At 43.4% G+C, this 47,806-nt stretch carries 48 protein-coding genes; 19 read left to right on the top strand and 29 right to left on the bottom strand.

What is annotated here, in order from left to right; genetic code table 11:
• Window positions 1-139 precede the first annotated feature (139 nt).
• Window positions 140-328 carry a hypothetical protein gene (locus GO009_RS16460; protein WP_163627810.1) on the bottom strand — a complete coding sequence of 63 codons (189 nt, stop codon included), beginning with the start codon at window positions 326-328 and terminating at the stop codon, window positions 140-142.
• A gap of 680 nt (window positions 329-1,008) precedes the next feature.
• Here GO009_RS16460 and GO009_RS16455 point away from each other — a divergent pair.
• Window positions 1,009-2,259 carry a site-specific integrase gene (locus GO009_RS16455; RefSeq protein WP_163627808.1) on the top strand — a complete coding sequence of 417 codons (1,251 nt, stop codon included), beginning with the start codon at window positions 1,009-1,011 and terminating at the stop codon, window positions 2,257-2,259.
• A gap of 66 nt (window positions 2,260-2,325) precedes the next feature.
• On the opposite strand, the gene GO009_RS16450 is transcribed toward GO009_RS16455, so the two are convergent.
• Window positions 2,326-2,709 (bottom strand): helix-turn-helix domain-containing protein, encoded by a 384-nt coding sequence (locus GO009_RS16450; RefSeq protein WP_163627812.1) that lies wholly within the window; start codon window positions 2,707-2,709, stop codon window positions 2,326-2,328.
• Between the two features lie 131 nt (window positions 2,710-2,840).
• On the opposite strand from GO009_RS16450, the gene GO009_RS16445 reads away from it, so the two are divergent.
• Both GO009_RS16445 and GO009_RS16440 read left to right on the top strand, forming a co-directional pair.
• On the top strand, window positions 2,841-3,158 hold the full coding sequence (locus tag GO009_RS16445) for a hypothetical protein (protein ID WP_163627806.1): 318 nt from the start codon (window positions 2,841-2,843) through the stop codon (window positions 3,156-3,158).
• 30 nt (window positions 3,159-3,188) lie between these two features.
• The gene (locus tag GO009_RS16440) at window positions 3,189-4,235 is read left to right on the top strand and encodes a hypothetical protein (RefSeq protein ID WP_163627805.1); all 1,047 of its coding nucleotides are present in this window, start codon (window positions 3,189-3,191) and stop codon (window positions 4,233-4,235) included.
• Window positions 4,236-4,293: 58 nt separating this feature from the next.
• Here the strand turns inward: GO009_RS16440 and GO009_RS16435 are convergent, their stop codons facing one another.
• Together GO009_RS16435 and GO009_RS16430 are read right to left on the bottom strand one after the other, a co-directional pair.
• Entirely contained in the window at window positions 4,294-4,911 is a 618-nt protein-coding gene (locus tag GO009_RS16435; RefSeq protein ID WP_163627803.1) for a hypothetical protein, read from the bottom strand.
• Between the two features lie 154 nt (window positions 4,912-5,065).
• On the bottom strand, window positions 5,066-5,563 hold the full coding sequence (locus tag GO009_RS16430; RefSeq protein WP_163627801.1) for a hypothetical protein: 498 nt from the start codon (window positions 5,561-5,563) through the stop codon (window positions 5,066-5,068).
• A 613-nt stretch (window positions 5,564-6,176) separates the two neighbouring features.
• On the opposite strand from GO009_RS16430, the gene GO009_RS16425 reads away from it, so the two are divergent.
• From GO009_RS16425 to GO009_RS16405, 5 genes are all read left to right on the top strand, one after another.
• Window positions 6,177-6,761 carry a BfmA/BtgA family mobilization protein gene (locus GO009_RS16425; protein WP_163627800.1) on the top strand — a complete coding sequence of 195 codons (585 nt, stop codon included), beginning with the start codon at window positions 6,177-6,179 and terminating at the stop codon, window positions 6,759-6,761.
• Window positions 6,762-6,766: 5 nt separating this feature from the next.
• Window positions 6,767-7,789, top strand: coding sequence for a MobB family relaxase (mobB, locus tag GO009_RS16420; RefSeq protein WP_163627798.1), 1,023 nt, complete (start codon window positions 6,767-6,769; stop codon window positions 7,787-7,789).
• 272 nt (window positions 7,790-8,061) lie between these two features.
• Window positions 8,062-11,202 (top strand): PAS domain-containing protein, encoded by a 3,141-nt coding sequence (locus tag GO009_RS16415; RefSeq protein ID WP_163627796.1) that lies wholly within the window; start codon window positions 8,062-8,064, stop codon window positions 11,200-11,202.
• A complete protein-coding gene (locus tag GO009_RS16410) occupies window positions 11,195-11,566 on the top strand; it encodes a response regulator (protein WP_163627794.1) in 372 nt (123 codons plus the stop codon). The genes GO009_RS16415 and GO009_RS16410 overlap by 8 nt, the downstream gene beginning before the upstream one ends.
• Before the next feature lie 565 nt (window positions 11,567-12,131).
• Window positions 12,132-13,388 (top strand): site-specific integrase, encoded by a 1,257-nt coding sequence (locus GO009_RS16405; RefSeq protein WP_163627792.1) that lies wholly within the window; start codon window positions 12,132-12,134, stop codon window positions 13,386-13,388.
• A 200-nt stretch (window positions 13,389-13,588) separates the two neighbouring features.
• On the opposite strand, the gene GO009_RS17700 is transcribed toward GO009_RS16405, so the two are convergent.
• The 23 genes from GO009_RS17700 to GO009_RS16290 all read right to left on the bottom strand — a co-directional run bounded on the left by GO009_RS17700 (window position 13,589) and on the right by GO009_RS16290 (window position 34,284).
• Window positions 13,589-13,798, bottom strand: coding sequence for a GDCCVxC domain-containing (seleno)protein (locus GO009_RS17700; RefSeq protein WP_163627790.1), 210 nt, complete (start codon window positions 13,796-13,798; stop codon window positions 13,589-13,591).
• Window positions 13,798-14,400 (bottom strand): mercuric transport protein MerTP, encoded by a 603-nt coding sequence (merTP, locus tag GO009_RS16395; protein WP_163627788.1) that lies wholly within the window; start codon window positions 14,398-14,400, stop codon window positions 13,798-13,800. The genes GO009_RS17700 and merTP overlap by 1 nt, the downstream gene beginning before the upstream one ends.
• A 1-nt stretch (window position 14,401) precedes the next feature.
• Window positions 14,402-14,773, bottom strand: coding sequence for a metalloregulator ArsR/SmtB family transcription factor (locus GO009_RS16390; protein WP_163627786.1), 372 nt, complete (start codon window positions 14,771-14,773; stop codon window positions 14,402-14,404).
• A 395-nt stretch (window positions 14,774-15,168) separates the two neighbouring features.
• Window positions 15,169-15,321, bottom strand: a complete 153-nt coding sequence (locus tag GO009_RS16385; RefSeq protein ID WP_163627785.1) for a hypothetical protein — start codon at window positions 15,319-15,321, stop codon at window positions 15,169-15,171.
• Window positions 15,322-15,740: 419 nt separating this feature from the next.
• Window positions 15,741-16,586, bottom strand: a complete 846-nt coding sequence (locus GO009_RS16380; protein ID WP_163627783.1) for a universal stress protein — start codon at window positions 16,584-16,586, stop codon at window positions 15,741-15,743.
• Between the two features lie 15 nt (window positions 16,587-16,601).
• Window positions 16,602-16,784, bottom strand: coding sequence for a hypothetical protein (locus GO009_RS16375; protein WP_163627781.1), 183 nt, complete (start codon window positions 16,782-16,784; stop codon window positions 16,602-16,604).
• A gap of 182 nt (window positions 16,785-16,966) precedes the next feature.
• Window positions 16,967-17,758, bottom strand: coding sequence for a cation transporter (locus tag GO009_RS16370; RefSeq protein WP_203532481.1), 792 nt, complete (start codon window positions 17,756-17,758; stop codon window positions 16,967-16,969).
• Window positions 17,759-17,968: 210 nt separating this feature from the next.
• Window positions 17,969-18,442, bottom strand: a complete 474-nt coding sequence (locus GO009_RS16365; RefSeq protein ID WP_163627777.1) for a Fur family transcriptional regulator — start codon at window positions 18,440-18,442, stop codon at window positions 17,969-17,971.
• A 35-nt stretch (window positions 18,443-18,477) separates the two neighbouring features.
• Window positions 18,478-21,042, bottom strand: a complete 2,565-nt coding sequence (locus tag GO009_RS16360; RefSeq protein WP_163627775.1) for a heavy metal translocating P-type ATPase — start codon at window positions 21,040-21,042, stop codon at window positions 18,478-18,480.
• 4 nt (window positions 21,043-21,046) lie between these two features.
• Window positions 21,047-21,406, bottom strand: a complete 360-nt coding sequence (locus GO009_RS16355) for an STAS/SEC14 domain-containing protein (protein WP_163627772.1) — start codon at window positions 21,404-21,406, stop codon at window positions 21,047-21,049.
• 231 nt (window positions 21,407-21,637) lie between these two features.
• A complete protein-coding gene (locus GO009_RS16350) occupies window positions 21,638-21,862 on the bottom strand; it encodes a hypothetical protein (protein WP_163627770.1) in 225 nt (74 codons plus the stop codon).
• A 220-nt stretch (window positions 21,863-22,082) separates the two neighbouring features.
• Complete coding sequence (locus GO009_RS16345; RefSeq protein ID WP_163627768.1) at window positions 22,083-22,442, bottom strand: STAS/SEC14 domain-containing protein; 360 nt, start codon at window positions 22,440-22,442, stop codon at window positions 22,083-22,085.
• 23 nt (window positions 22,443-22,465) lie between these two features.
• On the bottom strand, window positions 22,466-22,888 hold the full coding sequence (locus GO009_RS16340; protein ID WP_163627766.1) for a Fur family transcriptional regulator: 423 nt from the start codon (window positions 22,886-22,888) through the stop codon (window positions 22,466-22,468).
• 14 nt (window positions 22,889-22,902) lie between these two features.
• A complete protein-coding gene (locus tag GO009_RS16335) occupies window positions 22,903-23,241 on the bottom strand; it encodes a P-II family nitrogen regulator (protein WP_163627764.1) in 339 nt (112 codons plus the stop codon).
• 95 nt (window positions 23,242-23,336) lie between these two features.
• On the bottom strand, window positions 23,337-24,575 hold the full coding sequence (locus tag GO009_RS16330; protein WP_163627762.1) for an efflux RND transporter periplasmic adaptor subunit: 1,239 nt from the start codon (window positions 24,573-24,575) through the stop codon (window positions 23,337-23,339).
• A gap of 18 nt (window positions 24,576-24,593) precedes the next feature.
• Window positions 24,594-28,997 (bottom strand): CusA/CzcA family heavy metal efflux RND transporter, encoded by a 4,404-nt coding sequence (locus GO009_RS16325; RefSeq protein ID WP_163627760.1) that lies wholly within the window; start codon window positions 28,995-28,997, stop codon window positions 24,594-24,596.
• A 114-nt stretch (window positions 28,998-29,111) separates the two neighbouring features.
• The gene (locus GO009_RS16320) at window positions 29,112-29,420 is read right to left on the bottom strand and encodes a DUF6660 family protein (RefSeq protein ID WP_163627758.1); all 309 of its coding nucleotides are present in this window, start codon (window positions 29,418-29,420) and stop codon (window positions 29,112-29,114) included.
• A gap of 98 nt (window positions 29,421-29,518) precedes the next feature.
• Entirely contained in the window at window positions 29,519-30,742 is a 1,224-nt protein-coding gene (locus GO009_RS16315) for a hypothetical protein (RefSeq protein ID WP_163627756.1), read from the bottom strand.
• Window positions 30,739-31,173 carry a ubiquinol-cytochrome c reductase iron-sulfur subunit gene (locus tag GO009_RS16310; RefSeq protein ID WP_163627754.1) on the bottom strand — a complete coding sequence of 145 codons (435 nt, stop codon included), beginning with the start codon at window positions 31,171-31,173 and terminating at the stop codon, window positions 30,739-30,741. Before GO009_RS16310 ends, GO009_RS16315 begins: the two co-directional genes overlap by 4 nt.
• A 1-nt stretch (window position 31,174) precedes the next feature.
• Entirely contained in the window at window positions 31,175-32,374 is a 1,200-nt protein-coding gene (locus GO009_RS16305) for a di-heme oxidoredictase family protein (RefSeq protein WP_163627752.1), read from the bottom strand.
• A 203-nt stretch (window positions 32,375-32,577) separates the two neighbouring features.
• On the bottom strand, window positions 32,578-33,249 hold the full coding sequence (locus GO009_RS16300; RefSeq protein ID WP_163627750.1) for a metal-dependent transcriptional regulator: 672 nt from the start codon (window positions 33,247-33,249) through the stop codon (window positions 32,578-32,580).
• A gap of 256 nt (window positions 33,250-33,505) precedes the next feature.
• Window positions 33,506-33,835, bottom strand: coding sequence for a YnfA family protein (locus tag GO009_RS16295; protein ID WP_163627748.1), 330 nt, complete (start codon window positions 33,833-33,835; stop codon window positions 33,506-33,508).
• Window positions 33,835-34,284, bottom strand: coding sequence for a hypothetical protein (locus GO009_RS16290; protein ID WP_163627746.1), 450 nt, complete (start codon window positions 34,282-34,284; stop codon window positions 33,835-33,837). The genes GO009_RS16295 and GO009_RS16290 overlap by 1 nt, the downstream gene beginning before the upstream one ends.
• Window positions 34,285-34,347: 63 nt before the next feature.
• Here GO009_RS16290 and GO009_RS16285 point away from each other — a divergent pair, with 63 nt between their 5' ends.
• Window positions 34,348-34,767: a MerR family transcriptional regulator gene (locus GO009_RS16285; RefSeq protein WP_163627744.1), complete on the top strand. Its 420-nt coding sequence runs from the start codon at window positions 34,348-34,350 to the stop codon at window positions 34,765-34,767.
• 309 nt (window positions 34,768-35,076) lie between these two features.
• Window positions 35,077-36,840: a ParB/RepB/Spo0J family partition protein gene (locus GO009_RS16280; RefSeq protein ID WP_163627742.1), complete on the top strand. Its 1,764-nt coding sequence runs from the start codon at window positions 35,077-35,079 to the stop codon at window positions 36,838-36,840.
• Window positions 36,841-36,913: 73 nt separating this feature from the next.
• Here GO009_RS16280 and GO009_RS16275 read toward each other — a convergent pair whose 3' ends face one another.
• Window positions 36,914-37,669, bottom strand: a complete 756-nt coding sequence (locus tag GO009_RS16275) for an SOS response-associated peptidase (RefSeq protein ID WP_163627740.1) — start codon at window positions 37,667-37,669, stop codon at window positions 36,914-36,916.
• A 119-nt stretch (window positions 37,670-37,788) separates the two neighbouring features.
• On the opposite strand from GO009_RS16275, the gene dinB reads away from it, so the two are divergent.
• From dinB to GO009_RS16260, 3 genes are all read left to right on the top strand, one after another.
• Window positions 37,789-39,003: a DNA polymerase IV gene (dinB, locus tag GO009_RS16270; protein WP_163627739.1), complete on the top strand. Its 1,215-nt coding sequence runs from the start codon at window positions 37,789-37,791 to the stop codon at window positions 39,001-39,003.
• Window positions 39,003-41,984, top strand: a complete 2,982-nt coding sequence (locus GO009_RS16265) for a DNA polymerase III subunit alpha (protein ID WP_163627737.1) — start codon at window positions 39,003-39,005, stop codon at window positions 41,982-41,984. The genes dinB and GO009_RS16265 overlap by 1 nt, the downstream gene beginning before the upstream one ends.
• A gap of 181 nt (window positions 41,985-42,165) precedes the next feature.
• Window positions 42,166-42,726, top strand: coding sequence for a hypothetical protein (locus GO009_RS16260; RefSeq protein ID WP_163627735.1), 561 nt, complete (start codon window positions 42,166-42,168; stop codon window positions 42,724-42,726).
• Between the two features lie 262 nt (window positions 42,727-42,988).
• Here the strand turns inward: GO009_RS16260 and GO009_RS16255 are convergent, their stop codons facing one another.
• The gene (locus GO009_RS16255) at window positions 42,989-43,144 is read right to left on the bottom strand and encodes a hypothetical protein (RefSeq protein WP_163627733.1); all 156 of its coding nucleotides are present in this window, start codon (window positions 43,142-43,144) and stop codon (window positions 42,989-42,991) included.
• A 215-nt stretch (window positions 43,145-43,359) separates the two neighbouring features.
• On the opposite strand from GO009_RS16255, the gene GO009_RS16250 reads away from it, so the two are divergent.
• The 6 genes from GO009_RS16250 to GO009_RS16225 form a co-directional block, all read left to right on the top strand.
• Window positions 43,360-43,701: a single-stranded DNA-binding protein gene (locus GO009_RS16250; RefSeq protein WP_163627731.1), complete on the top strand. Its 342-nt coding sequence runs from the start codon at window positions 43,360-43,362 to the stop codon at window positions 43,699-43,701.
• Between the two features lie 62 nt (window positions 43,702-43,763).
• Complete coding sequence (locus GO009_RS16245) at window positions 43,764-44,213, top strand: JAB domain-containing protein (protein WP_163627729.1); 450 nt, start codon at window positions 43,764-43,766, stop codon at window positions 44,211-44,213.
• Between the two features lie 141 nt (window positions 44,214-44,354).
• The gene (locus tag GO009_RS16240; RefSeq protein WP_163627727.1) at window positions 44,355-44,552 is read left to right on the top strand and encodes a hypothetical protein; all 198 of its coding nucleotides are present in this window, start codon (window positions 44,355-44,357) and stop codon (window positions 44,550-44,552) included.
• 410 nt (window positions 44,553-44,962) lie between these two features.
• On the top strand, window positions 44,963-45,547 hold the full coding sequence (locus GO009_RS16235) for a BfmA/BtgA family mobilization protein (RefSeq protein ID WP_163627726.1): 585 nt from the start codon (window positions 44,963-44,965) through the stop codon (window positions 45,545-45,547).
• Window positions 45,548-45,549: 2 nt separating this feature from the next.
• Window positions 45,550-46,569 carry a MobB family relaxase gene (gene mobB / locus GO009_RS16230; RefSeq protein ID WP_163627725.1) on the top strand — a complete coding sequence of 340 codons (1,020 nt, stop codon included), beginning with the start codon at window positions 45,550-45,552 and terminating at the stop codon, window positions 46,567-46,569.
• A gap of 12 nt (window positions 46,570-46,581) precedes the next feature.
• Window positions 46,582-47,806: type IV secretory system conjugative DNA transfer family protein (locus tag GO009_RS16225; RefSeq protein ID WP_163627724.1), on the top strand; the 1,225-nt coding region annotated here is incomplete at its 3' end.

Genomic DNA, 47,806 nt, shown 5'->3' with positions numbered 1-47,806 from the left:
CAGAATAGATATAAAAGGAGAATCAATGAGAAGAAAATTGAAAAATAAAAACTAAGTTTAACCCAAGGATAGATCAAATCTGGGCAGTCCATTTGCCATGGTCAGTTTCATCCGGCGAAGGTGGGTCAGTTTACCCGGCTTATCCACCATATGGACCGGTTAGAGCAATATTCTTGATATCCTTATCTTTTCTATTTTCTAATGCCCAATCTAAAGCTTCACAGTATTCCTTATGGTTATCTGAGTCAATTTTTGGTGAAAGCGAGTGATAGGGGGGAGGCTCGCTTATTGGGATTATTGTTTGTTTTACTTCTATTTTTTCTTCCATTGTTTAATTAATGTAACTAATAATGGTGTACAATCTAATTACTCCCAAAGGGGGATTGGAGTATATTTTTTACAATAAAATATTTGAGCAGGGGTAATATCCTTTTATGGGGATTCCAATTTAAGAATATTTAGTTTAATGAGAATGAGAAAAACCGTAACATATTGGGATAAGATGTTGTAAGCTTTTGAAATAATCTTGAAAAATGGCTACGATAAATAGATAGGTCCATAGGAATTGAATCCTAAAGGCTACTAATAAAGGAATTGAATAGATGAAAATCAATAAACTTTAAATTGTTTTGATAATATAAAGCCATTATCTTTACTAGACCGGAAGGATTTCACCTTCCTTTACAGTTCATTTGCATTACCGTCAACAATTCGGATAACAGACATTTTTGGACTCTGTAAATTTCTGATATACAATACAATATAGGGGGGAAGGGTCATCCTGCCACCCCGACGAACCTAGAAATAGGTCAAAACAAAACACTGTTAATCATTTGATTTTCAGTGTTTTTTGTTTTTTATGCACTCGTTTGATTTCATTTAAAACCAAATAAAAGGTGTACAATTCGGTGTACAACGATTAATCCGGAATGTACTAACTTGAAAGGACTTTAGAGTACGATTTGACTTTCGTCTTTACAATTTATTGTTTAACCAAAGTCATGAAAAATGAAATCAAAGCACACTTTCACGGTAATTTTCTTTACCAGAAAATCAAGGAGCATTCCAAACCAATTATCCATCTATGTACGGATTACCGTGGATGGCAAACGTGCCGAAATCAGTCTTAAAAGAAACATTCCCTCCAAGGAGTGGGACAGTTCACGGAACCGGGGCAGGGGAGGTTCACAGAGGATCAGAGCATTGAACGCCTATCTGGACAGCGTTTACAGTAATCTATTGGACTGCCATAAGGAACTTTTGGAAGAGAACAGGGTGGTTTCCTCAAATGCCATCAAGTCCCGTTATCTAGGCGAGGATGACAACAGCAAGACCTTAAGGGAACTTATCAAGTACCATAATGAGAATATGTCAATTGTCCTGAAAAAAGGGACGATGAAGAACTATTATACGACGGAAAAGTACCTGTATAGGTTTTTAGCCAAGAAAAGAAAGGTAAACGATGTCCGCCTCAAACAGTTGAACTATGCCTTTGTAACGGATTTTGAACATTTTTTGCGCAATTACAGAGATTCAAAGAAAAGGCTCTTATTGGGCAACAATGGGGTAATGAAACATCTGGAAAGGTTCAAGAAGATGCTCAACCTTGCCGTCAAATTGGAATGGATGGACAAGAACCCGTTCAACCAGTTCCAGTTGAAATATAACAAATATGATAGACAGTTTCTGGACGAAGAGGAACTGGAGCAATTGGAAAGCACTGAAATGGGGAACGAACGTTTGGAGAGGATAAGGGACTGTTTTGTGTTTTCATGCTACACAGGCCTATCTTATGTGGATGTCAAGGAGCTGAACCGTAACAATATCGTAAAGGGGATAGATGGTAACCATTGGATTAATACCAAGCGTGAAAAAACGGACAAACCAGTTAAAGTACCCTTGCTCCCAAAGGCACGGGAAATCTTGGAAAAGTATATGCAATGTCCAGAAATGGAAAATAAAGAAAGCCTGTTGCCAATCAGTTCCAACCAAAAGACCAACGCCTATTTAAAGGAGATAGCGGATTCCTGTGACATTGACAAAAACCTGACCTTTCATGTTGCAAGACATACCTTTGCCACAACCGTCATGTTGTCAAATGGTGTACCCATTGAAACAGTCTCGAAACTTCTCGGGCATAGCAAACTGTCCACTACACAAATTTATGCCAGAGTCGTGGAATCCAAGATTAGTGAGGATATTGGAAATCTTTTGATTAGGTTCAAAGAAAAAGCAATCAAAAAAAGTGCAGCTACATGAAACAAAGAAGGAGCAAATACCATCGCTCCTTTTTACTATAAAATTCAAGATTTAGAATTGAATTCTTTATTTTTTCAACTGTTGCTCCAAATAAGAGACTTTATCCTTTTCAGCTTGGACGAGACGCTCGTAAAGCTCAATAATCTTTTCCAAGGGATTTATGGTACACAGGTAATTGTTGTTATTTGAACTGTTATCTTTAAAAGTGTTGTTTATGATATTGAAAACAGCTTCTTCCGAAAAGTTTTCAATGGCTTCGGGAGTCACTCCCAAGGCCTTGGCAATTTCCTTCAATTTGGTATCCTCGATGGTCTCTGATTGTTCAATGTTTGAAATGGCCTGTTGGCTGATGCCCAACTCCATGGCAAGGGCCTCTTGTTTCATACCCCTTAATTCCCTGATGCGGCCTATCTTCCTTCCTATGTGGTTGTTTTTGGTAGCTGTTTCCATTACGTAAATATAGGATTTTTTAATAATACCGTGCATCCGTAAAATACAACCCTCCCATGGTGCAATACATGACATTCTGTTTCGGTACATGATATTCCATTGCTTCCTTTATCCCATATCATCGGAGAAAAATGGAAACCGAACGGATCAAAGAATTGCTCAATGGACAAGAGCCTATTGCGATTGTAAGATATTTTGAATGGGCAATCTTTTCAAGGAACAGTGTAAATGCCAAATATCTATTGCTTAGGATGGACAACAAAAAAAATGACATCCACGAAATGGACATTCCTGATGGAATGGTCACCATGTTACGGTCCAGACTGGACGATTTTGAATTGGTATTACATGGCAAAAATGGCACTATATGGGAGCGGTCATCCTTTAGGGAAAGGGTCAGGGAGTCAGTCCCCATAAAAAAGATAGTTGACTTGATAGACCTATATTGACCTCCCTCGCCATGACTAAATAATATACCTATGAAAACATCTGACCAACTCATCATCGACAAAATAGCCCAAGAGCTGGAAATTGACTGTATCCACCTGAACAGGGGTGGGGATGGGCATGTGTTTAAACATCGGCTGGACATTCTGGCAAGAGCGTCCCAAAGGGACTTTCCCGAGCAGGTTCGGCCCGTTATCGATGCCATAATGATACCTTACCCCGATGTCGGCTACAGTGTCTTTTCAACCAATTATGCACGAAAAGAAGCCCAAGAGGGCAACTTGTACTTTTTGAATAACTGCAATAGAGACAGCATTGTGTACAAAAATGGAGGGAACAACTCCCCAATAATCCTTCCTGACATGGAGCCGACCAAGCTTTACGAAGCGGCCAAAAGGGAATTCAAACGGGACATGACACGAATGAAATCCTTTAGGAAGGGAGCCAGTTATTTTAGGGAATTGGGAAACCTTCCCCAGAGTGCCTTTATGCTGCACCAGACCTTTGAACAAGGATATAGGATATTGGAACGTTTCATATGCGGGAGGATAAAGATATGCCATAGCATCAAGAACCATCAAGGCTATGTATTAAAAATGTTGGACAAGCTCGGTGGCACGTTCCAAATTGAATCCGATAGGGACAGCAAATTGCTCGACCTGTTGGAGGATGCCTATTCATCCGCCCGCTATACCCATAGGTACACAATTACCAAAAATGAACTGGAACAGCTGTCCCAAAAATTGTCATTGTTCACCAAGGACATCAAGACCCTGTTCCATCGGGAGCTGTCCATATTCAAACGCAATATCGATAATGGCATTTTCAATCATAATGAAGAACTAGATTTGGAAACGCCCAATGCACATCGTGCAACAGCGGAGCCCTATGTGCGCAGGCTTGAATTCGACAACAGCTTCGAGATGCTTTGCAGAGCAAGGTCACTGCTGTTGTTGGGCGTTACCTGTCTACAGGAGGACGTGGAGCCGCCCCTTCATGTAAACGGCTTCGATTACAATATAGTTGAGGTACTGCAATTGGCAATAGAATTGTTACCGTTAAAGGAAATAAGCCCCTAACCACTAAAACAGCAGATTGTAAGTTCATCCGTATGTTTTCTTAATTCTATGCGTGTAACTAATCTTTTTTGCCAATAATTACCCGACATTTATCTTCGATAGCTTTTATGGCCGTTGTCAAATCCTTTTCGATTTGATCTTTATCCTTGAAAGCCGCATACAAATCCCTACTGCTTTGAGTCATGATTTCACTGATCAGTTTGCGGTCATCACCAAACTGTCCCAGTTTTACCATGGCAATCTGATCAGAAGCAAGGAATATCTTGTTTACAGTTTGAGAAAATACATTAAAATGTGCTTCATATTCCTTACCATACAGAGCAATAAAACGAAATTTCAGACTATGGAGCTTGTCCAAGGGCCTTTTGTTTCTTTCATATCTTTCCCTCGCTACATAAGCTTGGTTGAAAATTTCTGTTTGCTCTTTGGTTTCGTTTTCATTTTTTGTCCGACTTGAACCCTCACCTCCAAAACCAAGTGGGCTTCTGATGATTTTAATGGACTGATGTGCTTCATATAAACTAGCCAACACCTCTTCGGCCAGTTCATATTTTCTTTTCCACCTGGCTTCCCGTCTCCAACTGTTGATGCCCCAAATAGCCACAAATGAAGCAGTTATAACCCCAAAGCTTTTTAAGAGCTCCAATCCTAACTCTATTCCCTTTTCCCAAGACATAAATAACAAAAAGTAAACGAAAAATACCTAATTGTTCTTTTTTGGTGGGGGCGGTGGAGGGTTTCTCATTGTAGGTACCTGACCTTTTGGTTTGGACTCTCCACCTCCTGGATTGTTTCTGGGGGTTCCTTGCGGGCCGTTTTGCCTCTCTTGTTTAGCCATCGATATGATATTTATTTAAATAATGGTTTGTTTCTATTTCAGTATTGTTTCTCATCTTTTTGTATCGTTTGATATTTAATTTACAATCAAGTTCTTCAATTTTTTCCCAATCAGACTGTCGAAGTTCAAAATATCTGTCCATTGCTTTTTTTTCCTTTATTTGGTTGTATTGAAATTTGGTCCAAAGGCTTTCAAGTTTGTTAAAATATCGTGTATACATCATCCTCAAATTGGAGATTTCCTCTATTTCCTTATCCGAACGAATTATTTGATTTTCGACTAGCAACAAAAGTTGTACAACGGCAATAAGGATGAATGCAACCCAAACATAATCTTCAAAATATTTCCATCCCAAAATGCCACTCAATGAGACAAGTAATGTCAAAATTTGAAATGATTTTTTTAAGGTACGTTGTAGACCGAGATATTTAGTCAGGTAAATTTCTCCGTATTTTATATTTATCATTTCGTACCAAATCTTATTGGTCATATTCATTATTAAGATAGAAAATTACCATTTAGGAATAAAAATAACGTTTTTTAACAAAAAACGACTTACAAGTATAATTCTTGTTTTTTTAATTCCTCACTTCCAGTTTTTTGGATTTCACCCTGGCTTCAAGCAATCATAACCCTGCCGTTAATTTCGTAATTTTTTCATAGACCATTTATTTGAGTGCCAAAACGTATCATTTGGAAACAATCTAGATTTCCATTCTTATTGTTAAAGCTTTATATTTATATAGCTGAAGTACAGCACATTTTTTGTACGGCATATTTGATTTGACTTTCCAAAAGTCCGTACCAAACAACATAAAATTAAAGGGCAGCTGATTTTCAATCATGCTGTATTCATTCGGTCCCGCTTGCGGGACGTAGGAATAGCAAGAGGGTGATGCGCAAATTGCGCCATCACGTTTGTTTTCGGGTCTTCAACAAGTTGAAAACCAGTGAATTGAACAGATTTTGAAATACTGTACAAAATCTGGGGCTACAGTAGACTTTTCCGAAATCTACAGTAAATGCCCTCGGAGGCCCAATAAACACTGGAAATTTTTGACGCAAAAAATGACGCAATTTCACTAAAAAACAAAATCGCACCTATGGAAAAGCAATCAACAAACGACAGAACAAAGAAAGGGACAGGTGGTTATTCCAATATCACGGTAAAGAAGGAAACAGCTTTGCGCTTTCGCAGTTATTCCAAAAGGTTCAACAAGTCCCATAGCGAAGTGTTGGATGGAATGATACAATACTTCAAGGAGAACAACCATGACCCTTTTGGAGAGGGAACAAAGATCATCCTTGACAGTATCAAAAAATTGGAGCGTCAGATGATGAAAAAATTCGATAGGCTCATCGCCATCATCAAGAACATGGAAAAGACCAGTATCCGGCCCACCTATGAAATGATGTTGATCCTTTACGAGGCCTATGTAAAAGATGGGAGGAAACCGAAATCTAAATCCGTCAAGATACAGGAAGAACGAATGGATTTTTTGGAGCCTAGGAATACCGTTCCGAAAACAGAGCACGATAGGATACTGCAAGAATTCAAAGATTATAAAAAGCATTGCAATGAAATCCTCAACAATGTGGAGAAGGTGGAGCCCATGATGGGAAAGCCGTATCTAAAGATCAATATGGGGATCGGGGACTTTGAAAGTTTAAAATACCAATTAAGATAACAGCTATGTACCTTACCATCTCGGCACAGAAAATGGGCAGTACCTATAACTCCAGTGTAGGGAACTATGTGGACTATCTGGAAAAGGAGAACCAAGATAGGCTGCCCGAACAACGAGAGGAATTCTTCGACCAAGAAAATGATAGCGTAAGCCCCCAAACGGTCATCGATGAAATAGATGCCAATACGGCCAAACTAAAGCAGAAAGACCCAAAATTCTATTCAATAGTGGTCAGCCCCAACCAAAGGGAACTGAAGGCCATAGGCAATGACCCAAATATGCTAAGGGAATATACAAGGAAACTGATGGAAGACTATGCCAAGAGTTTCCATCGCAACCAAGAGATCAAGGCAGAAAATTTGAAATATTATGCCAAAATAGAGCATGAACGCACCTATCGGGGTTTTGACAGACAGGTTCAGGAAAATGCCCCCTACCGAGGAGAAATAGCAAGGCTCACGAACGAGATACGGAAAGTGGAGCGGGGCGAATCCATCGGTAATGTCAAGGAACTTGAAAAAAGAATCAAAGAGCAAACAAGATTGGCCCCACACAAACAGAACGGACAATTGGTGGCCGCAGGGATGCAAAAGGAGGGCCCACAGACCCATATCCATATCATAGTCAGTAGAAGGGACGTAACGAACACCTATACACTTTCTCCGATGGCCAAGCACAAGGCATCCGAAGTGGAACTGAACGGAAAGACGGTCAAAAGGGGCTTTGATAGGGACAGCTTTTACCAAGCAGCAGAAAAAACCTTTGACAGGACAACAGGGTTCAAGAGGAACTATGTGGAATCCTATGTTGGTAGAAAGGCCCATGCCAAGGAACCGGGGAAGTTCTTTGCCAAGGTGATGGGACTGCCCACTAAGGATAAGGATATGGCCTTTAAACTACTTAAAACCATGGGTGTCAAGGCTCCCAGGATACCGACCAATAAAGTACAGATTGCGACCAAGATTATCAAAGCCCTTGGAAGGGGTATCGATAAGGCAAGGGGCACGGGTGAGGACATGGGCTACTGAAATCCAAAAAGTAGGTTGCGCCCTATCGTGTTTTTGCTTTACGCTTATCTACCGGAATCACTACAAAAACCCGATAGGATCCATGCGCAAAAGTGGAGGTAAGTATTCTATGGGACGCTTGTTGTTCTATGTAATACTTTTAAACAGTCTGGTTTTAAGGGAAGCTTACAGATAGTTAATAATTTGTAGATTCAAGGTTTGAAGGAAAATCCTTATTTTTTTATATAATTTTTAATGTTATTTGTCGTTAATTTTTTACCTACTTACTAAATATGCCCCCAGTACCAGAGTTTGAACATAACACTCCTGAAGATTTAATATTTGATTTATGTCCACATCCTATGTGGATATTTGACATTGAAACCCTAGCGTTTCTCAAGGTCAATAAAGAAGCTATTAGACAATACGGATATTCCGAGGAGGAATTTCTTTCCATGACCATTTTGGATATTAGGCCAAAGGAAGATATCCCCAAGTTAAAAATTGCATTAGAAAATATCCTATATAGAGAAGGCTCTTATAAAGAAGGATTCTTTCGACATCAAAAGAAGAATGGAACCATTTTTCCTGTAATGTTAAAGGCCAACTTAATAACCTTTGATGGAAAGCATGCCGAAATTGTCAATTCAATTGATATTTCAAAAACTATTGATTACGAGAAAAAAAATCAATATCAGGCCCGGATATTTCAATCAATCTCTGATGTGAACAACAATTTGGTCAGGATTTCAGACTTAAAAAAGGCACTGAACAACTGTTTTGGGATAGTTTGTGAAACCTTGAAATTGGATAGGATTTATTTTTTTCAAAATGACAAGGAAACCAATGCCATTTCACAAAAGGTACTCAGGAGTAGTATAATAAATGAATCAGACTCAGCCATTGAAGAGTTTGAAAACATACCTTTTGTACTATTACAAAAAATCCTTCCTCAACTAAAGAAAGGTCAAAAAATTGATGCCAAGATTTCAGGAGTGGAAGACTCTTTATTTAAGGAATTTTTGGAAAAAAGAAGTATCAGATCCATTCTTATCCTGCCACTGAATACTGATATTACATTTAACGGTTTTATCGGTATTGATGATTGCACCAAAGAAAGAACATGGGAGAAAGAAGAACTCAAACTATTGGAAACCTTGACCACCAATCTATCTCTTTTAATTGATAGGGCGGATTCATTTTTGAAGGTCAAGGAGAGTGAAAATCGATTCAAGACCTTAGTGCAGAAAGGAAATGAATTGATATCCATCATGGATGTGGATGGAATTTATAAATATGTTTCACCTACCCATTTCTCGATGCTGGGTTTACCTATTGACGAATTACAAGGTGCCAGTTTTTTTGATGTAGTTTCTCCTGAGGATGTTTCCAGAATAAAGGAAGGCTTTCAAAAGGTGCTGCATGAAAAACAATTGTCACTTTCTCCATACAGAGCAATGGATTCAAATGGTAATTGGATGTGGTTGGAAACTGTATTGACAAACCATCTTTTGGAACCTTCTGTCAATGGAATTGTGGCCAATACCATCAATGTGACCAAGAAGGTTCAGCACCGAATGAAAAGGGAGCTTATCTATTCCCTCTCTAGGACCATTGGAAAACCGGGATTGTTAAAGGATTGTTTATACGAGGCCCTTGCCCTTTTAATGGATTTAGAAGCTATTGATGCATGTGAAGTTTGGCTATTGTCAAAAGACAATGGAAAACTTAACAGAATGGCCAAACGTTTTGAAGGTGACGAACCCGAAGACTTTTATCTATATACCCTTCCAATCAATAAGAGCAGAGATAATATAGGATTGCATAAACATGTATGGGAAACCAAGGAAAATACTATTTGGAACAATCTTGGCAAACACCCAAAATTTGAAAGTGCTACAGCATCCAATAAGGCCGGAATTGAAACTGCCATGGGTATTCCCGTTTTTAATAATGACCAGTTCATAGGCTGTTTGGTGCTTTTTTCCCGGATGGAGAAAAATGTATTTCAGAATACACTTTACCTATTTGAAGATTTGGGTGTTGAATTAGGTGCCATTATTACCCAAAAAGTAATCGAAGAAGAGTATAGAGACTTCTTTGAAATTTCTCCTGATCCGTTTTGTATTATAGGTTTTGATGGTAAACTAAAGCAAGCAAACGAAGCGTGCGCCAAATCACTTGGTATTCAAAAAAATGATTTATTGGGTTCTGATTACAACAAATTCATTCACAAATCCGATAGGGCATTTTTACAACAAAAATTCAAAGAGGACAAAGAAATATTTATTGACGAAGGGAATGAATTGAGAATGATTACCTCAAACGGGGACCCAAAATGGTTCGTTTGGTCAGGCACGATAAAGCATGAAGAAAAATTAATCTTAGCAGTGGCTAAGGACATTACTTCCCAAAAAGCTGTGGAGAAATCTCTGACAAAGGCCAACAAGCAATTAAAGCAAGCCCAAAAAATCGCCAAGCTCGGATATTGGCATAGGGATTTTAAAAAGGAAAAATCCGAATGGAGCGAAGAGACCTATAAACTTTACGGGTATACTCCGGAGAACTTTACCCCAACTATGGAGAATGTCACAAAAACATTCCACCCCGATGACCGTTACCTTATTGAAAATGACCCAAATAATCATCTGGAACCCGGTAAGGTCAAAGGTTTTGAGCATAGAATTATAAGAGCTTCTGGGGAAATTGGATGGGTTCATCAGGAAATTCAACTCATGCTGGATGATGAAGGAAATCCTTCACATATTGAAGGAACTATCCAGGACATAACGGAAAAAAAAGAGTATGAGAAACAACTGGAAATTCATAACGATCGGTTCCATTTGGCCATGTTGGCCAGCAATCAAATGATTTGGGAATTGAATCATCAAAAGAATGTTGTTATTAGAAGTTATATCGATGCTCAGGGGAATGAACAAACTTTTGATGAGCCATTTAGTTTAGATAACTCATGGTTCAAAAAAATACACCCGGATGACTTAAAGAGGGTTTGGGAGGCAATGAATAAAAATATATCGAACAAAAATTTAAACCATTGGTCTCTGGAATATAGGGTCAAATTAGAAAATGACCAATTTGGATATATAGTGGATAAATGTTACATGTTGAGGGAAAAAAACGGCGATCCAATTCGTACTGTCGGCTCTATAATGGATATTACCATTTCTAAAAACCAGATAGAAAGAATCAGAAGGCAAAATAAGACTTTGAAGGAAATTGCATGGCTTCAATCACATGCCATTAGGGCTCCTCTGACAAGGATAATGTCGCTGGTCTATTTATATAAAAATGACAAAAAAGAAAGTATATCAATCGAGGACTTGCTAAAACTGATTTCCACCTCTGTCGATGAAATTGATGAAGAAATACATAAAATAACCAAAATAACCAATAATACCTATCAAAATGATTGACGAACTGTTATTGATTGATGATGATGCAATAACGAATTTTGTAAACCAAAATATAGTGGAGCCCATTTTTAAAAACATTACCATATCGGTATTTTATAATGGTTCACAAGCATTGGACCATATTTTAAGTAACCCGAGTGTTAACTATTTGATTTTTTTAGACCTTAATATGCCAGTTATGAATGGTTGGGAGTTTTTAGAAGCTTTAATGCCCCATAAAGACAAACTTCATTTAACAATACACATAATTTCATCCTCAATTGACCCCGAGGATATAAATAGGGCAAAAGTACACCCCTTGGTAAAGTCTTTTATCGAAAAGCCCCTTGACCATGATGCTTTAAATGCAATCATAGATTGGTAACAGAATCAGTTTTTTCAATTGATATTATTTTTTATACTAATAAGTAGTTTTAGATGCCAAAAAATAGGAGGGAACTATTTTTAAATAGTGGTTAGTATTGAAGATTCCGCTAACAACTATGAGTAAAAATCAAATAAATAAGAATCCATTCTTTAACTATTTCTACAATTTTCTTTGATCTTTTTTGTATTTTGTTGGAACTAGAGGAGGGCAAATTATATTTCAGAAGTTCTTTTCATGGTTTTGTTGTGCAATCCGGTGTGCATAATTTGAAAAAATGACATAAATATTTGGTTAACAGTGGTTTATTGGGTGGTAGCTAAGTCTGCCACCCCGACAAAGAGGGTGTCAATAGACACCAATAAAAAGTTAACTGTATGATTTTCAATTGATTTCATTTTTTTTGATATCATACAGTTAGCTTTAAAATCAAAACAAAAGTTACCTATTCGGTTACCTTTTTTCGACCGGATTTTTTCACTACATTGGTAACTCCTTAGCATTTGACTTTCGCTTCGATTTGACTTTCGATATCAAATCGAGTATTAACTTAAAGTGAGAGTCTATGGGCACTACAAGAACTTTTAGCATCCATTTTTGGCTTAATATAGCCAAGAGAAACGGGGATTCGGCCCCAATTTATGCACGTGTAACGGTTGATGGAAAACGTGCAGAAATCAGTTTACAACGACAAACATCGGTTACCTATTGGGACACCAAAGCGAAGAAAACCACCTCCAGGACACCTGAGGGCAAGGCATTGAACACCTATCTGGACCAGGTATATGCCAAATTACTACAATGCCACAAACAGTTATCCGCTGAATTTGAGTTGGTTACGGCAAAATCCATAAAGGCTAGGTTCGTCGGGCATGACGAAAGACATAAAACTTTATTGGAATTAGTGGCGTACCACAACCAAAATATGAAAGGCGTACTCAAACCGGGGACGCTGAAGAATTACTATACCACCGAAAATTATATTCGAAGGTTTCTTGTTAGGGAAAAGAAGACCAATGATATATACCTAAAGCATCTGAAGTACAGTTTCATCATTGACTTTGAACAGTATCTGAGAAAAGGGCCATCCCTCCAAAATTCAAACCCTTTGAACAATAACGGTGTTATGAAACATTTGGAAAGGCTGCGTAAATTGATGAATCTGGCCATGGATCTTGAATGGCTGGAAAAAAATCCATTTACCAGGTATAAACTTAAATTCAAGAGATATAAAAAGGAATTTCTGTCCCAAGAGGAGCTGAAGCTTTTCCAAGAGGCCGATATTGAGGACAAGGGATATGGTATAGTACGGGACATTTTCGTGTTTTCATGTTATACCGGATTGTCATATACGGATGTCAGGTTGTTGGACAAAAGCAATATCGTGGTTGGTATTGATGGAGAACGTTGGATTTTTACCCAACGTGAAAAAAATGAACAACCCGTAAAAATCCCACTACTTGAAGTCGCAAAGCAGATTCTGGAAAAATATGAGGACCATCCCCATTTGAACCAAGGTAAATTACTTCCGGTATATTCAAACCAAAAAACAAATGCCTATTTAAAGGAAATAACAGCCTTATTGGGGATTTCCAAGAACCTTACCTTTCATTCGGCCCGGCATACATTTGCCACCACGGTAACACTATCGAATGGTGTTCCCATAGAAACCGTTTCAAAAATGCTGGGCCACACCAAGATTTCGACCACTCAGGTCTATGCAAGGGTCTTGGAAGAAAAAATCAGTTCGGATATGAGCGGACTGAGAAGGGCATTGAGCTTTTCCAACAATACAAGGGAAAGGGGCATTATTAATCTGTAAAAGAATATCGCCTTAACCAATATCATCGAAAGCTAAGCCCGCAAAAATTTGCCGGACAAGGGACGGCATAAAGCCGCTCCTTTGTCCCTATTTATATACTCTATTAAAAACCAAATTTCTTTAAAGAATTAAGCAAAATTGTTATCGTAAAAGTGTCCATAGCACCATAGAACTTTAGATTATTGAGTCAGTCAAAATCATTAATTACAGCAACCAGTGCCAGATTGTATGGGAGGACAGGCCACTGAACCATAAGAACAAAAAACACAACAATCTCCCTCTTTGGGTTTTAGTACTTTATTACAATTCTCACAGTCGTAGAAGAATTTACAGGCCGTTGTCGGCATTTCTTCTTCTTTTTGATGCCCACAGTTCGGGCAAGTAAGAGTGGATTTTAAGATAACCTCCATTATTCAATGATTTTGTAACCGGTTTTTCTAATGGCGGTAGCTATTTCATCAGGTGTTACCTTACCCTTGTCATACTTCACCAAAGCACTAGATTTTTCGTAGTTTGCATCTACTTCCAAAATACCTTGCAATTGATTGACTTTGTTTTCAATATGGGCTTCGCAACCTGTACAGGTCATCCCCTGAATGGAATAGTTCAATTCACCTACATTGTTTTCGGATACGTAAAGGACCTTTTTCTTAACGCTTGAGTTGGGAAAGAGCAAATGCGAGTAATAAGGAAACGCCAACATAATACCAGCAAAAATGGTCACCAAAAACAAGAATGTTTTTGATTGGATGAATTTAGGTTTGTCATCATCACAGGCGCAATCAATATCCTGTGGACGTGGCTTTAATTTTTTATACCAGGCAAAACCAAGAATCAAAACGGTCAAACCTACCAAAATAGGCCTATAGGGTTCTACCCAAGAAAAGGTAGAGGCAACACCCGTAGTTCCGGAAAGCAACGCCAAAACAGGAGTTATGCAACATAGAGAAGCTACGATAGCCGAAAACAACCCAGCAAAAGCAGTTCGATTTGATGTCATTGTTTTTTTCATTTTATGCAGTTTTTCTTTCAGGTGCTACATTACTTAAAATAGTAGTCAAAAAAGCTTTATTCTCCTCTGAAATTCGATAAAAGATGGTTTGACCATCTCTACGGGTAGAAATGACATTGACATCCTTCATCTTACGTAAATGCTGGGAAATAGCGGGAACGCTCATTTCCAGAATATCCGCAAAGTCACAAGGGCATAATTCGTTTTCCCGTTGCAGCAGATACAACATTTTAAAACGAACCTTATTACCGGCCAGTGCCATAACCTTACTTATTACCTCGATGGAAGCTGATACAGCGTTCAATTCTTCTTTACAGCGTAGTATTTGAACGTAATCGGCCTCTGCCCTAATGCAGCTAGTTTCAAGTTTCATGGGATGAATTTAGTACAAAGGTATAATAAATTAAGCAAATACTTAAATACGTTTAAATTGATTCTTTTAATTTACCTTTAATGGCAAGTTTGTCCTAGTTATATTTCTAGGATCAACGCAAATATGGTTGATATCGTATGGTCTCCTACTTTGGACCACTCCGTAAACAGTTGTTAAAATTTTATTGGAGACATTGTTCATTATCAAGAAATAAGGTTTTCCCTCAAGTTTTTTACGTTGTGCATACAGACTGTACTCCCTATTGTGTGCCACGGCAGCATCGACAGCCGGATCCAGAAGTTTGAAAAGTTGAGAGGCTTGGCGACCATAGGGAACGCCTGAACCAGACCCTTGGAGAACTCACCAAGTTCAACTACAACCAAGACGGTTCCAGTTCATTTTACATCTGGGATTCCCATGGATTGGAGTTCAAGACCACCAACAGCAATCTCATCAATTTGGTGACCACCCAGTTGCAGAAGACTTTGGAACAGCGGAAGTCGGAGATCGAAAAGGATATCCTGATCTTTGAGCTCTAAGTGATCCAAATCATTTAATGGCCCATCCGAATATTCGGATGGGCTATTTTTTTATGTAAGCCTAATTTATACCAGCAAAGTTGGTCCTAAAGATTACTTGTATGAATATGAGTCAGCACCATTTCATTTTTTGCAATCCAATAGCATTTAAAATAGTCCATAATGCCAAACCTATATTGGCAAAACGCTCCACTTTTTAGCCATCCTAACTGCTCCCAAAATCAGGACAATTACTTGAATATATTGTTCTGCAAACCAAGTTTTCGGGTTGATCGACTTTTTTTAGTGGATCAAACAACTTTGGATGGTTGATGGGTTTGAATGATCGCTTTTTCGGTTTCCATCGCCGCATCACAATCAAATCCATCCGTTTTAGCAACCATTTATCTAAAGCCGAAAAATATGTATTGATATTGCTGGAGATTATCTTATTTGAGTATAAGTAAGGGTTTATCGGAACCAAAAACCAATCTTTTTCTTAGTCCTTTCTCCAATACCCGCTCAAAAAATCCGTGTTCCCTGAAGAGTAGCACCAGCAAATCTATTGGGTTTTCCCTTAGAAACTTGTTGATGCCTTCTTCAGTATCTTTATTTTGGAAAATGTTGAAGGTGAATTCCCTTTGGCCCAAAAGGTTTTTATAATATGAAAGCACTTCATTTTCTTTTAAGGGAATATCCTCCTTGTCATTCGTAATTTGTACGAGATGTAAATTGGCAGTAAATGTTTCCAGCAACTTGATCAATAGGTCTTTATCAGCCTCATTGCCCAAACTGTCCCCGTCCAGTGCCAAGCCCAAATGTTCAATAGCATCATACTTTGTGCTTTCTGGAACAACCCATACCGGGCAAGGTGCATTACGACTTACTTTTTCAGTCACGGTGCCCACAAAAAATTCTTCCATCGGGGAGTCTGCTCCTTCGGTCCCCATAATGATGGCGTCAACATTTTCATCTTTGGCAGTTTGACAAATAACATCTACGGTCGCGCCAAAATCAACGAAACCTTTGTAATCCTTGGATGCGAGTTCCGGAAAGCTTTCGAGATAATCCTTGAGTTTTTGTTTGTTTGATTTTTCCTGGGATTCACGGGCTCCCGAAATCGGAGCTGCCATGGTTCCCATTCCCATGGGAGTGCTCGATGGATATGCCACGGTGTAGGCGTGAACAAAAATCATTTTTGTCGTTAGTTGCTTCGATAGGCCGATAACATAGTTCACCGTATTTTTTGCTACGGATGTAAAATCTACTGGAACCAAGATTGTTGTTGTTTTCATATCGCTTTGTTTTTGTTACGTTTCAATAAGAAGGTAAAAGAAATATAGAATGGCCTCTAAAAAGTAAAGGAGGAGAAGTACTATGAACATTGCGGTAAATATCAACATACATGAGACTTTGTCTTTCTTCGTTATTCCTCCATTCATGGGTTTTCTATCTTTTTTCGCAAGCCTTCTCTCCCTTCTGTTCTTGGACATATTCAATAATTTTGATGGCTGTCCACCATTTATTCAGCCCCAGCTTTGGAGCATCTTCAATGACCTTAACAATCTGTTCGAACCCGAACGCGTCCCCAGGTCGTCGATCCCAATACTATTGCCCAAATCTGGATATTCATTGTTTTTTGGTCATCATATTTCTAATCCTAGGCTTTCTGAAGCTACTTCGACAGTTTCAATATTCTTAAGGCGCCCCGCATCACAAACATGAAGACGATGCCACCAATTATCAAATCGGGCCATTTGCTGTTCAGAAAATAGACCAGCACACCTGCAACTATAACACCGCCGTTCACAATGATATCATTGGACGTAAAAATGGCGCTCGCCTGCATGTGGGCCTCTTGGCTCTTGGTTTTGTTGATGAGCCAGAGGGAAATCAAATTACCTGCCAATGCGAAAATTGAAACTATGATCATCCATTGGAACAAGGGCGTTCCAGTATCGCTGAAAAACCTACGCAGTACTTCTGAAAAGCCCAAGAGGGCCAATCCCATTTGAAAATAGCCGCTGATTTTGGCTATATTTTTCTTGCGTGACATGGCTGCGCCTACAGCAAACAAGCTCAGGCTGTAAACGATGGAATCTGCCAGCATATCCAACGAATCCGCCACAAGTCCCATTGAAGAGGAAATCCAACCAGTGGTCATTTCGATAACGAAAAAGCCAAAGTTGATGCCCAAGACCCACCAAAGCATTCTTTTTTGTTTGGATTGTTCTTCCATTACGGGCGGTTCGGCTTCTATGGTTCCCTCTAGGGAATCCCCAAGTTGTAAGCTGGCTATGGACGTTTGTATCTCCTTGGTGCCGTCCAAGTGATATACTTCCAATTTTCTGTTGGGAATATCAAAATCCAAGTGTTTTACTTGTGTATGGGACTCCAACTTCATCCGAATCATCTGCTCTTCTGAAGGGCAGTCCATTTTACTGATTTTAAAAGTGCTTTTGTTCATTAATATACTACTGAATCAATTATATTTCAGGGCTTCATTTTTTTATGCGACCCTATATATCTTTCCAAGAATGACTTTAGGCTATCCAAATATTCCACGAACGGGTTGACGGAAATCTAAGGTGTTTCACAATCACGGATTGTAATGGGATTTTCATCAAGATATTGGTATAGTTCAGGATAGTCCTGCTCAATTCTCAATGTAAATTCGTTAATTTCCTTGGTCAACTGCTGAAGCTTCTTCATCCTTGTTATTTTTTCTACAACTTTTACATACCCCTTTTAATACCAGGTTAGCATTGCTCACTTCATAATCATCAGGCAAGCTTTTTTCTGATATTCTATCCGGCAGACATAGTGTTTTTCCACATACGGTGCAATGAAAATGCATATGTAAGTCTTTATCGTGTTTGTCTATGTGACTTCTATCAGAAAGTGCATATTTTGCAATGTATGTTCCATCATCAATCTGATGGACCAGACCTTGTTCCATAAAGAGGTTGATAGTCCTATAAAATGTTGTTTTATGGACTGTTTTCTTGTTCACGCCTTTTTGGGCAAAAGTTTTTTCCATCTCGACCAAGGATACCGCACTTTGTCTCCGCTTAAGATATTGATACATCTTGACCCTCATCACAGTGGGTCTGATGCCGAGCCGTAAAAGTGTTTTCTCAGTAAGCGTCATTTTACATGGGGATTAAAACCGTGCCATCCATATTCTTATTTTCCATTGTAAGCCAATAAGCGCAAGGCATTGAAAACGACCAATAAGGTTGAGCCTTCATGTATTACCACCGCGATTCCGATATTGGCGAACCCGAATATGGTAGAGGGAATAAGCAATGCCACAATGCCAAGGCTAACCCATAAGTTCTGCTTTATGATTGCTTTTGCCTTTCGGCTCAGGCCAATGGCAAAGGGTAATGTCTCCAACTTATCGCCCATAAGGGCAACATCGGCGGTTTCCAAGGCCACATCGCTTCCTGCGGCACCCATCGCAATACCTACGGTACTGTTTGCCATCGCAGGTGCATCATTAACGCCATCACCTACCATCGCCACCTTGGACTCCTTTTTCTTTAGTTTTTTAATGGCATCCACCTTTTCTTCGGGCAATAGACTGCCCCAGGCATCGGTCAACCCTATTTCTTTGGCAACGGCATCGGCCACTTTTTGGTTATCGCCCGTAAGCATAATCATTCGTTTGATACCGATTTCCTTTAATTTTTTAAGGGTTGCCTTGGCGGCTTCACGAGGGGTGTCCATTAGGGCGATGATGCCTACGTATTCTTCATTCTTCCTAACGAGCATAGTCGTATTGCCCCCCCCTTCAAGACCACGGACTTTTATTGTTATCTCTTCGGAAGGCGAACTCTCATCAAGCCCTTCATAGAGGTCAAGGTTCCCTATATAGATTTTATCATCGCCCAAGGAAGCCTTAATACCCTTGCCCAGTACGGCTTCCAAATCGGAAGCATCGGGTATTTCGCCACCTTTCAGGCGCTCCTTGCCATCTCGGACCACGGCTTTTGCCAAAGGGTGGTCACTAAGGTTTTCTACCGCTACGGCTATTTTTAATAGTTCATTTTCCGATAGTTTCCCAAGGGGGACCACTTCTGTGAGTTTAGGCTTTCCTTCTGTCAGGGTGCCTGTCTTGTCAAATGCCAGGGCGGTGAGTGTCCCCAAGTCTTCCAAAGGTCGCCCCCCTTTGATCAACACTCCGCCACGGGCGGCCCTAGCCACCCCGCTCAAAACCGCACTCGGTGTCGAAATCGCCAATGCGCAGGGGCTAGCGGCTACCAGTACTGCCATTGCTCTATAAAAACTGGCGCTGAACGGCTCGTCTATGACCAAAAAAGCAAAAAGCAATAGTACGACCAGTACCAGTACGGAAGGCACAAAGTACCTTTCAAATTTATCGGTAAGCAACTGTGTGGGCGATTTTTGGGTCTGCGCTTCATTTACCAACTTTACCAATCGGGATAGCGTTGAGTCCTTTGCCTCCTTGATCACCTTTATATCAAGGGTGTTGTTACCGTTAATGGTTCCCGCAAAAACACGGTTTTCGTCCTTTATATCATCTTCCTCTGAATAGTCCCTGTCAATATCTTGAACGGGAACTTTATCTACCGGTACACTTTCCCCGGTTATGGGAGCTTGGTTGACACTGCTTTCTCCATCGACCACAACACCGTCAGCGGATATTTTACTGTTTGGCTTGACCACAATGATATCGCCAATACCCAACTTTTCGATTCCGACCTCTTCGGTCCTGCCATCTTTTTTCAGCAAGGCGGTTTTTGGGGCCAAATCTGCCAGTGCCGCGATGGATTTTCGTGCCTTCTCCATTGCATAATGCTCTAGGGCATGCCCCAAACTGAACAGGAACAATAGGAGTGCACCTTCTTCCCATTCACCCAGAATAGCTGCACCAATGGCGGCCACCAGCATCAAAAAATCGATTTCAAAACCACCTTTGGCAACAGTCTGGACGGCCTCTTTTGCAGTAAAATAACCGCCAAAAAAATAGGCTCCTATATACAGGGATAAGCTTACCCAATCCGGAACTGCCGCTAGGTAGGACAACCCAAAACCTATTCCAAGAATGACTCCGCAAATTAGGGCAAAAATAAGTTCGGTGTTCTTTCCAAAAATACCGCCGTGTGCATGCACATGGTCTTCGCCCTGTTCATCAACATGGTCCTCACCCTTTTTGTGAACGTGGCCTTTGCCATTTGCTTCAAGGTGTTGTTTTTCCTTTTTATTCTGAATAACCCTCGATTTTTCTTCGCCGTTGGATACTTCCATTTGTTGTAAATACAATTCTGTGCCAATGGACGGATCAATAATGGACAACCCTTGTTTTTCTATTTTCTTTTGAATGGCCCCAAATCCTGTAATGCCCTTATCAAATTCCACATGTATCATTCCAGAAGCGGAAACGGAAACTTCGAGTACCCCATCGACCTCCTTGAGGGCTTTCTCGATGGTTCGGGCATGGCGGGTGTGGCGTATGCCATCCACGGCTATCAACCTATGCCCAAATTTATTTGAGATTTGGGCACCGGTTGTTTCTGCCAGGGACTGTACCCTATCAAGGGAAATGACATCGGGGTCGTAATGGAAACAGAGTTGAGGAACACCGTTCGCTTTTTCATCGGATACGTGCACATTATCAATGCCCTCTCGTCCTTTCAGTTTATCAATGAGCCTATTGACACAGGCATCTTTTTCGTCCGGCACCTGGGGAAGGATTACGGGAATCTTTATTTTTAGTTTTTTCATGTCCTTAGTTGTTTTGTATCCAGTTTTTTGCTTTTGCCTTATCTTGAAAACCAAAATATTTGACTTCTGAACCAGTAAAGAAATCCATGGCTTTGACGGCCCATTCCTGCCATTTTTTTTCGCCTACAAATGCCATTTTACCGTATTCCGATATATGTGCGGTATCTACTTTTAAATCTGCCCATAAACCTTTTGGGCCATTACCGTGAAATTCTTCCAGTTCAAAGTAAAAATGTACCTTATGGCCTTTTTTGGTGATGGTGTGGATCAGCGGATGGATTTTTTCTATATCCCTCTTTGTGATTTTGCCCTTGATTTTGGCGGCAATTACGTTTTCTTTTTCTATGTTCAATAGCTGTGTCATTTTTCACTTTTTTATCGGATTTATATCAACTTAGGTGCATTTCCATATAATCCAGAGCTTCAGATAATCCTATTCCCGGGAACCGTTCCCAGTGCTGGTCAAAAAATATGGGCGGCCACCCGGATTTGAACACACGGTTTTACTGATTTAGGCACCTAACACAAGAGATTTCCTTTTTTGTTTAAAACATCAGTGCGATACTGCTTCCCCTTGTGCCGAACAGGACATTTTTCAAGGTTTGGTCCATAGCCCCAAACCCCATGATTTGTCGAAATCCTTCTTAGGACAAATGCCACCAGTTGCCGCATCGCCACCCAGGCCATAATGCAACAGGGAAATGCCCAATGGTTGTGCCATAAATATGCCCGCTATAAATCCAAGCGCAATAGCAATGGGAAGTCCTTGGTTGTCCAGTACTTCGTTTTTGAAATCACTTTTGTCACTAAGCAGTTTCATTATCGATTATTTTTTAATTTTCCCAAAACAACTTTTTTTTGCTGTTCAAACTCTTTTTCTCTTAATTCGATTCACGCCAACCCCCGGATTTTTATTGTGTAATTTTTTTTGTTTCTCCCTGGGACGATAAACATCCAGATACCCCCCGACATATCCTATGTATTTATGGGTAATCTGATTGTATATTATAGTTTTTACATTAAAATTAATTGAACTGTTTTTAATTGTTTTTTTTCTCTATCCATTCTTTGGCCAAATCTTTTTCACTGGGTCCGAAGAATTTCATGTGAGCCCTTGTAAAGGGTGTCAAAACCTCCGTAAACTGTTCGTGCCATTTTTCATTTCCTACCAATGCGACCCGTTTTAGACGTTCCTCATTCGGAAGTTTAAGAACAATATCATTCCAATATGAGCTTGCAGTCCATGCCTTAAAATTTTCCATCTCAATATACCAGTACACTTTGTTGTGTGCCTGTATATGGTCTTTTAGTTGAAGGATCAAATTTTCATGATCCGTAGCATCAAGTCCATTTCGAGCTACCATATAAACTTTACATTCCTTTTTATAGATCGTCACCATTGTTCCAATTTTTAATTAAAATGTTACTCCAGGCCATCATTGCATTTCCCACAGACTCCCTTTGCCACAAGATTGATATCTTCTGCCACATAGCCTTCGGGCAGGTTGATCTGTGGGATTTTATGATCCGTCAGGCACACCGTTTCCCCACAGCTATTGCAATGAAAGTGTAAATGGAGGTCGTTACCGACCTCACATTCACAATCTTCCTCGCATAGTGCATATTTAATGACGCCTGTTCCATCTTCGATTTGATGCACGATGGCATTTTCTTCAAAGGTCTTCATGGTACGAAAAAGCGTGCTCCGCTCCGAACGTTCAAAATGTTTTTCAAGTTCGCCCAAGCTAACGGCAACGTTCAACTGCGCCAACCGTTTATAGGTTATCAGGCGCATTGCCGTCGGGCGAATGCCCCTGCTCTCCAACTTTTTCACTATTTTTTCCATTGGTTGTAAACAGTTTAATGGTCGTAACGTTTTAAGGATTCCCCGGTCTTTATCTGGAAAGCATCTTCAATGTTGGACAGATAGATTATACCATCACCAGGATCGGGCGTCCTGCCATTTTTAAGAATGATGTCTATTGCCGTTTGGGCCTCCTCGTTCTGGCAGACCAGTTCCACTTTTACCACGGGACTGTCCGTCACATGAAAATCAAGTGAGGGTTTGGCACCTTTTGCCTTGAATGCCCCGGTCCCTTCGGCCTGTGATAGGGTCATGCTCTTAAACCCATTATCGCTGAGGGCTTCAATGACCCGTTGTATCCTGTTCGGTTTTATAAATGCTTTTATTTCTTTCATCTTTTTATCTTTTATGATTTTGACCCGGGACTGTTTATTTTTAACTAACTAAGGGGAAAACAGACCCGGAATCAAAACCTTTGATGGTTATTGAATTAATGTCCGTGTTCGAGTTCGCCCTTGACCATTTCAGAAGAAAGGGTATAGGCCCCAACGGTGACAACCTTAATGTTTTTGGCCATTTCTGTAGGAATATTGATTTCAACAAAACCAAGGTCATTTATGCCCGTGCTTACAGGAATTCTTTTAAATTTCGTCCTATTCCCCTCAGTTTCTCCATCCTCTTCTAAAATAAAAATGTATGACTGTTCGGCTTCCTTAACGATAGCTTCCTCTGTAACGGCATATCCAGATTTTTCCCCTTCAGTAATCCTGCCCTCAACATACATTCCCGGAAGAAGGTCGCCATTTTTATTGTCTATATCGGCGTGAACGTGCAATGCCTTAGGGTCTTCCTCGAAAGTCTTACCGACGGAATGGACCTCTGCGGTCAATAGTTCATCAGGTTTAGAGGCCACTGTAAAAATTATTTTTTGTCCCACCTTTACCTTCGGAATATCTTTTTCATAAACTTTAAGGTCCAAATGGATTTTTGAATTATCGCTTACAGCGAACATCTTGGACTGGGGCGCAACATAATCGCCAAGGCTTACCATTACCTCATCCACATAGCCCGAGATAGGTGTTGTTATTGGGATGGCAGAGTAGATTTCACCTTCTTCTACCTTGGACGTGTTAATTCCCAATAATCGCAGTTTTGCCTTTAAGCCGTTAACACTAGAGGAGGTGGAACGAAATTTTGATTGAGCCATCTGGAATTCCTTTCCCGAGGAAACACCCTTGTCGAACAATGTCTTTTTCCGCTCAAAATCCTGCTTCAGGAACACGAGTTCGTCATTTTTTTCCTGATATTCCTGCTGCATACTTATAATATCCGGATGTTCAAGATAGGCAAGTACCTCGCCCTTACGTACTTTATCTCCTTCTATTACCTTGATTGACCTCACGTTACCGCCCATGAACGGACTGATATTGGCCTTGTCCTGGGGGAAAAGTTCGAGCCTTCCGGTAACCTTGATATTATTGCCGAGATTACGTTTTTCCAATATTTTGGTCTCAAGTCCGATAGTTTCGATTTGGTCATTGGTCAGCACTACCACGCCTTCCTCTTCCTCATGATTTTCACCGCCTTCACTGTGTGCACCTTCCTCACCCTTCATATTTTCGGCGGCAGTGCTTTCTTCATTATGTCCCAATTCTGAATTGGGCTTGTCGTTGCAGCCCATTGTCAAAAGGCCCATAAATATGATACTTGTTATCGCTATATTTTTCATTTCTTTTTCTTTTGTGGATTATAGGTTGCCCAATTGGTATTGTAGTTCAATGAACTGCTGGTTGTACTGATATATAAACTGTAAATGATTTTGTTTTATCCTGATGGCACTGTTGAGAATCGTGATATAGTTTACATAATCAATCTCACCTTCCATAGAGGCCAGTTCTGCCGTGGTAATTTGTTCCTCGGCCAAGAGCAATGCGCCTTCCTGATAGTAATCAAGTGTTTTTTGCGTTTTTTCCAAGGATTTTATGAGCTGTGAGACTCTACTTTCGGTCACTGCTTTTTGTTCCAAATATTGATTTTCTGCCATCATGGCTTCGGCTTTGGCCGCCTTTACCCTTGATTTTTGCGGAAAGAACCAAAGTGGTATACTGATCCCGGCCTGATAGGTGTTAAAACCTGATACATCATCCACAACCTGCCTTCCATACGTTAAGTTGAACTTGGGCAGGAACTGCGCTTTTTCCACACCGATGTTTGCTTTGCTAACTTCAGCATTTTGCATGGTATATTGAAGCATGGGATTGTTGGTTACGGAAGTTGAATCCAAGCGGCCTATAAAATCCATGGGTTCATAGGGCATTTCCACGGTTTCTATTTCCTGGTCAATGCCCAGATACTGCTTCAGTGCCCTTTTCGCAATTTCAATATCGTCGTAGGCCTGTTGTCGCAATACCTGTATTTGTTGATATTCCGAAGAAGCAGAAATAAATTCAAGTTTGCCGGTCTCCCCGGTATCATAGCGCAATTGTGCCGCCGTCCTAAAGTTGGCATAAACACTGTCCAGCTGTTCCGCAAACCGCAATTGTGCCTTGTTGAAATTGATACGGTCATAGGCCTGCATTACATTTCGGATCAACTGCTGCTCATTGACCGCATAGAATGTTTCGCCCAACTTGACACGTTCCCTATAGAACCTCGATTTTGAAAAACCTGAAAGCAGATCTATATTCCCTTGTTGTACGCCAATAGTGGTCTGTACACCGGGTAGGTCATTGCCGAACTCTTCCTTTCCGGTAAACACCTGTGTATTTCCCAAATCGAAGCTAGTACCTTTCAGCGCCTGCTCACGCGCAATAAAGGCTTGGCTTTCCTTAAGGGAAGGATAATTTTCCTTTGCCATGGCGATGGCTTCTTCCAAAGTGACGACTTGGCTCATCCGGCCGTCCTGGGCACTTACCGAATTTGGGGTCATGAAACCTCCCAAACTGAATAACACCAGAAGAATCGTTGTACTTTTCTTGATGTAACTTGTGTCGCCTCCATTGTTTTTACGTTCTTTGCGCACCTCCAGCCAACTGTAAAGTACCGGGATCACCACCAATGTCAAGAACGTTGCCGAAATCAAGCCACCAATAACCACCGTTGCCAAAGGCCGTTGCACTTCGGCACCACCCGAGGTGGATATGGCCATTGGTATAAAACCCATAATGGCGGCAGTTGCCGTTAGGAGTATGGGACGTAACCGCTCGTGGGTGGCCTCATATATTCTATCTTTTAAATTTGTCATTCCGCTTTCTTTTAATTCATTGAATTTATTGATAAGGACAAGCCCATTTAATACTGCAACCCCAAAGAGCACGATAAAACCGACCCCTGCGGAGATACTAAAAGGCATGCCTCGTACCAATAATGCAAAGACTCCACCAATGGCCGCCAATGGCACCGCCATGTATATCATTATCGATTGTGAAAACGAGTTCAACGCAAAATAGAGCAGTATGAAGATGAGCGCAAGGGCAATCGGCACTACTATCATTAAACGGTCTGACGCCCGTTGCAGGTTTTCAAAAGAACCGCCATAGGTCACATAATAGCCAGGTGGAAGCTTGACCTCGGCATCCAATTTTTGTTGAATTTCCTCAACCATGGATTTAACATCACGCCCCCTGACGTTGACCCCCACAGATATACGGCGATAGGTATTGTCCCTTGAAATTTGCATAGGTCCGGGCTTATAGCTGATGTTCGCAACCTCTTTAAGGGGTACTTGATTGCCGTTTGGCAAATCGATATAGAGATTTTTCAAATTGTTGATATCCTGTCTATATTCTTTGGCCAATCGAATGACCACGTCAAATCGCTTTTCACCTTCAAAAATTACGCTCGCCTTTTCTCCGGCAAAAGCGGCACTGACATAATCGTTCATTTTATCGATGGTCACTCCGTACTGTGCCATTTTAGGACGATTATATTCCACGGTCATTTGAGGCAAGCCGCTGGTTGCTTCAACATTTATGTCAGCAGCACCGGGAACAGTCCTTATCACTGCTGCAATTTCCTGTATCTTATCGGCCAGCACACCAAGGTCTTCTCCATATAGTTTAATGGCAACGTCTTCCCGGACCCCGGTCAAAAGTTCATTAAAACGCAGTTCCACGGGTTGGGTAAACACAAAGTTCACACCTGGGATCACGGCTATTTTTTCCTTGATTTTTTCGATAAGTTCCTCTTTGCTTTCGGCACTCGTCCATTTGCTTTTATCCTTTTCAAGAATGATATAGCTATCGGCAATATCCATGGGCATGGGATCGGTAGGTATTTCTGCGACCCCAATACGCGATATCATTGTTTTAACCTCTGGGAATTGACCAATGATATTTTGTAGTTTTTTGGAAGCTTCAATGGATTCGGTAAGGCTACTGCCGGGTTTTATCAATGCCTGCATGGCTATATCGCCCTCGTCAAGTTTAGGGATAAATTCGCCACCCATATTACTAAAGATAAATCCGGTGATCAACAACAATGCGACCGCGCCCATAACAACGCCGGCTTTGAAACGAAGTGCAAAGGATAATAAGGGTTTGTATGCTTTATTGAGACCGGACATAATTTTATCACTGAATCGGTCTATACGGTTCTCGAATTTTGCAAACCAACTATTTTTGTTCTTTGCCGGCTTTAGAAACATGGATGAAATCATTGGGACATAGGTAAGGCACAGAATAATTGCACCTAAAACCGCAAAACCAAAAGTAAATGCCATGGGACGGAACATTTTGCCCTCAACCCCTGTCAAAAAGAGAATCGGTGTAAATACAATAAGGATGATCAATTGTCCAAAAAATGCAGAGTTCATCATAGTGCTGGCAGACTCATATGCGATTTCATCCATTTCCGGTTGCTCAATGATCTTGGTCGACTTTTTCATCCGTTGATGAATATGGAACACCATCCCTTCTACAATGATCACCGCGCCATCAACGATGATACCAAAGTCTATGGCCCCGAGGGACATTAGGTTTGCCCATACCCCAAATTGTTTCATTAAAATAAAGGCGAACAACAACGATAAGGGTATAACTGATGCGGTAATCAATCCACCCCTTAGGCTTCCCAATAAAAGAACAAGTACGAATATTACAATCAATGATCCTTCAATAAGATTTTTTTCGACCGTGCTCGTGGTCCTCGCAATAAGTTCGCTCCTGCTTAAAAATGGTTCGATATAAACCCCATCTGGCAGCGATTTTTGAATTTCCGTTATGCGCTTTTCTACATTTTTAATGACATTACTGGGGCTTTCCCCTTTGAGCATTAAAATTTGCCCTCCTACGGATTCGTGCCCATCTTGGGTGAATGCACCATATCTTACTTGGCTTCCGTAGCCAACCCGCTCCGCAACATCCCTTACCAATACGGGTGTGCCATTTTGAGAAACGACAACTGTGTTTTTCAAATCCTCGATACTACGGGCCAATCCTTCCCCGCGTATAAAGTTCGCTTGATGGTTTTTTTCAATATAAGCACCACCTGTATTGGCGTTGTTCACTTTCAGGGCCTCAAAAACTTGACCCATTGTAATCCCAAAACTTTTAAGTTTATCGGGATTGAGTGCCACTTCATATTGTTTTACATAACCTCCAAAGGCATTGACTTCAACAACACCGGGAACCAATGCCATCTGACGTTTTACCAACCAGTCCTGGATGGTACGCAGTTCCATTGCATCATATTGCTCTTCGTAACCCTCTTCCACCTTTAGGGTATATTGGAATATTTCTCCCAGACCAGTTGTAATGGGAGCCATAAATGGGGTCCCAAACCCTTCAGGGATTTCCTCACTGACCTCTGCGAGCTTTTCCTGTACGAGTTGTCGTGGCAGGTAGGTCCCTGCCTCGTCCTTAAAGACAATGGTGACCACGGATAGGCCGAACCTGGAGACGGAACGGAGTTCAACAACATCAGGAAGATTGGCCATGGCCAGTTCTACGGGATAGGTGACAAATTGCTCGATATCCTCTGTGCCGAGGTTTGGCGCGGTGGTTATCACCTGCACTTGATTGTTTGTAATATCGGGTACGGAACCCAAGTTTATAGTGGCCATGGACCATATGCCCGTACCGACCAGTGCCACTATAAACAAGCCAATAATAAACTTGTTATTAATGGAAAATGAAATGATTTTGTTAATCATGGAAATATATTAATTCAGTTAAACTTTTGATATATGCCAAACCCATGGCGTACATCGAAGTGATGGAAACCTTTGGTAGGGGTTCAAAAAGGATAGGGTTATCCTTAAACTGAATTAAACTTTTGGGGGTTGGTAAAGCGAAGGGGTGAAATCTTTGCCATGTTTATCAAAATGTACAAAGCTTTCATTTGAAATATCTACTTGAATCGGTTCAAATTCAAGAATGCCAAAATCAATGGTATGCACATGGCAGCAATGACACTGGCAAAAGGGTGAACAAAGCTCACCATCCTGACTGTGATCACCATCAAAATCCACCACTGAAACGACTTGGGAATCGCCATTGGCCTGCACCGAGTCGCCACAGGGCACTATATTGAGTGCCAAGAAGTAAAAGGACAATATGACGGTTAAAACTTTCACATTGCAAATATATGAAATTACTAATGCAACGCTTGTGCAAAGTTATAAAGGGAGGGTCAACTTAGGTGATAAACAGCCAAGTGGTCTATCGGCGACTTTTAAAAATACGATGAAATCCCAAAAATAAAACCTCCTGTCCTTGCAGGTTCATTGTTCAAAATATCCTTTTGTCTTTGGATGCGATAGTTGAGGCGGAATACCGTCTGTGGGGATGGCCTGAAACTGATGGCCGGCATGATGCTCCAGATCTCATCGCCGATTTCGTCCCCCGTCTCGTTAAAGGTTCCCACGTTCCAATCGACGTATTCAAACCGGCACGCCAGGTTCAGGGTGGCGTTGTCCCAGCCCAACATTTTCCGGTCCAGGACAGGTTGGACAATGTCCAAAAACCCGCCGTGCTGTTTGCTCCCGTATTGTTGTGTATAAGTGTTGGGGATATCCACCTGTACCCAGGCCCATTCACCTGTAAGATAGGTGTTCAGCTTTGGCAGCGTGTTGTTGTAATCAATGGCATAGACATTGACCCTTCTTTTTTTGTCCAGTTCAATACCATCATCTTCAAAAGTGTTGTAGATGCCTCCCATATAGGACAGCCCGATCTCACCGAAGGTATTATGTCTTATCGCTATTTTGGCCGTGGTCAACGGTGTGCCACTTGCCGATTCCTCAAACCGTTCCCCGTTTTCCTTGGCGGCGGGCAGAAAGGTCTTGTTTTCCGAATTGTCAATGATCGAGTTATCGAACCCTCCCGAAAGATACAGTTCATAGCCGAACATCCAGTCCTTGCGATAGGTCTTCCCAAACAGGCCGAACCCGGCATTGCTCCATGTAGCGGGAAGCATCTGTGTGGCAGGGATGGGCCTGTCGGTAAACTCCCATTTGGGGCCGTCATGGTTTTGGTTAAAGGCCCCTATGGGATTCATGATGATCCCCCCCCGAAGGTTCAGCAAAGGGTGGAACTCCACATCCAAGGAGGCAAACTCTATGGCTATTTCCTTACCGCCTTCCTCAAACTCCAACTCGCTCAGGAACTTGAGTTTTTTGCCAATGGACGAGGATACGAACAGGGTCATCCTGCGCATTTGGAACTGATGCCCCTCGGAAACCCCGTCCGTTCCCAGGTGCTGCCAATTTGCTTCCACATAGCCGCCCACGGAAACAGGGACCTTTCCAAAGCTCAAAAAAGGACGGTCGTAGACTGCATCCATATTGAGGCCTTGTTTTGTTGTATCTAACTGGGCTCTCTTGATAAGGGTGGAGTCTATCTGGGCCTGTAACGCTGTTGCAAATAACAATAACAATTTGGTAATGAGGTGTTTCATGCTTTTTTTAATGAGATAAGGATGTTTTGGTCGGTTATCTGCACCGGAAAGGACCTCAAGGCTTCCTTGGCAGGTCCTTGGATCACATTTCCTTTGTTATCAAATTCGCTGCCGTGTGCGGAGCAGACCAATTTATCGCCATAGGCGTTCAGTTCGTTCCCCTGATGGGTGCACCGCAGATAGAGTGCCGTATACTCCGTTTCCGAAAACCGGAATATATAAATGGGAAACTGCAATTGCCCGTTGTCCACAATCAGGTATTCAACGGCTTTTTCGCCTTTCATGAAATCCGTCCTTTGAATTACAAGATGGTCCCTGACAATAGGGGCGGTAATGCTTTTTGTAGTAACACAGCCTTGGAGCAGTATCGCCATGGAAGAGACCCCAAGACAGGCACATCCACAGGTCTTTATGAATTCTTTTCTATCCATTCTATAGGGATTCCAAAAATTTAATAAGGTCGTTTTTCTCGGATTGGGTCAGGCTCTGGTATTGGTTTTTGCTATTTTCAGCCTCACCACCATGCATTAGGATGGCCTCTTCAATGCTATGTGCCCTGCCATCATGCAACAGGAAATATTGCCCGCCCTGGGTTGTGGGCGATAGCCCAAGCCCCCATAACGGAGGTGTACGCCATTCAGAGGTTAGGGCACTGCCCTCGGTATAACCATCATCCAACCCAAGCCCCATATCATGCAACAAAAGATCCGTGTAGGGTTGGAATGTCTTACGGGAGAGCGCCTCGATGGGGGAATACCCGGTTACCAGTTCCGGTCTATGGCATGAGGCACAGTTTATCCGGGAGAAAAGCGACTTTCCGTTCTGAACCTGTGATGCTTCCTGGTTTCTGGGTATGGGAGCCTTTAGGGTGTTCAAGTACGCGACCACGTCCCGGATGGTCTTATCCGACACCTCAGGGTCAATCGTCAGACCGGAATACACATCCTTTGGGTCGAAGGAAGAGGCAATACCGATATCCTGGTTATAGGCATCCACGGTCTGTTGCAACAGGTCATATGCCGCCGCTTTTTTTCCGAAGCGGTGGATATACTTTCCGTCCTGGGCTATCGCATTGTCCAAAGGATCCAGATATTCTTTCAATGTTCCCCAATTGGGAACGCCGGATATCCCATCGCCGTCATCGTCATTGGGATCCGACATGGCCATGATGTCGGCATCGGTCACGTACTGCAAAAAGCCAAGTCCGGTAACGGCCGGAGGTGTGAACTTTGAAAAAGTGGCCCCATTGGGAACCGTCTCCGGCTCATATCCCGGCAACGCCCTGTTCTGTATCTGCGGGCCTCCCAAGTGCAAAAACTGGTTTCCGGTGGCATCCGTCTGTCCAAAACGTGTAAGGGTTGTAAACGGGGTGCCCTTTCCGTCCCCGGCATGGCAACTGGCACAGTTTGTGGCCACAAAAAGAGGTCCCAATCCCGATCGGGAAGTGAATACATCGTCGTTGAACGCAATGTCCCCCGCTAAAAATTGTGCATTTTGTGCGGAGGTCAGTCCCCCCAATGGGCCATCGAGAAGTTCTTCTTCAAGAGGGGCAACGGGTTCATATTTATCACAGGATCCCAACAACAGTCCAAGGACCAAGATTTTGGGAAATAATTTAAGTTCAAGTAACATTCCTTGTCCAATTAAAAACTTAGAGGGGTAAATGTAATAAAGTTAGTTATGACTAACAAATTATTTTTAGATGTATAAAATATGAAATAGGGAAGACTTAATTTAAGCTAGTTCCAAGGAACTCTCTTACCGTTGATGGCTGCAAGGACGATGGTAAGGGGTTGTGTCGTTTAGGTCGATAAAAACGTTTATAAGGAATGGTTTCACTTACTGGACAAGTCCTTGTCCGTGACCAATATTTTATCCCCGACCATTTTGGTCAGGGTCTCTCTTTGTCCTTGACCATAGGAAATGGATAAGCTACCATCGAAAGGTTCGACGGAAATGACCTCGATTTTAGTTTCCAAGGACAGACTCTTATTGTTCAGGAACTTTAAAAATTCCTCTGAAGAACTCTCCACAGCTTTAAATATCACCTTCTGTCCCTTTACACATTCACTAAGTTTATAATACTGTTTTCCTTGTATATTCCCATTGATGTCAGGAATAGGGGATCCATGGGGGTCAAAGGAGGGATACCTCAGAATTTCGTCCATCTTTTTGAAGAATATGGGCGATTTTACATGCTCTATTTGTTCGGCAATGTCATGGACTTCCTCCCAGCCAAACCCCATTATTTCCACTAAAAACATTTCCGTGAGGCGATGTTTACGGATAATGTGCATAGCTTCATTTCTCCCCTTTTCGGTCAATCTAACGGGTTTATATTTTTCATAATGGACCAATTTTTTTTCAGCTAGCTTCTTGATCATATTGGTAGCTGAGGGCATTTTTACGCCCAACCGTTTGGAAAGTTCGTTGACATTGACCTCTCCCTTATCATTTGACAGGGAGAACAGTGCTTTCAGATAATTTTCTTTTACCAAGGAGTCCATAGGGCAAATATAACAATCAATATATGCCCATAACAAAAGTTTTAAATGTGTCTGGAGCAGAGATGGGAGGATATTGAAAATGGTATGAGGTAAAAACCTTTGCCGTAATATTGCAAACAATTTTTGCTCAAACAAATCATTCTTGAAAGCCAAGTATACAAACTGTTCGACGGGTAAAGGATGCTATAGGGCCATTGTACCAAGTCCATTTTGCTATACAACAGGTGGGTGTTATATGCATGTCCCTAATTTCCTTTCAATTTCTCGGCGCATAGTAAATTATGCAAACACCCAATAAAGCGATCAAGGCACCGACAATATCATACTTGTCAGGGGTGTAATTGTCAAACTTCATTGACCATAGGATCGACATCACAATGAATATTCCGCCGTAAGTTGCATAGACCCGTGCAAAATTGGAGGTCTGCCAAGTTGCCACAACACCATAAAAAGCAAGTGCAAGTCCGCCCAAAAGGCCGAACCACCAAGGTCTATCCTCCCGCAACCATAGCCAAATGAGATAACCGCCCCCTATTTCGCAAAGCCCTGCAAGAATGAAAACAGGGATCGATCTTACCACTTCCATTACAGTCCGAGTTCTGAATGAACATAGTCTTTCGCACCTTCCGGTCCCGTCAGTTCCAGCCAAGCTTCGCTTTTGTCCCCACTGATGGAAAGGCCAAAAATGAAAAAAGAACAGCACGCCCTTTCCGTCTTAATGAACTCGGAGAGTTGGTCAAGTACCTTGTCGGTTCCTGGAAACTGGTAAGCGTAGCCATCTTCCAATTCTTTTTTCATGAGCACTTGTTCTTTCAAGTCCTTCAGTACGGTTTCCTTTCGTTGTAGTAGTTCGGGTGTGGTCAGTTTACAGGAAAGTTCTTTCGTTCTGTTCCTTGCTTTGATTTTTTTCATGTCAATTGATTTATTTCCCCCGTCGGCCATTGCCGGTGGTTTTGGGGACGATTTTTTTTCTGGATTGTTGCAACCTGTCAAAGTCAGGGCTGCTGAAAGCAGTAGCATGGGTATTGGTTTCATTCCTATTTTTTTAAGGTATCTTTACAAATATAGACCGTGGAGTATAGTCAACGGTCAAGGGAAATGTGGATTTTATTTTTAAAAATTATGCAAATTGGCCAATTATCCAAGAAAACAGGGCTTTCCCGTGATACCATACGCTTTTATGAAAAGAAGGGCTTGATACCGACAGCCCTTAAACAAAATGAATTCAACAGTTATAAGAATTATTCCCATGAAACCTTGGAAAAACTTCTCATCATCAAGAAAATGAAAGGCTTTGGGTTTACCTTAAATGAGATTTCCGACTTTTTGGGGCTAATGGAATTCAATACAGCTTCGTGTGAAAATGTATCACAAAAAATGCTTGAAAAAGTCAGGTTGATCGATAAAAAAATGAAAGAGCTGAATGAAATGAAGAGCCTGATCATTGGAAGTCTGGATTCCTGTGCGCCAGAAGAAAGCAAATCGACAAGCTGTCCCTTGGTCTCAGTGAATTTTTAGTTGAACGCTCAATTTTTCAAGCTTGCATATAACTTCTAACGGAACCCTGTTCGGTTGATATTCTCCATTTGGTGGTACACGTTTTAATGATCCTCTAGCCCATCAATCCGATTAAAGATGCCCTGCATTAAAAATTATTTAACACTATCAATCTTCTTCGAAAGGTAAGCCCGCAAACTGTTTGCCGGACAAGGGACGGCATAAAGCCGTTCCCCACGGTCACTTTTTATTCCGTTTCCTTGCCGCGCCAAAAATTTGTCTTGCGCTTGGTGCCATGCTCAAATATTGTTTAACATAAATCCAATGATCATGGAAACAAAAACAAAACAAAAGCAGACCAAGAAAGCCACCGCAACCAAACAGGAAACCGTCCTACAGGTGCAGTACCTGGACATCAATTCGATCATTCCCGACCCCTTACAGCCCCGAAAGACCTTTGACGATAGCAGTTTGAAACAACTGGCCGATAGCATTGCCGAACACGGGGTATTGCAGCCCATCACGGTCAGAACCTCCAACAAGGGTTACATCATCGTCATGGGCGAAAGACGGTACCGTGCCAGTAAACTGGCGGAACAAAAGACCATTCCCGCCATCGTTCGGGACTTTGTAAATAACGATGTGCTGGAGGTACAGATCATCGAGAACCTACAGCGAAGGGATGTGGAACCCACGGAAGAGGCTGAGGCCATTGCCTATCTAACGGACAGGTACAGCCCAGAGGATATAGCAAAACGTCTGGGACGCACCGAGAACTTCGTAAGGCAACGGTTGAAATTGGCAGGATTGATCGAAGGCTTCAAGGCATACGTTAGGAGCGGGGAGATGACCATCGGTCTGGGAACGGCCGTGGCGCTTTTTGAACCCGAAGAGCAGCAGATGCTATTGGAAAGTCTGGAGGGTGAATTCAGTGCCCACAGGGTAAAACGGATGGTGGACGGGCATACCTTTGACCTTACCAAAGCCCCGTTCGACCTATCGGACAGGACATTGCTCCCCAAGGCAGGGGCCTGTACCGTCTGTCCGTTCAATGCCGCGAACCAGGGTAACCTTTTTGGTAACGGCAAGATGGTCTGTACGAAAACGGCCTGTTTTGTGAACAAAAAGGCCAAGACCCTGATGAACCTTATCAAAAACTGTAAAAAGACCGGGATGCTATTGGTGCCCAAGATATCCCGTTACTGGATGGACGAGGAGCGAAACCAGTTGATTATGGCCCAGATGGAAAAGCAGGGACTTAAGGTGCAATTGCCGGACGAACTGCATATCATCGAGAAGCCCATCAAACCCACATTGGAATCCATTAAGGAAGAGTTCGGCCATTGCGATTATAGCGATGAAGAACTCAAGGAAGAATTGGATGAAGCCCTAAAATCCTACGAGGAAGACAGGAAACTATACGATGGAGCGGTTGATAATGGGTTTCAAAAGGGCGTATTGTTCCATACGGACTCTTACAGGTCTGAAGAGATTTTCGTAAAGGTCAGGGAAACCAATATGTCGGAAGACGATGTGCGGAGTACACCCTTGGAAAAACGAAAGATGTCTGAATGTTCCCCCGAGGAACAGATCATCAAGATCAATGCCCGTGAAGAGCGCAAAAAACAGATAGAACACAACCGGCAGTTCAAGGAAGTGGTGGAGATGGTACGCGGTACGGATTACATCAACACCAAGGAGGAACTGTCCGTGGACGAAATGGTGGCCTTTTCCATCTCCCTGTATGAGAACAATGTGGGCTATTACAACCAGTTGGACCATTTTCCGGGATTCTTCGGGGATACGCCCGACAAGACCCGTGAAGATATCGTTGCCCAGTTCAGGAAGACCTTCAAAAAGGAGACCCTCAACAAACTGGTACGGTTCCTGTTGACCCAACAGGTACATCTTGGAGAAAATAACCATGTGAACAACCTGACCAACTGTTCTTTTTACATTGCCATGCAGACATACCATAAGGACGACATTGTCCAAATAGAAAAATCCTATGACATGGCACGCAAAAAACGTGAGAAACGGTTAAAGGAACGGGTCAAGGCCTTGGAACAACAGGTCGAGGCCACCAAGGATTAGATGACCAAGATATAGGATAATGAAAGGGTTCGGGAAACCGAACCCTTCTTTTTTTATCGCTGTCCAACGGGATTCAATAGTCAATGGATACCTCAGGGTAGTCCACCTTATTTATGATTTCGGGATAATTGGAATCGATAGTCCTACTGTATAGGTCCTTGGTCACCGGATGGGCCTCCAGTTCCCCTTCCCAGAGATCATCATCAATGAGATCTTGAACGTCCGATTCATTGTTGCCATTATGTAACCAAGCATCCAAGTTTTCGTCATCCATGATGACGGGTCGCCTTTTTTTTTCATTGTGGATTTCCTCGAACATAGGGGTGGCGTCCTTGGTGAGGACGGAAAAGGTCCTTCGCCCATCGGCGGTGTTGGTGTAGATGCCGGCAAGATATATGGGATCACCATTTTTACGTCTGAAATAGAAAGGGACCTTAAAATCCTTGCCCTTGACCTTCACCTTGGTGTTGTGGGGCTCAAAGAACCCGTCCACGGGAATGATGCAGCGTTGGTTCTCCCAACAGTACCGGTATACAAAATGGTCAAAGAGCTTTTCGGATTTTGCATTAAGCCCACCAAAGGTCTTCGGGTTCTTGAAATACTCTGTATAATTTTCCTGCTTTTCTTTTGAGGGCATGATACCCCACATCGCAGGGAGCAGGTTGTTGGGCTCTTCTTGGCCCAAGGTCCACATCACGGGATGGCTCCAGCCGTTGGCATGGAAATAAATGAGTTCAAGGTCGGTGTCAATGTCACCGTACATGGCCTTGACGGAGAGCAATTTCTCCAGTTCTTTCCGTTCCCGGGTCTGTCTGGTAGAGTAGCACATCTTGAGGTTGAATTATGCCGTATTAAGATAGTCATAATTGTTAAAGTTTTGAAATGGACCATCCCTTTTTATACATTTGGATTTTTTCCCATAAATTGGAATAAATCCATAATGTAATTATGAAGCCCACCATTCTCCATCTCGATCTTGACACTTTTTTTGTCTCTTGTGAGCGGCTGCTGGACAGCCGTCTGATGAAGCGGCCCCTCTTGGTCGGTGGGTTGGGGGACCGTGGGGTGGTCGCGGCCTGTAGTTATGAGACCCGGCGCTTTGGGGTGCACTCGGGGATGTCCATGAAGGTAGCCCGAAGATTGTGTCCGGAGGCCACGGTCATCAAGGGCAATGCGGGGACCTATATGAAGTTTTCCGATACTGTGACCGATGTCATCAAGGAGAGTGTCCCGGTCTTTGAAAAGGCCAGTGTGGATGAGTTTTATGCCGACCTATCGGGGATGGACCGCTTTTTTGGCTGCTATAAGTACGCCTCGGAAATGCGGCAACGGATCTTGAAAGAGACCGGATTGCCCATTTCCTTTGGACTGTCCCGGAACAAGGTGGTCTCCAAAGTGGCCACTGGGGAGGCCAAGCCCAACAACCAGATGAAAATCGACCTTGGACTGGAAAGGGAATTTCTGGCCCCTTTGCACATCCGTAAACTGCCTTCGGTGGGGGAGAAGACCTACGGGCTGCTGTCCAATATGGGGGTGACCACCATCCGGACGGTACAGGAACTGCCCTTGGAACTATTGGAAAGTGCTTTTGGGTTGCACGGGCGGACCATCTGGATGCGGGCACAGGGGCTGGACAATTCCCCCTTGGTCCCATTTCATGAACGAAAGTCCATATCCACGGAACGGACCTATGGGAAGGATACCACCGATATGGTCAAATTGGAGACCACTTTGTTCGCCATGGCGGAGAACCTGGCCTATCAACTGCGCCGGGCCAACAAGATGACGGGCTGTGTGGGCGTCAAGATCCGGTACAGTGATTTCAAGACCTATACCAAGCAGAAACGGATTCCCTATACGTCTGCGGACCACATTTTAGTGCCCTTGGTAAAGGAACTATTTACTTCCCTCTATGACCGGAGGATGCTCATCCGACTCGTGGGGGTCAACTACAGCCATATCGTTGGTGGGCATTATCAGATCGACCTGTTCGCCGATGATGAAAAACTGCTCAACCTCTACCAGGCCATGGACCGGGTACGGAACCGCTTTGGGGAATCCAGTTTGATGCGGGCCTCGGCCATGGGTGCCCATAGCATAGGAAGGGGAGGCAATCCCTTTGACGGACAACCACCCATTTTATTGGCCCATAGACAGCAATAATGTACCTGAACTGCCATACATACTATTCCCTGAATTACGGGGTGCTCTCCGAAACGGAGCTTTTGGACCTGGCCCGTTCCCATGGGGTGGAAGTGCTGGCCCTGACCGATATCAACAACAGCTCGGCCGGGATGAACTTTGTGCGCTTGGCCAAGGAACAGGGCATACGTCCCATTCTGGGGATCGATTTTCGGAACGGGAACGTGCAGGAGTTCGTGGGCCTGGCCCAGAACAATGAGGGGTTTCGCGAGATCAACGCCTTTCTTTCCGAGCATCTTCATAAGGGAACGCCGATTCCCTCCGTGGCCCCAGTATTTGGGAATGTCCATGTCATCTACCCCTTCGAGAAGGTACAGGAAGAGGAACGGACGGATTTTAAGGCCTATGAATATATTGGGGTCTCGATTGAAGAGCTCCGGAAACTACGGTTCTCCCGGTATCGGGATTATACCGACAGATTGGTGCTATTGCAGCCCGTGAGCTTTCGCAGCAAAAAGGATTTCAATACGCATCGATTGCTTCGGGCCATAGGCTTGAACACGCTGCTGAGCAAGTTGTCCCAATCCGAGGAGGGCAAGGCCACCGATACCCTGCGGCCCATGGACGAACTGAAAAAAGCTTTGGTTGATGTGCCCCATATCTGGGAAAACACCCAGCGGTTGATGGATTCCTGTTCCATTGCCTTTGGGTTTGGAAGTGAGCGGGTCTCCCAGAACCAGTCCCGTTATCTGGACTCCAAGGAGGATGATGTGCTGCGGTTGCGGGAACTGGCCATGGAAGGGTTGTCCAAACGGTATGTCCATCCCACGGAAAAGGTCAGGGAACGTATGTTCAGGGAACTGAAGACCATCGAGGAGCTGGATTTTGTGTCCTACTTTTTGATCAACCACGATATCATCTCCTATGCGAGGTCCAAGGGATACCCATACGTGGGGAGGGGAAGTGGGGCCAACAGTCTGGTGGCCTACCTGATCGGGATCACCGATGTGGATCCCATTGAACTGGACCTGTATTTCGAACGGTTCATCAACCCCTTTCGGGCCTCGCCCCCGGATTTTGACATTGATTTTTCCACCTGGGACCGGGACGATGTCACGGCCTATATTTTTGAACGCTTCGAGCATGTCGCCCTTTTGGGCACCTACAACACCTTTAAGTACCGGGCCGCCGTTCGGGAGCTGTGCAAGGTGTTCGGCCTGCCCACCGAGGAGATCGATAAGCTCAGTGCAGGACGGTACGAACAGGGAACCTTGGATGAACTGTCCCGATTGGTGCTGAAATACGCTACCTATATCCATGGGATGCCCAATTATATCAGTGTGCATTCCTCGGGGATACTGATCCTGGACCGTTCCGAACATTGTTATTCGGCCACGACCTTGCCACCGAAAGGCTTCCCTACGGTGCAGTTCGACATGATCATTGCCGAGGATGTGGGCCTGTTCAAGTTCGATATTTTGGGACAACGGGGATTGGCCAAGATCAAGGAGGCGGTGGAGGTCATCAAGGGCAACCAACCCGATGCCGTGCTTTGGGACATCAAAAGCGTGGAGGCGATGAAACGGGATGCCAACATCAACGGGCTGTTGAGCCAAGGGAGGGCGATAGGGGCCTACTATGTGGAATCCCCTGCCATGCGGGGGCTGATGAAGAAACTGCGGACCCACGACTATTTGGGACTGGTGGCGGCCAGTTCCGTGATCCGTCCCGGGGTGTCCTCCTCAGGGATGAAGGATGAATACATCCGTAGGGAAAGGGAACCGGAACGCCGCAAGGAGGCCAATCCCATTCTGTTGGAGATTATGCCAGAGACCCATGGGATCATGGTCTACCAAGAGGATGTGCTGAAAGTGGCCCACTTCTTTGCAGGACTGGACCTAGGGGAGGCCGATGTCCTGCGAAGGGGGATGAGCGGAAAATTCCGCTCCCGGGAGGAATTCCAGGCAGTGAAATTGAAGTTTTTTGAAAACTGTAAGCAGAGGGGGCATGATGCCGCCCTGACCCAAATGGTCTGGGAACAGATCGAGAGTTTTGCGGGCTATGCCTTTGCCAAGGGGCATTCGGCTTCCTATGCCGTGGAAAGCTACCAGAGCCTTTACCTGAAATGTTATTTCCCCTTGGAGTTTATGGTGGCCGTGCTCAACAATGGGGGAGGGTTCTATGATACGGAACTCTATGTGCACGAGACCAAGATGTGGGGAGGCATTATCCATCCGCCCTGTATCAACCGTAGTGACCATGTCAATGCAATCTATGGCAAGCACATCTATTTGGGACTGGGACAGCTCCGGAGTTTGGAACGTTTGGTCATCCAACGCATTTTGAACGAAAGGCAGCTCTATGGGAAGTTCAGGGATTTTGATGATTTTATTGATAGGGTTCCCATTGCCATCGAACAGTTGACCATCTTGGTGCGTATCGATGCCTTTCGTGTCTTTGGGGTGCCCAAGAAACAAATACTTTGGCAGGCCGTGTTCAAGACCAAGGCCCATCGAAAGGATACGGTCCAGAAACTTCTGTTCAAACCCAACCACAGGCATTTTACATTGCCGCATCTACCTTCCCATCCTGTTGAGGATGCCTATGACCAAATGGAACTTCTGGGTTTTCCGTTATGTGGGTATTATGAACTCATGGAGGGCAAGGTGAAGAGTAGGTTGACCGCCGGTGATTTTGAGGCCCATGTCAACCAAAAGATATGGATCTATGGGTCCATGGTCCATACCCGATTGAATACCACATCCAAAGGGGATACCATGCGCTTTACCACCATGCTCGATCTGGAAGGTCACTTTTTTGATTGTGTGCACTTTCCCCAAACGATGGTATCCACGCCCATTCATGGAAAGGGCATCTATCTCTGCCACGGAACGGTTACCGAAGAGTTCGGGCATTATAGCCTGGAGGTAGTTGCCACCATCAAGCAACCCTTGAAACCCGACCCGAGGCAGGTAGGAACTGGTGCACTGATGGCCAAATAAAAGCATGTTGGAACGTATTCCGACCAATACTGCCCAAAGATAAACCCGGGAAAATATTTCTTGGACAAGGGACGGCATAAAGCCGTTGCCGATGTCACTTTTTATTCCGTTTCCTTCCCACTCCAAAATGTTCCCTTGCGTTTGCTGGTCTGCCACTATTGTTCAATTTAAAACACAGATCATGGAAAAACAAAACGTAGTGCAACTGGATTTTCGCTTTGAACTGGAGCCAACAAAAACACCAACTCAAAACACTTGTCGCAAGTCCCTTAAAAAGGCTAAATCCGATTTTGTCATGGACTTTATGGACCTACTGCAAAGTCCCATCATTGTATATTCTTCACAATGGGAGGATACCGTTCCCAAAGATCTTTTGGGGAACATTACCATGGCCCGTCTATTGACCCAGATGCAAGGTGAACACATGGCTTCCTTGACAGAGGTTGTGGCCTACATGATGCCCAGGACCTATGAGGCACCCATGCCCAATGAATGGGCGAACATCTATACCTGGTGTGGGCTCCAGTATGCCAAGACCTTCAACAAAACGGGACAGATCGAGGCCATGGAAGAAGTAGCTCCCCAACAACTGTCCGAATATGAGATGGGTCTTTTGAAACAATTGAGGCTCTGGATCTATGAGAAACGACGACAGGCCCTAAGGGACAAAATGAAAACTTCAAAGCTTCCAGATGCCAAACCTTCCCCGAACGATCAGAGGGAGCTGTTCCAGAAAGACTAAAAGGAAACCAAGTTATAGGATTGTACAAGTATTTTTGACTTAGTACTATCGCAATAGTTGATGTATTATCATTTGGCCAATATGGAAGTCGTCCATACGGATTTTCGGTGTGTCCTTCCTTTGCAAACCCTTCTTGGGGTTTTGCTGTGCAAGGCCACAAATCCGTCTGTCCACCCATCAAATTTTAAGGGTCCCATAATAAAAGAAGCCCTGGTTGTTTTTCGGGTCGTCGAAAAACAGGGCAGGGCCCAGGGACTTCCAATCAGGACACCATCGCCTGCACTCGCTCAACTTCCCGTACACTCCCTTGCCAATGGGTCTGAAGGAATTCCCAAGGGCCCTTATCGAACCTGTCAAGGCCAGGCCCTGTTTTGTCCACAAATAGGGTTTCCACTTCCTTGAAAACCTTGCCCGCCATCGGCGGTCAGGGTTTTGCTACGTCTCGGAGCCTCCCGATTTCCGCCCAAAAGCCTTGACAGAACCCCCTTCTTTTATGGTGCTGCGCACGTAAGAAGCAAACAAACGCCCCTTAAAATTTGGGAAACAAAATCCAAAAAAATAGAGGGGATTTATTAACCCTGTTTGCTGATCTATCCAATAAAGGAAGACGGCAGACCTTTAAAACTTTTTATCATGAGTACATTGAGAAACAAAGTGCAGTTGATCGGAAATGTGGGACAAGATCCCACCATCACAGACCTTGACAAAGGGAAACGTGTGGCAAGGTTCACCATGGCCACCAATGAACATTACAAGAACTCCGAAGGGGAACGGGTGACCAATACCGAATGGCACACCGTGATCGGATGGGGGAAACTCGCCGACATCATCGAAGGATTTGTGACCAAGGGCAAGGAAATTGCCATCGAAGGGAAATTGACCACCCGATCCTATGAGGACAAAGAGGGCAATAAAAAGTATGTCACCGAAGTAGTGGCCAGTGAGATTCTATTGTTGGGCGGTAACAATGATTGATGGAATAGGGGAGTCCAAATTCTTGGGCACCCCTTTTTTATCCATCCTTAAAAACACATGAAATGGAACACCGTGTCAATGAAATACAGATCAGTTATCGGGAAAAGCTCAGTACCCTGAAATCCCTTTCCGTGACCAACTCCAATGAGGTAGCGGAACTGTTGTTCCAAAATTGGGACAATCAGACCATAGGCCTGAACGAGACCTTTAAAATCGTGCTGCTCAACCAGTCCAACAAGGTCAAGGGCATCTATCCGCTTTCCCATGGGGGCATCACGGGAACCTTGGTGGATGTGCGCATCCTTTTTGCCATTACGCTAAAGACTCTTTCCGTTGGGATTATACTCGCCCATAACCATCCCTCGGGACAACTCAAGGCCAGTTATCAGGACAAACAATTGACCCAAAAGATCAAAGCGGCGGCACAGCTTTTTGATGTCAAGATTTTGGATCATATCATCCTTGCCCCTGATGGACGATACTACAGTTTTGCGGATAATGGGATCTTATAGAAATAATACCATGGAAGCGAATACAGATATGACCGATCTTGAAATAGGGTCGGAACTGAAACATGACCTTGGGGATTATCCCGATGGTTTTGACCCTATCCTTTATGATTTGTGAGCAATAAATTTCTTTAACATTGAATTATGGTCTATTTGAATTTTACAAACCTCGATAGCGAAACCCAGGAACGCTTGCTTTCCGTATCCAAAGAAGATGTGGAAAGTCGTTCCGGGACCGAATTGCTCCAATTTGCCAAAACCCATGACAAGGACTATGATGTCCTATTGGAAGAGGAAGCTATGCGAAATCTATACAATTATGATTTTGTATTCAATATGTAAACCACAAAACACACCATCGAAGCCCATCCATTATGATGGGCTTTTTTTATGGGTTCATGGTTGGTTTTTCTATCTTTAAAGGGTTGGTTTTCAACAGCATTTTAAGTACGGAACGTATTTTGATCTGCCTTGGCGGAATGGTTTGACTTTCCTTATGTCCGTACCCATCGATTTGACTTTCAACGAACAGGCAACTGACCCTTGGGTCATGTTGTGCGATACGATTTTGTCCCGCAGGGACAAATCGGAGAAGCAAGAGGGTAGCACGCTCGCGCGTCCTACCGATCATAGTTGCTGCGCAAGGCCCCCTGTTTTTGGGGGTTTTCGGAATCAAGAAAAATAAGCGTTCGGCAGTTTTTTACTAAAAAAGGCCTCTGGCCCAATAAAATCAGGTCGTTTTTTACAAAAAAATGGATAAAGGATACGAAAAGGAAGGGTTTACAACTCTGGGCATTAAAAACTCAGTAGTGGTAAAATTTAGACGGTTTTCCAAGCTTTTTGGAAAATCCCAATCCCTAACCCTTTTGGCCATGATGGACTTTTTTGAACGACATGGAATCTCCCCGGACCAACACCTGGGGGAGACCATGGCCAGTATGAAGCACTACATAAGTCGGCGCTTCAATGCCATGATCGCCATCATGCGCAGCATCGAAAAGGAACAGACCCTGCCCACCGTTGGGATGATGCAGGCGCTCTTTGAGCAGGAGCTGGCATCCGAGGATGAGGAATGGGACAGCGATTTTGATTTTATCGAACAGCAATTGACCGAGGCCAAGCCACCCAAGGAGACTGAAGCTTTTGATGGAGAGGTCACCGTGCCCAAGATCCGTTATGACCGACTGGAGGAACAAATGGAGGAGCTCAAGGAGGATTTTAAATACGTGCTAGACCATGTGAGCGTGTTCCATAACCGCTTTGGCAAGGACCACCTCAAATTGGACTTGAACCCCGAGGCCATCGAAAAATACCGCATAAAACTTAAAAAGCAATAAGTATGTACATCGCCATCACACGCCAACAACTGGGGGACAATTTTAAGGGCAGTGCCCGGGATTTTGTCAATTATCTCGGAAAGGAGAACGAAGGAAAGGAACCGGAACAGCAGGAGGGGTATTTTAACCAGGAAGAGAACAACATCGATGCGGAGCGGGTCATTGCCGAGATCGACGCCAATACGGCAAAGCTCAAGAAACGGGAGCCCAAGTTCTATTCCCTGGTGGTGAGTCCCTCCCAAAGGGAACTCCAGCATATCGGAAACGACCCCGAGAAACTGAGGCAATATGCTCGGCAGGTCATGCAGGCCTATGCGGCCTCCTTTTACCGGGACCGCGAAGTGACCGTCAAGGAAATCCTCTATTTTGCTAAATTGGAACGGGAACGCACCTATTCCGAAAAGGACCGCGAGGTCAAGGAGAACCAGGCCCATGCCAGCAAGATCTTGGAACTGCAACACCGGGTCAGGGCCATCCAAGAAGGACAGGAGCAAGGGGAAATTACCAAGCTCCGGGAACAGATCAATGCCCTTGAAAGAGAGGCCCCACACCAACTCAACGGGAAGCGCATCGTTCCGGGGATGGCCAAGGAGGGCCACCAAAGCCATATCCATATCATCGTGAGCCGAATGGACAGGACCAATACCCATAGCCTTTCCCCAGGGTCCAAGTTCCGAACTTCCGAGACCACCCTTCATGGACAGAACGTCAAACAGGGCTTTGATCGGGATAAGTTCTATCGGGCAGCGGAAAAGACTTTTGACAAACAGTTCGGGTACAAAAGAAATTTTGTGGAGACCTATCATGCCCGCAACCTCTTGGACAAGGATCCCAAACGCTTCTTTTCCGCATTATTGGGACTGCCAACGAATGAACGGCAAGCGGCCAAACAATTGTTGTTCAAGGCGGGCATCAACGTTCCCACTATTCCCGCCAATAAGGCGCAATTGGCCTATAAGGCGATGATGCAGCTCAAAAAAGGGATTGGAAAGGCCTTGGAATCGGGGTCGATCGGAATTTAAAACAGTATTGCTATGGAAAATTTAGGATGGATTGAAATTGTTTTTTGTTTGTTGTTTGGGGGAGGATTATCCTACGCGGCTATTCGGTATCTCAAAAACGGATTTATTTACTTTATAACGGGTCTTATGGTACTCGTTTTGTCCATAGGATGGATGAAGGGTTGGGATGTACTTTTGGAGCAGTCGATGACCTTATGGCTCCCCTTGTTTTTTGTGCATACCGTCATTTATGGGCTGGTGGATTATTATAAGAATTTGGACAAACCTTCCAAAGTGTTCGAGGTCAAATTAAAAGTCCGCGGAAGGCCTTTGGTGCTGGGCAATATCCGCAGGGGCGTGTCCGTGATGGCCTCCGCAGGGAGCGGGAAGACCGAAAGCGTCATCTATGGCTTTTTGGAGCATTTTAAAAGAGAGGGTTTCTCTGGGGTCATCCACGATTACAAGGATTTTGAGATCACGGAAATGGCCTGCCCCCTCTGGAAAGATCAAAAGGTACCCTTTCACATCGTGTCCTTTGGGCCGATCTACCATCGGGTGAATCCCATCGCACCCCGTTACCTGCCCGATGAGGAGAGTGTCCATGAGGTGTCCCGGGTACTTTTGGAGAATTTGATGGAACACCGGGACTCCGATGAAAACAGTACCTCCCGTTTTTTTAAGGATGCAGCGGAAGGACTGATAAGTGGACTGATCTGGCGGCTCAAGACCGAATACCCCGATTTTTGTACGCTGCCCCATGTGATGGCCCTCTACCAACAATTGGGCACCAAAAGCCTGATCAGGTTTTTAAGGGAGAACCTTACCTCACGTGCCATGGCCGATGCCTTTATCAGTGGGGTGGGGTCGGAGCGGCAGACCGCTGGTGTGATGAGTACCTTGGCGAATGCCATCAAAAAGATCAGTACCCGAAAGATTTTTATGGTCCTGTCCGCCGATGAGATTCCATTGGACATCAATAATGCCGAGAATCCCTCGGTCATTGCCCTGGTGAACAATCCGCAAAAAGATGCTTCCCTGTCCCCGGTGATCGCCACCATTATGCATACCATTTCCAAACAGATGTCAAGAAGAAACCGCAAACCTTCCTTCATGCTGTTGGAAGAGGCCTCTACCTTACGGTTGTTGAACATGCACCGGATTCCGGCCACACTTCGGAGCTATGATATTGTGAGCGTTTATGTGTTGCAGGATAAGGTGCAAAATGATATGATGTACGGGGAGAAGGCCAGCAAGGCTA

The organism is Allomuricauda sp. TY007 (assembly GCF_010468565.1).
In the GTDB taxonomy this organism is placed as follows: domain Bacteria; phylum Bacteroidota; class Bacteroidia; order Flavobacteriales; family Flavobacteriaceae; genus Flagellimonas.
Note: the sequence above shows the minus strand (reverse complement) of the source record. Positions and strands in the feature narration are given on the sequence as shown.

Coding starts and splice junctions, on each gene's coding strand:
- dinB (WP_163627739.1), top strand. CDS start 37,789: ATGAAGCCCACCATTCTCCATCTCGATCTTGACACTTTTTTTGTCTCT.
- GO009_RS16235 (WP_163627726.1), top strand. CDS start 44,963: ATGGATAAAGGATACGAAAAGGAAGGGTTTACAACTCTGGGCATTAAA.
- GO009_RS16360 (WP_163627775.1), bottom strand. CDS start 21,042: ATGAAAAAACTAAAAATAAAGATTCCCGTAATCCTTCCCCAGGTGCCG.
- GO009_RS16345 (WP_163627768.1), bottom strand. CDS start 22,442: ATGGTGACGATCTATAAAAAGGAATGTAAAGTTTATATGGTAGCTCGA.
- GO009_RS16295 (WP_163627748.1), bottom strand. CDS start 33,835: ATGGAAGTGGTAAGATCGATCCCTGTTTTCATTCTTGCAGGGCTTTGC.
- GO009_RS16330 (WP_163627762.1), bottom strand. CDS start 24,575: ATGAAAAATATAGCGATAACAAGTATCATATTTATGGGCCTTTTGACA.
- GO009_RS16285 (WP_163627744.1), top strand. CDS start 34,348: ATGTGGATTTTATTTTTAAAAATTATGCAAATTGGCCAATTATCCAAG.
- GO009_RS16455 (WP_163627808.1), top strand. CDS start 1,009: ATGAAATCAAAGCACACTTTCACGGTAATTTTCTTTACCAGAAAATCA.
- GO009_RS16390 (WP_163627786.1), bottom strand. CDS start 14,773: ATGAAACTTGAAACTAGCTGCATTAGGGCAGAGGCCGATTACGTTCAA.
- GO009_RS16315 (WP_163627756.1), bottom strand. CDS start 30,742: ATGAAACACCTCATTACCAAATTGTTATTGTTATTTGCAACAGCGTTA.
- GO009_RS16405 (WP_163627792.1), top strand. CDS start 12,132: ATGGGCACTACAAGAACTTTTAGCATCCATTTTTGGCTTAATATAGCC.
- GO009_RS17700 (WP_163627790.1), bottom strand. CDS start 13,798: ATGGAGGTTATCTTAAAATCCACTCTTACTTGCCCGAACTGTGGGCAT.
- GO009_RS16250 (WP_163627731.1), top strand. CDS start 43,360: ATGAGTACATTGAGAAACAAAGTGCAGTTGATCGGAAATGTGGGACAA.
- GO009_RS16425 (WP_163627800.1), top strand. CDS start 6,177: ATGGAAAAGCAATCAACAAACGACAGAACAAAGAAAGGGACAGGTGGT.
- GO009_RS16370 (WP_203532481.1), bottom strand. CDS start 17,758: ATGAACAAAAGCACTTTTAAAATCAGTAAAATGGACTGCCCTTCAGAA.
- GO009_RS16240 (WP_163627727.1), top strand. CDS start 44,355: ATGGTCTATTTGAATTTTACAAACCTCGATAGCGAAACCCAGGAACGC.
- GO009_RS16375 (WP_163627781.1), bottom strand. CDS start 16,784: ATGTCCAAGAACAGAAGGGAGAGAAGGCTTGCGAAAAAAGATAGAAAA.
- GO009_RS16350 (WP_163627770.1), bottom strand. CDS start 21,862: ATGAAACTGCTTAGTGACAAAAGTGATTTCAAAAACGAAGTACTGGAC.
- GO009_RS16365 (WP_163627777.1), bottom strand. CDS start 18,442: ATGACGCTTACTGAGAAAACACTTTTACGGCTCGGCATCAGACCCACT.
- GO009_RS16440 (WP_163627805.1), top strand. CDS start 3,189: ATGAAAACATCTGACCAACTCATCATCGACAAAATAGCCCAAGAGCTG.
- mobB (WP_163627798.1), top strand. CDS start 6,767: ATGTACCTTACCATCTCGGCACAGAAAATGGGCAGTACCTATAACTCC.
- GO009_RS16290 (WP_163627746.1), bottom strand. CDS start 34,284: ATGAAACCAATACCCATGCTACTGCTTTCAGCAGCCCTGACTTTGACA.
- GO009_RS16415 (WP_163627796.1), top strand. CDS start 8,062: ATGCCCCCAGTACCAGAGTTTGAACATAACACTCCTGAAGATTTAATA.
- GO009_RS16255 (WP_163627733.1), bottom strand. CDS start 43,144: ATGGCGGGCAAGGTTTTCAAGGAAGTGGAAACCCTATTTGTGGACAAA.
- GO009_RS16450 (WP_163627812.1), bottom strand. CDS start 2,709: ATGGAAACAGCTACCAAAAACAACCACATAGGAAGGAAGATAGGCCGC.
- GO009_RS16280 (WP_163627742.1), top strand. CDS start 35,077: ATGGAAACAAAAACAAAACAAAAGCAGACCAAGAAAGCCACCGCAACC.
- GO009_RS16325 (WP_163627760.1), bottom strand. CDS start 28,997: ATGATTAACAAAATCATTTCATTTTCCATTAATAACAAGTTTATTATT.
- GO009_RS16260 (WP_163627735.1), top strand. CDS start 42,166: ATGGAAAAACAAAACGTAGTGCAACTGGATTTTCGCTTTGAACTGGAG.
- GO009_RS16410 (WP_163627794.1), top strand. CDS start 11,195: ATGATTGACGAACTGTTATTGATTGATGATGATGCAATAACGAATTTT.
- GO009_RS16460 (WP_163627810.1), bottom strand. CDS start 328: ATGGAAGAAAAAATAGAAGTAAAACAAACAATAATCCCAATAAGCGAG.
- GO009_RS16445 (WP_163627806.1), top strand. CDS start 2,841: ATGGAAACCGAACGGATCAAAGAATTGCTCAATGGACAAGAGCCTATT.
- GO009_RS16245 (WP_163627729.1), top strand. CDS start 43,764: ATGGAACACCGTGTCAATGAAATACAGATCAGTTATCGGGAAAAGCTC.
- GO009_RS16355 (WP_163627772.1), bottom strand. CDS start 21,406: ATGACACAGCTATTGAACATAGAAAAAGAAAACGTAATTGCCGCCAAA.
- GO009_RS16310 (WP_163627754.1), bottom strand. CDS start 31,173: ATGGATAGAAAAGAATTCATAAAGACCTGTGGATGTGCCTGTCTTGGG.
- GO009_RS16380 (WP_163627783.1), bottom strand. CDS start 16,586: ATGAAAACAACAACAATCTTGGTTCCAGTAGATTTTACATCCGTAGCA.
- GO009_RS16275 (WP_163627740.1), bottom strand. CDS start 37,669: ATGTGCTACTCTACCAGACAGACCCGGGAACGGAAAGAACTGGAGAAA.
- GO009_RS16430 (WP_163627801.1), bottom strand. CDS start 5,563: ATGACCAATAAGATTTGGTACGAAATGATAAATATAAAATACGGAGAA.
- GO009_RS16340 (WP_163627766.1), bottom strand. CDS start 22,888: ATGGAAAAAATAGTGAAAAAGTTGGAGAGCAGGGGCATTCGCCCGACG.
- GO009_RS16435 (WP_163627803.1), bottom strand. CDS start 4,911: ATGTCTTGGGAAAAGGGAATAGAGTTAGGATTGGAGCTCTTAAAAAGC.
- GO009_RS16335 (WP_163627764.1), bottom strand. CDS start 23,241: ATGAAAGAAATAAAAGCATTTATAAAACCGAACAGGATACAACGGGTC.
- GO009_RS16305 (WP_163627752.1), bottom strand. CDS start 32,374: ATGTTACTTGAACTTAAATTATTTCCCAAAATCTTGGTCCTTGGACTG.
- mobB (WP_163627725.1), top strand. CDS start 45,550: ATGTACATCGCCATCACACGCCAACAACTGGGGGACAATTTTAAGGGC.
- GO009_RS16265 (WP_163627737.1), top strand. CDS start 39,003: ATGTACCTGAACTGCCATACATACTATTCCCTGAATTACGGGGTGCTC.
- merTP (WP_163627788.1), bottom strand. CDS start 14,400: ATGAAAAAAACAATGACATCAAATCGAACTGCTTTTGCTGGGTTGTTT.
- GO009_RS16300 (WP_163627750.1), bottom strand. CDS start 33,249: ATGGACTCCTTGGTAAAAGAAAATTATCTGAAAGCACTGTTCTCCCTG.